The organism is Antarctobacter sp. (assembly GCF_048262615.1).
Lineage (GTDB): Bacteria > Pseudomonadota > Alphaproteobacteria > Rhodobacterales > Rhodobacteraceae > Antarctobacter.
Genome location: NZ_JBLXFB010000022.1, coordinates 1 through 57,101 on the forward strand (window position 1 = coordinate 1; position 57,101 = coordinate 57,101).

The following is a 57,101-nucleotide window of genomic DNA, read 5'->3' on the forward strand; positions in this document are numbered from 1 at the left end:
GAGGTGATGCTTCCCGCCGGCCCCAAGGTCGCCCTGACCGGCGGGACCGATTTCAACGATCACCGCCTGATCTGGGGCAAACTCGACCAAGTCCGGACCAAATATCCCGACATGGTTCTTCTGCATGGGGGCAGCCCCAAAGGTGCAGACCTCATCGCCGCCAAATGGGCTGAATCCCGGGGCGTGACGCAGGTCGCCTTCAAGCCTGACTGGACCAAGCACGCCAAGGCCGCGCCCTGCAAGCGCAACGATGCGATGCTGGATGCGCTCCCGGTAGACGTCCTCGTCTTCACCGGGATCGGTATCCAGGAGAACCTCGCCGACAAGGCTTCGAGGCTCGGCATCCCGGTCATGAAGTTCGAGAAGGGGGCGTGAGACAGCCCCTGTCAAACTATGGCTTTGGCAAAGCCGCGTAGGACCGGATCGTATGGCTTTCGGTCCTGCCATGTGCGCCAGAGAACACGCAACCAGGCGCCTCCCTGGACGCGGATTGCGTACCGAAAGTTTCGATCCACGCCCCCGGGTGGGGGGCGACGCATCGTTCTGGATCGTTGTTCCGCGCCGGTGTTGTTTCGATCCACGCCCCCGGGTGGGGGGCGACGGGCGGCGCGACAGAAGGTCGTCCGCTACCGCGCGTTTCGATCCACGCCCCCGGGTGGGGGGCGACTGGCGCGCTCGACCGGATGGGCGCGGTCATGGAGGGTTTCGATCCACGCCCCCGGGTGGGGGGCGACCGCCGACCGGCAGCGGCAGACCGCGCTCCGGGTTGTTTCGATCCACGCCCCCGGGTGGGGGGCGACCTCAGTCCCGCACCGCCCATGCCGTCAATACGGAGTTTCGATCCACGCCCCCGGGTGGGGGGCGACCCGCCCTTCCGACATGGTTAATCTGGACGACGTGACGTTTCGATCCACGCCCCCGGGTGGGGGGCGACAAGGTGCGGGTGATCAGCACCCACAACGGCCATCTGTTTCGATCCACGCCCCCGGGTGGGGGGCGACCCGACGCCGAGGTCGGCGGGCTGGGATCGGGCAAGGTTTCGATCCACGCCCCCGGGTGGGGGGCGACTCCCTAAGGATAGGGGGTTAGTTTGGCTCAGTAAACCGAGGTGAGGATGCGAACCTGCGGGCAGGTGAGGTAAATGGGTTGCCTTCCTGCCGCGAGGTTCCAAAGGTGTTCAACGATTTCAAAGAGCTGTTGGTCCTGCGAACCTAGGCGGCATGCAGGACACGCTTCACGTTCGCAGGGCTCAGAGGATGAGCGGCCCGTTCAGGTCCATCGCGGGCTTGGCGCCGACGTGTTCAATGCGGCGCTGCCAGTTGGCACCGAGGTAGTAATAGCGCAGCGAGTCATGTTCGACCGCGATGATGCCCTCAAGGCGCGCCTTCAGTTTCGTCCATTGCGCCGGGTCGACCTCGATCTCGAAAACCGAGAACTGGACGCGCTGGCCGAAGTCCTCGCAGGCCTTTGCCACGCGGCGCAGGCGTCGCTTGCCGCCTTCTTCGAGTGTGTTCACATCGTAGGTTACCAAGACAAGCATCTCAACTCCAGAACCAAGGAGGATAGGCGTCGATGTCGCTGCGCAGGTGGCGGGCAAGCAACTGCGCCTGAAGGTAAGGGACGAGGCCGAAGGGGGCCTTTTCCTCCAGGAACGGGTGGCGGCGCTCTTCGCGCTTACGCTCTTGCCAGGCGGTGAGGACGGCCTTGCGGGCGTCGTCGGTCAACAGGACCGCGCCGCTTTCCATGCGCCGGAAATCACCCGAACGCAGCTGCCGGCGGTTGACCAGCGACAGGGCGAGACGATCGGCGAGGGGCGCGCGCAGTTCCTCCATCAGGTCGAGCGCGAGGCTGGGGCGGCCGGGCCGGTCGCGGTGGAGAAAGCCCACGGCGGGGTCGAGGCCGACCGCCTCGCAGGCGGAGCGGCAATCGTGCGTCAAGAGTGTGTAGAGAAAGGACACAAGCGCGTTCATCGGGTCGAGCGGCGGGCGGCGCGAGCGGGTGGTCCAGCGCAGGTCCGGGTCCGGCGAGCGGATCAGGTGATCGAAGACAGCAAAATAGATCGTCGCTGCTTCGCCTTCGGAGCCGCGCATCGCGTCGGTGGTGCTGTCGGAGAGTTGCACGCGACGCAGGATCCGGGCCATGCGATCGCAGGCGGCGTCCAGCGCCTGCCGTTGTGCGGCGGGCATGTCGGTGGCGTAATCGCGCAGGTGGCGGCGCAAGACGGCGCGCTGGTTCGACACCTTGCCGAGGACAAGGGAGCGAACGATGTCCTCCGGGCTGTCGGCCAGGCGGTATTGTGCCCGGCGCAACAGGACGTTGCCGGACATCGGTCCTTCGATCCGGGCTTCGAAGCGACCGTTGCGACTGAGAAGCGCAATGGCGATGCCGCGCCCGGCACAGGCGGCGATCAGCGCCGGCGTCAGCAGGACCGGGCCGAAGGCGACGAGGCCGGTCAGCATGTGCAGCGGGATCCGGGTCTTTTCGGCGCCTTCGACCTCGGCCACCAGCGTTTCGCCCTGCAAGCGCAGGGCGGCGCCTTCGGTGGTCACGTAAACGGTGTTCAGAAGCTTCTTCATGGCTTCAGGAGTCTGTCGAGCGAGGCGTCGCGCCAGGCGCGCACCGGACGGGCGACGGTGTCCGGGCGGCAGAGCTCCAGCAGGGAGCAGGCCCGGCAGCGGGCGCGGTGCGGCGTGGGCGGCGGGGTGATGCCGGAGTTCAGGACGCGGGAGAGATCGTCCACCGTCGTCTCGGTCAGGCTGCGCAGGTCAGTGTCGAAGGGGACGGTGACCCGGCGCTTTGTCTGAGCGTAGAAGAGCGCACCTTCGGGCACGGGCTGACCGGTCATTTCCTCGAGACAGAGGGCCTGCGCACAGAGCTGGACCTCGTCGGCACGATGCAGTTTTGGCTTTCCGCGCTTGTACTCGACCGGGAAGGCGCGTTCGGCGTCGTCGGTGGTCGTGAACTCCACCAGGTCGGCGGTTCCGGTCAGGTTCAGGCGGGCAGAGGACAGCGGCAATGAGGAGACCCGCCGCACCCCGCGCCCTGACCGCCGCCCGCCCTTGTCCGTCACGGCGTGCAGGACATCCCCTTCGGCGGTAAACCGGTTGTCTTCCCAGAGTTGTTCCAGATGGATCAGGGCCGCCTGGCGCAGGCAATAGACCGCGTGTTGCACCGCCGATATCGGGATCGGTTCGGCGGTACCTGTCATCACAGGATCTCGCGGATCTCGACGCCCTCGGGCAGGCCGTCGCCGTCGATCTCGATTCTGTAGTCACGGAAGGCCCGCGCCGGAGCGAGGTTGCCCAGCCCGCGGTCATCTAGGTCGCGATAATCACCGTCGACATTGCGCCCGATGCTGACCCGGTCGAACAAGACATGTGCCGGCGCGTTGCCCAGAGCATTGGCGTGCGAAAAGGCGATCAGCTTGCGCGTCGTCATCTCGCCGCGCGCGGCAGAGCGGTCGTGTTCGAACATGTTGACGAGTGCTTCGTAGAACAGGTCGAGGTCGGCGTCGGAAAAGCCCGTGCGTTCCGCGAACTTGGCCGAGATGAAGCCATGGGCCACGTAAAGCCCGTAGGGCACGATGTGCTTGCGGCCCATGGTGCGGTTGTCAGTGCGTTCGTCGCCATCCTCACCTTCGGCACGCTTCTTTTTCTCGGCCTCGTTGGTGGCGGCCATGCGGGTGATGGAGATCTCGACCGGCAGGATCGGCTCGACCGAGCGGGCAAAGGTCATCTGCACCGGCCCCTTTACCTGGCCGCAATTGATCCCGGTCGACATGACGGCACCAAAGGTCCGCACATCGAAGAAATTGGCGCACATCCAGTCACGCAGCTGCTTTGCCTCGTCGTCCGACTTGGGGTTCAGTTTCTTGTCGGTGACCTTGTCGGCCCCGCGGACGGCGACATAGGCCTCACGGTGCTTCTCGTTCAGGATCGAGCCCTCCTGCACGTAGATGTGGTGACCCGTTTCGCCGTGCCGGGCGAGGTCGACGTAGTTGCGGATCTTGCGCTTCAGGCTCACGTCCGTAACAAGCCCGTGACTGGTCTCGGGGTCGAGGCGGGGCAGGTTGCCCGCATCGGGATCGCCGTTCGGGTTGCCGTTCGTCACGTCGAAGATCAGCACGAAGTCATGGCGCTGGGACAAGGTGGTCATTGGTCGGTCTCCGGGCTGGTCGTTTCGTCACGCTTGCGGAAGAATTCGGAACGCTGGTGGTAGTAGCCGATCCCGAAGAGCGCCTGTTCGGCAGCCGCCAGGGAGGCCGGGATAGGATCGTCTGCCGGGTCCATCAAGTCCGTGATGGACCCGAGCAGCTTTTCGAGGTTCACGGCGCGGCCGGGGCTCGTTTTGTGCAGCTTCGAGAAATGGTTCTGCGCTCCGGAGTCGAGCGCGCGGTACACCTTCTGCGGGGAAGCGGAGGCCGCTCCGTAGAATTTGTCCTTTATGGTGGCATTAACATTGCCGCCAAGCGCCGCGCGCTGGACCTCTTCGTAGACGGCAAAAAGCCGTCCGAGGATATAGCCCTTGTTTGTGTTCGCGGGGTCAAGCGCCACGGGAACCTCCCTTGCAAGATTACGGATGAGGACGGATTTCAGGATGGCGGCGCGCAGGGCGTTGATCTGCCCGTCGCTGCGGATGCGTATCAGTACACTCGACATCAGCGTGAGCGGATAGGGCGCGCCGGTCAGGATCGCGCGCATCCAGTCGCCCGCAATCAGCGGTGGCACGTTTTCCCGCTTTCCTTGAGCGGCCAACTCCACCAGATAGCGCCAGAGCGGCGGCCAGCCGTCGCGCGGAGCCGGGTCGAGGCGCATGTCCTCGACAAACCTTTGGTAATGCGCGGTGAGACGACCGAAATCGTCCTGCCACCAGAACCGGACTGACAGCCGCGCGGCATTCGGCGCGAGGCCCAGCACATTGAACCGAACACCTGCGGCGAGGCGAGGTTCGACCTGATCGAGGGGGCGACCCTGCCGGATCAGCCCCAGCTGCGCCGCGATCTGTTTCGTGGCCATGGTTTCTTCGCCGGCTCGATCCTGGTCCTTGTCGAAGTATGCACTGAACAAGTCCTCGGCCATTGCCGCCTGTTCCGGGTCTTCTGCATCCGCCCAGAACACGGTCGAGGCATCGCCGATCTGGATGCGGTGGCCGCTGTCCCGGTCGAGAAAGCGGTTGAGCGCGGTGGTATAGGCAAAGGCCGCGGCTTCGGAGACGGGGGCGTTGTCGCCCTGACTGTGACCATAGGATTCATAGGCGTCATCATTGAAGGAAATCAGGGCCATCTCGCTCTTGCCGCCTACGCCCGACATACCTTTGATCGGCGGGTGCGTTCTGGCGATTTCCGATACCTCACCGTTCACGAGACAGATCGCAGGCGTCGTGCTTTTCCCTTCCACGGCGACCCACAGGTGTCTATTGCGCTTCCAGAATGACGTTGCTGTGCCGTTCTCGTGGAGGAAGTGATCCCGACGGCTGTCGTTGCAGGCAAAGACGACTCCATTGGTCGGGAGATCGTCGGCCTGAAAGAAACGCGTGACTTGGGCGGGATCCCAAATTCGCAGGAACACGCAAAAGGCTGAGATCTCGGGATCATCGAGATCCGAGAGGTATTCCAGATGCTTGTCTCGAAACGCGTCGAAGCGGGTGTCGGCGTCGTTTGTCAGTTTTCCGGCGCCCAGGGCGTAGTTGATGTTGTCCCAAAGGAAATTGGGACGCGGTGTCTGACCCGAACGTTTCGGACAGGCCGGAACGATCATGTTGACGGGTGTCCGCTTGTTGTCGGCTGAGCGCCTGTCGACAACATCGACAATGGCTCCATCACTGGACAGGACCACGACAAAGCCGATCTTCTCCGTTGAATAGCCAAAGGCTGGCGCATCCATCCGGTCATAGGCGCGCACCAGCGAGGCGAGGATGCTCATCGCAGCACCTCGGGGCTGTCGGGCGGGGGCACCGTCATGACGCCGTCCACCAGCCGTGCGCGGAAGAACAGCGAGGGGCGGCCTTGGGCGGCGTGGTCGATGTCCCAGAGCATCAGGCCAAGGTCGCGCGGGCTATCAAAGCCGAGGTCGGGTGTCATGGCATCTGGCGCGCGGTCGGGCAGGGGGGCGCCCGGCGGGATCAGCTCGAACGCAGCAGCGAACTCGCGGGTGCCGAGGCAGGGCTGGTGAAAACACTGCCCACGCCCGGCGCGACGGTTGAAGATGTCGAGGTGCTTGCCCTCGGTATCGTCCGCCCCGGCTCGCAGGGTCATCTCGAAATGCGCCTCGATGACGTAGGACGGGTTCACCAGCACCGTGGAGGCGCGCTGCTGCCGATCCTCGTCGACCAGCAGTTGCAGCCCGCCCACGTCACCCCGGTTCATCGCCTTCCTGATGCTGCCGGCCGGGACCTTGTGGCCGACCTCGTTGCGGCGGATCGACTGAAAGCGGATCGGTTCCAGCACGTGGATACGGTCGATCACCCAGCGGATCGCCGGTTTCCAGTGGATCGCCTCGAGAATGCCGCGCGCCGCAGACGGGGTCATGACGTCATAGGTGACGCGCTCGACCTTCAATTCGGGGCGGGTGAAGAGCGCGTGGCGCCCCTGAACATGGAGTCGGATGCCGTAAGTCATTGTTCTAACTTCCCTCTAGGTGGATAATCTGAAGGTGAAGACTCATCTGACGGGCCGGTTAATATTCACTTCAGCGATATCAATTTTTCTGGTGCGGCAAATCACGGTACGGTGCGTTCACCGTTGGTTCGCAATGGGACTTCCATGAAGCGGAGACAGTATGCTCTGCGGCTCCGGATCGGCAATTTCACGATTGCGCTCGAGCTTGACATTGAGCCGCCATAGCAAAGGCGCATGTCGTGAGGTTGGCCTTGTGTGAATAGAAACACTCCGGCGATGTTATGCATTTGCAGGTTTCGCCGCCGTCCTCCGGGCGGCGGCTTTTTTATACCACCCATTGATCCACCCCTAGGTATTCGGCCTGTTCCCACCAGAGTCCGAAATCCTCCCGGTAGAGTGAGCCTTCCTTCAGGACAAAGAACTGATCGCCACGAATGTCGCTCGCCTCGAAAGCCCCCTTGCCGTTGACCCGCAGCAACTCGCGCGCCTTTTGCGGGATCTGGACGGTGTAGGATTGCAGGGCACGGGCGAGCGTGCCCGAGGGCACGGCTTCGAGGGAGAGTTGCGCGATTGCCCTTGCCGCCGTGTCGTCGCCGGAAATGATCACCGGCACCATTGGGCTGTCGATCATGCGGTATTGTTCGGCCAAGGTGCGAAACGGAAAGTCAGTGCCAGATCGGGCGAAAATCATGCTTTTCGCCATTTTCTCGCCCATGCGATCTGCCCCAACGGTCCAGTACACCTCGTTGAACCAGTCACAGATCGCCTCTGGCGACAGCAGGTCCTGGAAACGGGTCGCCGTGCCGCGCATCGCCTTGGCCAGTTGCGCCACCTCTGGCGGCGGGGCGTTGTCCGGGGCTTCGAACACCGTGAGGACCGATGCAGCCAGCGGGCGCTTGCCTTCGCGATTCACCCGGCCTGCCGCCTGGATGACGCTGTCGAGCCCTGCTTCGGCGCGCCAGCCCAAGGGGAAATCCAGATCGACCCCCGCCTCGATCAGGCTGGTGGCGATCAGACGGCAAGGCTGTCCCGACTTCAGCCGCGCACGGATGTCCGCGATGATCTGGCGACGGTGCGCCGGGTATTGCCGCGTGGTCAGATGAACCAGTCCGTCCAGCCCGGCAGCCTGCGCCGCCCGGAAAAGGTCCAGCGCATGTTTACGGCTGTTGACGATGACCACCCCCTGGGGCGTATCCGCCAATGCCGCCACGAGCGCCGCGTCATCCATCACGGCCCCGGTGCGAATGACGACGCGCCGCAGCTTCTGCGCCAGCCCGACCGGATCGGGGGCCAGTTCCCGGTTCTCCAGCGGCAGGCCGCCCTGTTTCAGTTCCCGGCTGTCGAAGGCCGGTTGGGTCGCGGTACACAGGATCACGGTGCAGCGGTAGTGCGCGGCCAATGTGTCGATCATCGCCAGCGTCGGCATCAGCAGGGAACGTGGCAGGCACTGCGCCTCGTCGAGCACGATGACCGACCCCGCAATGTTGTGCAGTTTGCGGCAGCGCGAAGGGCGGGCCGCAAAAAGGCTCTCGAACAGCTGGACGTTGGTGGTGACGACGATGGGCGCGGCCCAGTCCTCCATCGCCAGCCTGAGCTTGTCGCGTGCTTCGGCGCCTTGCCTGTCGCTGTCGATGGCGCTGTGATGCTCGAGGACGACATCTTTGCCCAAAACCTTGCGGAACACCGCCGCCGTTTGGTCGATGATCGACGTGTACGGGATGGCGTAGATGATCCGACGGCAATGGTGGGCGGCTGCATGGTCCAGGGCAAAGCCGAGCGAAGCCAATGTCTTGCCGCCGCCGGTGGGCACGCAAAGCGTGAAAAGACCTAGTGGCAGGGTCGCCTGAGCGCGGACATGAGTGAGGATTTCGGTCCGGGTGCGGTTCAGGTCCGATCCTTGGCCACCAAGCCCCGCCATGAAGGCATCGAACCGCTGTCGAAGATCCGGCAGGACGTCGGCCAGAGCGGGCCAGGTGCGATCCCTTTGCCGCCCTTCCAGTTGGTCGTAGAATTCCTGCGTGTCGCGGAAATCGGCGTCCACGAGGCAGGAAAACATCATCCGCACGGCGACCGAGGCATCGAACCCCAGTTTCGGGCCGGGGCGGCAAAGGCCCATGATCTCCTTCGCCATGGCCGGGAAATCGACAGGGAGATGGTTGCGCCACTCTGGATCCAGCGGCGGCGCGGGGCGGGCCAACCGGCGGTCCATGCAGGCATCGGTTTCGCCCGACTTGTCCGGCAGCCCAGCGTGATGACCAAGGATCGCGTAGGCCAGGGCTTCGGCCACCGGTTGCACGCGATCCTCCTGCGCTAGCAGCTTGGCTCCGCCCGCTGTCGAGTGATCTACGCGCACTGTCTCGTTGCACAGGCGCCGGTCGAATGCGGGGTCGTATTTTCCCAGATCGTGAAATTTCCCCAGAACCTCGGCGCAGGTTCCAAGGTTGAGAAGGTCCGCACGGTTCCGTGCCAACGCCGCGACCTGCTCCAGATGCTCGGGCAGAATTTGCCAGTCGGATCTGTCGCCCGGCGTTCCGGAATGAGCGTAGTGCGGCATGCGTTTTACCTGCCTTGCTTGCATTTCACCCGATGAATCTCGCACCGTTTTGTCGAGTGGATTCTGATTCCATGCCATCTTCGCAAACACCCACGACAAAAGTTGTCATGCTGAGTGAAATGCCAAGAACTATTCCCTTTTGCTCGCAGGGCGGCTCAGCATGGTGCCATTGTACACCGTCTGGTCAGTGTTGCTCTGGCGGCCCGTGAAGCAGAATCACGCCCAGAAGATCGCTTGTCGGCTCCGCAAGCCCGGTAATATTGCCGCGAGACACCGGGATGCCATCTCATGGAATGTCGGCCTGAACGCGTCGGTCATGCGCCGTCGTGTTTCGGAGTCGGTCGATGCCATGGTTGCCGCATTTTGACGTGCAACGGAAAATATCGTGTCCCAAACAGGCGCGGCATCCGCGTTGGACGAACACATCGCCAGCCTGGGGGAAACGGAACGCCCTGAGTGGATGAGTTACATAAAACGAATTATCGGCGAAAATACAGTGTAGCCGCAAAGCTAAAATGTCACCCATGAGCAATTCAGGAATGTCACTCTCCCCCGAAAGACTGAGGTAGATCGGACATGGGATGGGTAATGATGAGCGAGCGCGAGTTGAACCGCGTGGAGGTGTTGGCGCAGGTCGATGATGGCCGGCTGACGGTAGACAATGCTGCGAACCTGTTGGAGCTGACACGTCGGCAGGTTTTCAGATTGCTGAAGCGATACCGCCAAGATGGCGCGGCGGCAATCCGGCACAGGGCGCGCGGCCAGCCTCCGAACAATCGGATCCACAAAGCCAAACGAGATTACGCGCTGTCGCTGATCAAAGAGGCCTATCCGGACTTTGGGCCGACCCTGGCGGTGAGATGCTGGCCGAACATCACGGGTTCAAGGTGTCGCGCGAGACGCTGCGCAAGTGGATGCAGGAAGACGGTCTTTGGCTCTCGCGCAAACAGCGCCGGACGTTTCATCAGCCCAGATTACGCCGGGAGTGCTTTGGCGAGCTCATTCAGATCGATGGCTCAGAGCATCGCTGGTTCGAGGACCGGGGTGATCCCTGCACCCTGCTCGTGTTCATTGATGATGCCACCAGCACGTTGATGGAACTGCGCTTCGTCAAATCAGAGAGCACGTTCAGCTATTTCGAAGCATTGGAGCGCTATCTGACGGCGCACGGCCGCCCCGTTGCGTTCTACAGCGACAAGCACACGGTCTTCCGCGTCCCCAAACCCAACGCGCACATGACCGGCATGACCCAGTTCGGGCGCGCTTTGGCAGAACTCCAGATCGAGATTCTCTGTGCCAATACCAGCCAGGCCAAGGGCCGCGTGGAACGTGCGAACCGGACACTGCAGGATCGTCTGGTCAAGGAACTGCGCATCGCTGGCATCTCGGACATGGAGGCGGCTAATGCTTTCCTCCAGCGCTTCATGGAGCGCTATAACGCCAGGTTCGCCAAGCCCGCTGCCCGTCCGGACAATCTGCACCGCGCGCTGAACGTCGCACCAGATCGGTTGGCCGAGATCTTCTGTCTGCGCAACAAGCGCTATGTCAGCAAGGACCTGTCCCTGAAGTACGCACGCAAGCGCATCCGGTTGGAAGTGAATGATCTGACGCGCGCGCTGGTTGGCAAATATGCCGATACATACGAGTTCCCGGACGGGCGCATCCAGGTTCGGCACAATGGCCTCGCCCTTCCCTGCACCATCTTCGATCCGCACCAGCAGCGCGTCACCCACGCGGCGATCACCGACAACAAGCACCTCAGCGCAGTGCTCGCCCATATCAAAGCCGAGCAAGGCAAGCTGGCTGCCACCGCCGAAGTGCGCCCGGAAAGCGCCCGCAACGGATACCGGAAGAACGGACGCCGTAACACGGGTTGGAATACCCTCGCCGACCGCAAACGCATCGCCAAAAGCAAAGCCAGCCAGGGCTGCGATATCTGAGGTCTCCGCCCTGTCAGGCTTTGCTCCCGTCGCCGTCCTTGGTGACACTTCTGCTTTGTAAACCGGGTGACATTTCTACTTGGTTGCAACAATACAGCGGGCCACGCTGTCATTGCTGGAGGCAACTCCGACAACGGTCGCTTGCGTTGCGACCGTCATATTTTGGCGTTGACCCAAATACGCGTTCTGACCTTCAGTGGTCCTTGCGTACCAATAGCGCACGCAGCGCGCGGGACACAGCCGCAGGTTGCTCGATGGGGGTCAGGTGCCCGCTCCCCGGCACGATGACGAGTTGGGAATTGGGGATCGCAACGGCCATGTCGCGATGCACGGTCGCGGGCGTCCATGCGTCATGCTCGCCGCACAAAATTAAAGTGGGGCAGGTGATGCTGCCAAGCGAGGCCCGGCTGTCGGGGCGGTCGATGCCGCTTTGACGGATAAAAACATCCGGGCCAAGGCGTTTTGTCATGGCGCGCACGCGGTCAGCCATCGCCGCGTTTTTGAGGTTTTCCGGCGCGAGGTAGCTGCGCAACATCCGTTCGCCAAACCCGTGGAACTTGTCATGGGATCTTGCGGTTGCGACCAGCCGGGCGCGCTCGGCCGCGCGATCCGGATCGTCCGGCAGGGGCGTCGTGTCGAGCAGTGCTAGGTGGCTCACCCGTTCGGGCGCGCGGCGCATGATCTCCAGCGCGACGATTCCACCCAAGGAAAAGCCTGCCAGCGCAAAGCGAACCTCGGCGCGGGCAAGGACATCCTCGGCCAAAGCCGCCAACGTTTCGCTCTGCGTGATATCGGCCACTTCGGGCCGCGCCACGTCGCTCAGGGCGGCGACCTGCTCGCGCCAGAGATCGGCATCGTTCAAAAGCCCCGGAACGAGGATGAGCTGCGGCAGAGACACGTCCCTACTCCGGCGCGGCGGCAAGGATGGCCCGCGCCCTGATACGCACCGGCTCATCGACCATGGCACCATCCACAGAGACGGCACCGTCACCCGAGGCAAGGACCCGCTTGGCCCAGGAAATCTCTTTTTCGGACGGAGCAAAGGCGCGTTTGACCTCGGCGATCTGTTTGGGGTGGATGCAAAGCTTGCCGGTCATCCCAAGATCCCGTGCATGGCCCGCGTCGTCACGGGTGGCCGCAAGATCGTCAAGCTGCACCGTGACCCCGTCGATCGGCGACGCGATACCGCCCAGACGGGACGCCAGCACCAGTTCGCTGCGCACCGGCAGCAGGATGTCGCGCAGATGGGCACACCTGAGGTCGGCGCAGAAATCGACCGACCCGAAGGCAAGACGTTCGACACCCTTGACCGTCGCGATGGCGCGGGCATTGGCAAGGCCAAGCGCGCTTTCGATCAGGGCGATGACGGGCAGCCCCGGCAGCGCCGCGACAACCTGCGCCACAGTGTCGGGCGTTTCGGATTTCGGCAGGATGACGGCGGCAAAGCCCGCGCCGGTCACGGCGGCAAGGTCGGCTGCGTGCCAAGGCGTGCCAATGGCATTGATCCGCACGATCACCGGCAGGTCGGTGAACCCGGCATCCAGCGCGGCGCGTGCCGTATCCTTGTCGGCGGCGGCGACGGCATCCTCAAGATCGAGGATCACCGCATCCGCACCGCTCGCCGCAGCCTTGCCAAACCGTTCCGGCTTGGAGGCGGGCACAAAAAGCGGCGTTGTGAGAGAGCTTACCATTGTGCCATTGCCTCCATTGCGACGGGGCCACCGGTGCGGGCGGTCCAGAGTTTGAGCGCGTCGCCGTCTTCCGCCGCGTTCACCGAGAAACCGGCGTTGTCGAAGATCGGCGAGAGTGAACGAAAGGCAAAGGACTTTGGCGCCTGCCCGCGCAGATCGGCGGCGAACTGGCACAGCATCGTGGCCTGCATCGGACCGTGGACCACGAGGCCGGGATAGCCTTCGACATCAACGCAGAACGGTCTGTCGTAGTGGATGCGGTGGCCATTGAAGGTCAGCGCGGAATAGCGAAAGAGCAGGGTCGGGCTCGGGTCTACGACACGCGCATGCTGACCGGTAGCCGCAGGCGCAAGGTCGGCCTTGGTCTTGCCCGCAGGCGTCTTGGGGATGTCGCGATAGACAATGTCCTGACGCTCGCTCAGCACGGCGCGCCCGTTGGCCGAAACCTCATGGCGGACCGTGACAAAGCACAGCGCGCCAGAGCGGCCTTCCTTCAGTTGAACATCCGAGATCGTCGAATGGCGCGTGACTTCTTCGCCGATGCGGATGCCGCTGTGAAAGGTAAAGGCACCACCGGCCCACATCCGACGTGGGCGCGGCACTGGCGGCAGAAAGCCACCCAGCGCGGGGTGACCGTCGCGGCCCAGTTCCGACATCGGCGCGATGGGCTGGGCCAGGCACAGGTGTATCAAAAGCGGTGCCTCGTCCCCCTGCCCGGTGCCGGAAGAGCGATCGAAGGTGGCGTTGAACTGACGCACCAGCGTGGAAGAGACAACTTCGCTGTCGCGTTGCTCGCGCCCGATCCAGCTTTGCAGCTTGGCGATATCTATTTGCATCGTCACCCCTCCAGCGGTTTCAGGCCGGGTACGGCCCCGTAGCGACGTTCTTCGCCGACAAAACGCGCGGCGGGAGCCGGAAAGCTGACCGGCCCGTTCGGGCTGTCCACGGTGATACGGCGCAGATGCGGATGCTCTGACAGGCCGGCCATGTCGTTCACCGACGCCAGGGCAATACCCGTGGCCGAAAGCCGTTTCAGAGCCGTGGCGGAATCCATCTGGCCGAAGGCCGCCGCGACCATGGCATCTGTTTCCGCGCGGTTGTTGACGCGGGCGACGTTGGTGGCGAACCGTGGGTCGCTGGCCAACGCGTTGTCGCCGATGAAATCGCGGCACAGCATCCGCCACTCGCGGTCGCTTTGGATCGCGATCAGGATGGCTGGGCCGGATTTGGGCTGAAACGCGCCGTAGGGCGCGATCGAGGGGTGCGCCAGGCCGATGCGCTTGGGGGGTTTGCCGCCTTCGTGGTTCAGCAGCGGAACGGTCAGCCAGTCGGCCATGACGTCGAACATTGACACCGATATTTCGGCCCCCTGCCCCGTTATGCCACGGCGGACCAGCGCCTCGAGTATGGCCGAATAGGCCGTCGCGCCGGTCGCGATGTCGACGATGGAAATGCCCACACGGGCAGGTTCGGACGGACCACCGGTCAGCGAGCAGAGTCCGCTTTCGGCCTGAATCAAAAGGTCATATGCCTTGCGGTCCGCCATGGGGCCATGGTCGCCGTAGCCCGAAATCGAACATGTGATCAGGCGCGGATGGTCTTGGCGCAGCCCGTCAGTATCAAACCCGAGTTTCGCCAGAGACCCCGGCTTCAGGTTTTGGATCAGGACGTCGGCCTCGGCTATCAGCGCCTCAAGTGCCCGCTTTCCCTTGTCGGATCCGAGATCCAGCGTCAAAGCCTCCTTGCCGCGGTTGAGCCAGACAAAATAGCTGGATTGCCCCTTGGCCACATCGTCGTAGCCGCGGGCAAAGTCGCCTTCGGGGCGCTCTATCTTGATGACTTTGGCCCCGGCGTCGGCCAGCTTGGAGGTTGCGAATGGAGCGGCAACGGCCTGTTCGATGGCAACAACGGTAACACCTTCGAGCGGCAGCATCAGAACGACCTCGGCATGCCGAGAATGTGCTCGGCAACATAGGACAGGATCAAGTTGGTCGAGATCGGCGCGACCTGGTAGAGGCGCGTCTCACGGAACTTGCGCTCTACGTCGTATTCGTTGGCGAACCCGAAGCCGCCGTGGAACTGAATGCAGGCATTGGCCGCTTCCCAAGAGGCTTTTGCCGCGAGATATTTCGCCATATTTGCTTCGGCGCCGCAAGGCTTGCCGGCATCGTAAAGCGCGCAGGCCTTCCAACGCATCAGGTTGGCGGCCTCGACCTCGATGAATGCCTCGGCAATGGGGAATTGCACCCCCTGGTTCTGGCCGATCGGTCGGCCAAAGACTTCACGTTCCGACACATAGGCGGTGACTTTGTCGGTAAACCAGTAGCCGTCACCGATACATTCCGCGGCGATCAGCGTGCGCTCGGCGTTTAGCCCGGTCAGGATATACTTGAACCCCTTGCCCTCTTCTCCGATCAGGTTCTCTTCGGGGATCTCGAGGTTGTCGAAGAACAGTTCGTTCGTTTCGTGGTTCACCATATTGGCGATGGGATTGACGGTCATTCCGTTCTTCATCGCGTCCTTGATGTCGACAAGGAAGATCGACAGACCTTCGGACTTTTTCTTGACGTCCGCCAGGGGCGTGGTCCGCGCCAGCAGGATCATGTAGTCAGAGTGCTGAACGCGGCTGATCCAGACCTTTTGACCGTTCACGACGTACCGACCATCTTTCTTGACCGCAGTCGTCTTGATCTTGGTGGTGTCAGTACCCGTGGTCGGCTCCGTCACGCCCATCGACTGAATGCGCAGTTCGCCCGAGGCGATCTTGGGCAGGTATTTTTGCCGCTGCTCTTCCGAGCCATGACGCACCAGCGTGTTCATATTGTACATCTGGCCGTGGCAGGCACCAGAATTGCCCCCTGCCCGGTTGATTTCCTCCATGATCACCGAAGCCTCCGCCAGACCCAGCCCAGAGCCGCCATAGTCCTCGGGGATCAGGGCACCCATCCAGCCCTCGCGGGTCAGGGCATCAACAAATGCCTCTGGATAGGCTTTTTCTTCATCCACCTTGCGGTGGTATTCGGCCGGGAATTGCGCGCAGAGCGCCTTCACGCCATCGCGGATGTCTTGATAGTCGTCGTCGAGGAAATTCATGAGCCGGGGCCTCCCGTTGCCAAGCCGTGTCTGTCGAAACGTAACGCGAGGCGTGACATTCAACAAATATATGTTTTAGATGCCAATCATACATTCCAGGTATGACTGGCCAACACCATGGATTTCCGTCAGCTGCGCTATTTTCTGGCCATCGCTGAGGCGGGGTCCATCACGCGCGCCGCCGAACATGTCGGCGTCGCGCAGCCAGCACTGTCGCTGCATATCAAGACCATGGAGGAAGAACTGGGCACGCAGTTGCTGATCCGAAGCAAGTCGGGCGTCGCCCCGACGGAAGCCGGCCAACTCCTGATGCAACGTGCCCGCGCCATTCTGGATGATCTTGCACGCACTGAGGATGACATTCGCACGCTTGACAGCGACCCCATGGGCGAAGTCCGCATCGGCTTGCCCGGAACCATCAGCAACATCGTCGCCATGCCGCTGATCAAGGCGGTCCACACGCGCTACCCACGGATCCGGCTCAACATAGCCGAAGCCATGAGCGGCTTTATCGCAGGCTGGCTGGAAGAGGGTGTTGTCGATCTCGCCGTGCTTTATGAGCCATCGCGCTCGCAAGGCATTGCCTCAACTCTGCTTTTGGAAGAAGAGCTTGTGGTTCTGTGGCCCGGTGAGACCGATTGTTTGGCTGAAATGGGCCTGTCCGGGCTTCGGGACTTGCCGATGGTCTTGCCCAGTCGCGCGCACGGGCTGCGTCTCTTGGTGGATCGCGCCTGCGCCACGCTTGGCTTTTCGCCCAACGTGGCGTTGGAAATCGACAGTTATGCGAATATCAAACGGCTGGTTGCGGAAGGGTTCGGCGCGTCGATCCTGCCGACCCACGCGGTCCTGCCAGAAACACATGCCGGGACATTGGCCATCAGTCACATCGCTCCGCCCGGCCTGTGGCGCGGCGCGTGGCTGGTTCATCCGTCAGGACGCCCCGCCACCAGAGCGAAAGAGGCTGTTCTGTCGCTCACGACCGAAATTGTGCGGTCCCTGATCGCGGACGGCACATGGGCGGCCGTGCGGTCCACGCAATCCGACCTGTAAGCAGCCAATGCCGCTTGCCGATCCGTCGAGAACCGGCTTTGACCGCGGCACCTGCGCATGGCTTCGGACTCCGGTTCGGAAGGCAAGGTGCTGATCGACGAGACCTCGCGCCTGTCCTTGGCGGAACCGGTCACGCGATCGCTTGCCTCAAGCGACCGGGCATTTTCCTCGCCGGTCTGTCACAAAGGCATGCGCGCCTTTTTTGCCAAGGAAGGCCCCGGAGGGCCGCCGGGCCCTTGAGGGGAACGTTGCAGAGGCGGACGCGGTCATGACCAACCTGTACGGCGATCCGCCCGGCCAGCTTGGTCTGACCCATCCGGGACTGAAACACGTCAAAGAGGATCTCGGCTGCCTGCACGTTTCGGCCTATGGGCAGGGAAATTCACGGGGCTCCTGCCCGTGGCCCCGATCCTGAGCCTGCCCGCCGCGTTGCAGAACCCTTTCGTGACCGAAGCCGAGATGATAATCCATATTCCGCATCCCGACCGCCCCAAGCTGCGGCTTCTGGCCAATCCGATCCGGTTCGACGGCGGACGCCTTGGCCAGAGCGCCGGACCGGCCTTTGGCGCACAGACCGGGAAAATACGTCTTTCCGGAAAAGGACAAATGTCAGGCATGACCCGCCCCCAGATCACCGAAGCGCACGTCGTGGACTCGATCCACGATGCCTTGCAGTACATCAGCACCTATCATCCGCCGGATTTCATCCGTGGTATGGCGCGGGCCTGGGATCTCGAACTTAGCGCGCCTGCCAAGGCCGCAATCGGGCAGATCCTGATGAATTCCCGCATGGCTGCCTTTGGCCGGCGGCCGATCTGTCAGGACACCGGCGTCGCCAATGTGCATGTCCGCCTTGGCGTTGAGGCGCGCACGGCGTGGCGGCGCAGTTTGCAGGACCTGGTCGACGAGGGAACGCGCCGCGCCTATCTGTCCGAAACCAACCCTCTGAGGGCCTCGATTGTTGTCGACCCCCTGTTCGGACGGCGCAACACCGGCGACAACACCCCGGCCATGCTGACCGTTGAACTGGTGCCCGGTGATCAAATGGAGATCACCGTTTCGGCCAAAGGCGGGGGGTCCGAGAACAAGACGAAATTCGCGGTTCTCAACCCCTCTGACTCGGTGTCCGACTGGGTGGTCAGTACCGTCGAGACGCTGGGCGCAGGCTGGTGCCCGCCCGGTATTCTGGGGCTGGGCGTCGGCGGTAGCGTCGACAAGGCGATGGCCCTGGCCAAGCAGGCCCTGAACGAGCCGATCGACGCGACCGAGTTGCGTCTGCGCGGCCCGTCCACGCCGGTTGAAGAAATGCGGCTTGATCTGATCGACCGCATCAATGCCACCGGTCTGGGCGCGCAGGGGCTGGGCGGCGTCACAACCGTGCTCGACGTCAAGATCGCGACCTTTCCCACCCATGCCGCCTCGCTGCCGGTTGCCCTTGTGCCGAACTGTGCCGCCACCCGGCACGTGAAATTCACCCTTGATGGCCACGGTCCCGCGCAGCTGGAGCCGCCCGCGCCGGATCTCTGGCCGGACATTGACACAGCCGATGCCACGGTCGGCGCGCGGCGCGTTGCCCTCGATACGCTCACCCGAGAAGAGATTGCCCGCTGGCGTATCGGTGAGACGGTGCTCCTGTCCGGGCGGCTGCTGACCGCGCGCGATGCCGCACACCGGCGGCTGCAACAGATGCTGGCGCGCGGTCAGGAGGTGCCGGTCTCTTTCCGCGATCGCGCGGTCTATTACGTCGGTCCGGTCGACCCGGTCGGCGCCGAGGTCGTCGGTCCTGCCGGTCCCACCACATCGGGGCGGATGGACCGCTACAGTGAGATGATGCTGGGCGATCTGGGGGCCGCGTTGCTGATTGGCAAGGCCGAGCGCAACGCCGAAACCGAGGCGCTGCTTGCGCGGCATCGCGCGGTATATCTGATTGCCGTCGGCGGGGCCGCTTATCTGGTATCGAAGGCGATCACTGCCGCGCGGGTCGTGGCCTTCGACGATCTTGGGATGGAAGCGATCCACGAATTCGAGGTTCGCGACATGCCTGTGACCGTTGCGGTCGATGCCGCGGGCAACTCTCTCCATCGCAGCGGCCCGTTTCAGTGGCGCCGCCCGGCCTGACTTGGTCGGCAACGGATTTTCCCCTGCGTCTTCTCGAAGGTCTCCCTGCACTTGCCAGCGAACATGTTGTCGCCGTCCCGCTGGCGTCCTGCCGGGGGGCCGTTGCCCGCGTCATCAAGGTTGAACGTCCCGACGGCGATTGCGCACGCGGCTGCGACGCTGTGGCCCTGTCGAGGCGGCGGTGGATGGTCTGGGCCATGCCATCCACAGTCTTGGCCCGACCAAAGGTCTCCTTGATCCTCTAGTCTGTCGACACACCGGGACATTTTTGTGACTTCCGATCCAAGACCAAACGCAGTCCAGCGGCAATGACGGCAGTGCAAACAATGGCAAAAGCCAGCCGACCAAAAAACACCGTGGTGAAATCGGCCCCAAGAGCGACCATTAGCAGGGTATCTTCGACAAGCGCATGGGCGAAGCCGAGAAAAATGCAGGACAACCAGAGTTGACGAGAGGAGATTTGACCGCGCGTCGCACTGCGTTTCAGCAGTCCGCTCCCAAAGGCAATGCCGATGATCAGACCGATCGACGTCACTTCCACGGCTTCGTTCTTTAGGCCGGCCAGTTTCAGGAGCGGGGCGGCAAACCGTTGAAATATCTGCGCGGCCCCGGATTTCTCCATTAATTGAAGGCCGTAAATCAGGATTGCGAGGATGACGTAGATCTTGAAGAGCATCTTGACCAGCCCGACCCAGAAACCGTCCTCCCCGACCGAGAACACCTCTTGGCTCAGTGTTGGCTGGATCGGTTCAGCCAGCCAACCCGTCAGATCGAAGATCAGTCTGAGCAGTCCTGCAAACAGCATGGCGCCCACAATCCGAATGAGGGCGGTCACAACAAAACCCGGACCGACCGAACGAATGACAGATTGCTCCAGTGGCAAGGCGTGCGCCATCAGCAACAGGCCGGAGAACACGGTCACATCAGCGACCGTCAGCGTGTCGGCGGGAACCACAGTGAAAAGGATTGCAACTGCGCCCCACATTGAGGTGAACAGGCCCGTCAGCCAAACCAGCCCCATTTCGGGAGGCAGGCCGAATATGGACATCAGCGGTCGCAGGAACGGCGCAATTTCCTCGATCAGACCCCATCTGGACAAAAGCTCGACGGCTATCGAAACGGGAACGATGACCTTGGCGAGGCTTAGAAACGTAGCATTGACGTCTCCGAACCATTTCAGCAGTCCGCGCATGGAAATCTGACCAGTCATGGAAATTCAGCGGCCCCAACGTCTGGGTCCGTGGACCGCTGGCGATTTGCGTCATGCATCGACATAGTTGGACAATTCCAGAAGGTTGCCATCGGGGTCACGGAGGTAGACCGACAGGATGGCGCCGGTCGCGCCGGTGCGCGTTACGGGCCCCTCCTCGATCTCTATACCGGCCTCCTGAAGTTTCGTCACGACGTCGTCTATCGGATCTACGGTGATCAAGCACAGGTCAGCAGAGCCGGGTCGCGGTGTCTTGGCCTTTGGTTCAAATTCCTGGCCCGCCTGGTGCAGGTTGAACTTTTGCCCGCCGAACCTCAGCGCCTTGCGGCCCGCGCCAAATGTCACGATCTCACAGCCGAGGATGTCCTTGTAAAACGCGCAGGTCTTGTCCATGTCGGTGACGGTCAGGACCAGGTGATCCAGATTCTTCAATGTTATCATATTTGGCCACCTTGTTATTTGGCGTTATCGTGCCCTGTGAGGTATTCGAACATGGCCCGGCTGGCGCGACCGGGTTGAATGTTGGGCTTTCGCACAAGAAGCAATTCCCGTTCCGCCCAAGGCTCTGAAATGGGCACCATACTCAGTTTGCTGTCCCGCGCGGCGTCCAAGACCGCACCCTGAGGCAAGATAGCAACGCCAAGATGGGCTTCGACCATCCGGCGCACACCGTCAAAGCTCATGACTTGAACGCGGGTCTTGGGTATTCGGCCCTGTGCTTCGGCCTGCGCGTCCACGTAGGCCTGTATCGAGCTTCCGTCTTGAAGAGAAACAATGTCCTGATCAAGGATATCTTCGAGTGAAACAGAGGATCGTGACGCCAGCGGGTGACCTTCTGGAACGGCCAGCACCAAGGTATCGCGGCGATACAGTGTCGTTTCCAGGTCGCCGGGACTTGTGAGACCGGAGCAAATCCCGATGTCCGCGTGCCCAAGGCGTATTTGCGCGATGACATCCGTGCTGAACATCTCGACAAGCTTGATCCGTACACCGGGGAAATCATTGACAAATGCAGCCAGGTCTTCTGGTAGAAACTGGGTGATGCTCGATGTATTCGCGGCGATCCTGACAACGCCCTTCAGACCGTCGGCAAAGTCCTCCATCGCCTGGTCCATCCGTTCAATGCGGTTCAGAAGCGCAGAAACATGGCTCAGGAATTCCTCCCCGGCGGGCGTCAATTCGACACCGCGCCGCTGACGATAGAACAGCGCGGTGCCGACCTGAACTTCGAGGTCGGCAATACGCCGACTGACAGCCGAAGCCGCAGTATTGTGAATCTCGGCAGCGCCCGCGAGGCTTCCGCTTGACACCACGGATTTGAATAGCAGGAGGGACTGGAGATCGTAGTTCAAGAGTTGCTCCAAGCTGGTTTCAAAAAGCTTCGCCCCACACTGGAACCTCAACATTCCAATGCAATGGCATGCGGCCAGAGACGCCAATGGACAGGACGGGAAGCGAGTCCCCCAGCAAGTTGCCGAATATCACTTTATCCAAACGCTCCCCCGCAAAGGCAATGCTCGCAATGTTCCGGAACACTGACGTCGGGGCCGTGTCAAAGTGCTTTCTCCCCATTGCGCCGGCATCCAACGCGGATTCGACTGTATTGACCCAGTCCTCGTCCCTTTCCTGCGCGACAATCGACCACGATCCGTCCGCAGCGATCCTGACCAGTTCATTCGAGACGATACACGCGCAGAGCAGACATCCTTCGCTGTCGAAAGCGATGCCGTCGACGAAGGCACCGCGAGGAAGGTCCGCAAAGGTCACTGGTTCCCCGTGAACGCCGGTTTCGTCCAGGCGGATACGGCTCACCTTTTGACCGAAGGTTTCACTGATATAGAGCCAGCCAGCCGCAAGGTCCGGACGAATCTCATTTGTGTAATGCAGGCCCTCGACCACGATCCGCATACCGCTGGCGTCGATCATCCCGATGTAGCCATTTCTCACGTCCCGCCGATAGGCAAGGTCACGAGGGCTGCATGTCGAGCTGACGCTGAACCAGATGCGCCCCAGTTCATCCAGCGTCACGAAGTTTACCGGCGGCGCGACCTCGGTTGTCGAACAGCGGTGAAACAGCCGCATTCCGTCCGGGTCGACTTCGAGAAGGCCGCCAGCATCAGAGATGTTGGCCACGAGGAAACTGCCATCAGACCGGAGCGCGATGCCATTTGGAACGACGGGCAGGCCGCCGATCTCTGTCTGTTTGGCCAACAGAAACTGCCTGCCATCCGGCAGAATTCTCGCGATGCCGCGTCCTTTGTGAGAGACAAAAATGTCGCCGCTCGATGTCGCAAGAACGGATTCGGGGCGGCTGAGCCCGCGCCCGACCGATGTCACGCTGTCCAAGCGGCGCATGCTGACCTTCCCCATCTCATGCCATCTCTTTCACGACGCCTTCGACTTCGCGCCGCAGCTTGTAGGCGGCCGTCGTGGTGTCGATCTCGACATCGTTCCAGGTTACCGCGTGACCCTCCTTTACCGGTTTCACAAGCTTGACGTTGTGCGCCAGACCCAACGGAACATATCCATGCTCGACCGACTGGCGGGCGGGCCTCAATCCACCCGAAACGGTAAAGCCGCCTTCGCCGTCCAGAACCTCGCCCTTGGACAGGTCGCGCTTGGCGACGGCAGCCACATCGGCGCGAAAGTCCGCAGCGACGCCGGTTGGCTCCCGCCGAAGGCCGATGGACGCGACCGAAACACCAAGTTCGAGGCCAATCAGGTGCCAGCGCTTGTAGTTGCACATATACCGGCCAGACGGATCGGTAACGACCTTGTATTCCTCGAAGCAGTTCTTGAGGTAATCGGTATCGCCTTCGAAGCAGACCCAGACACCCTTGCGGATATCATGCGGGATCAGTTGCCCCTCGGCGGTAAGGCACGACACGACGTCAACCATTCCCTTGCGCGCCAGAACGCCGCCTTCGGAGACTGGGCGCATGAGCGTGGGCACATCGTCGATGCCGCCCGGAGGAAAGACAAGCCCGTCCTCGGGCGCATCCAGCCCGCAGCAGTTCGCGATTGCGGCGCTTTCGATTGCGGGCTTGGACCCGTCCAGAAACGCATTGAACATCTTCGGGTTCAGGCGTCCACGTTCAGCCTGTTCGCGGGTCAGCCCCCAATGGTCCCAGACGGTGTCGGGTGTCGATTGACGGTAATGCGGCAGCCATTTGTGCCCCCGACCCGCAGCGACCACCGGAAAACCGCAAGTGCGCGCCCAGTCCACCAGATCGCAGGCCAGCGCTGGCTGATCACCATAGGCCATCGAGTAAATGACCCCTGCCCGCTCGGCGCGGCGACCGAACGCGGGGCCGACAAATGCGTCTGCTTCAACGGTGACGTTGATGACGTCCTTTCCGGCCTCGAAGGCTGCCAGGATATGCTCGACAGCCGCCATGGGGTTGCCGGTGCATTCGATCACGATGTCGACCGCAGGGTGCGAAACGAGCGCTTGCCAGTCATCGCCGACAAAGGTCGCGCCGGATTTCGCGGCATCGTCCAGCGACGCCGCCGCGTATTGCGCCGCGTCCCATCCGACAAGATCCATGTTCGACTTTGCGGCATCAACCCTCAGGTCAACAACCCCGACAAGGTGAATGCCCGGAATGCGAAGCGCCTGCGCAAGGAACATCGTCCCGAACTTTCCAGCCCCGATCATACCGATGCGAACCGGCTTGCCGCTGGCTTCGGCCACCTGAAGTTTTTTGAAAAGGTTCATCTGATTGCCTCTGAATGCTTAGGTGTTGGTCGCCGGGTGCAGATCTTCGTGAAGGAGAAAGTCGAAATCGCAGCCTTCCGGGGCCTGAAGGACCCGTTCTGCGTATAGCGCGCGGTATCCGCGCTTGGGCTTGGCGGGTTCAATATGGCCCTGCATGCGGCGCGCAATTTCGGCGTCGTCGACCAGAAGCTCGATCTTCTTTTCCGTCACGGACAGACGCACACGGTCGCCATTGCGTATGGCAGCAAGGGGACCGCCAACGGCGGCTTCGGGTGAGATATGCAGCACGATGGTCCCGAAGGCGGTGCCGGACATCCGTGCGTCGGATATCCGAACGATGTCCTTGACGCCTTGCCTTGCCAATTTCTTGGGGATGGGCAGATATCCGGCTTCGGGCATACCGGCAGCGATCGGACCGGCGTTCCGCAAGACCATCACATCGTCGGCTTTGATGTCGAGTTCGGGATCGTCCACCCGTTTCGCCAGATCTTCGAGGTCTTCGAAGACAACCGCGCGTCCTTCGACCTCGAACAACTCCGGCGTCGCGGCCGCCCGTTTGAAGATAGCGCCGTTGGGCGCGATATTGCCGGACAGGGCAATCAACCCGCCCTCGGGCGAGACCGGATCGCTGGCCTCGCGGATAACGCGGCGATCCACCCAGTCGAGCGGCTCTGCCAATCGGTCCGCCAGTGTCACGCCGCAGACGTCCATCGTGTCGAGATGCAGGAGAGGTTTGATTTCGCGCAACACGGCACCCACGCCTCCTGCGGCATGGAAATCTTCCATATAGCCCTGCCCCACCGGCTTCAGGTCCACCAGAACCGGGGTTTCATCCGAAATCTTGTTCAGCAGCGCATCGGACACGCGAATGCCACGGCGTCCGGCAATGGCCGCGAGGTGAACCACCGCGTTGGTTGATCCGGACACCGCCATCAGAACGCGCAGGGCGTTCTCGACCGATTTCCGGGTGATGACCTGACTGGGCAGGATCGGCTTTGAAATCAGCCCCACGGCCGCGGCACCGGTGGCTTCGGCCGCAACCAGACGGTCGGCGTTTACTGCCGGAATAGCCGCGGAACCGGGCAACGACATGCCCAGAACCTCGGCGATGATCGCCATGGTAGAGGCGGTGCCCATCACGGCACAGGTGCCCGCTGTCGCCGCAAGCCGCCCTTCAACCTGATCGATCTCTTCCCGCTCTATTTCGCCTGCCCGGAATTTCCCCCAAAAGCGGCGGCAATCGGTGCAAGCGCCAAGCCGTTCGCCCTTGTGACGGCCGGTCGACATCGGGCCGGTGACAAGCTGGATCGCCGGGACATCCGCCGAAGCTGCCCCCATGAGCTGCGCCGGCACGGTCTTGTCACATCCGCCGATCAGAACGACCGAATCCATCGGCTGGGCCCGCACCATTTCCTCGGTGTCCATAGACATCAGGTTGCGATAGACCATGGAGGTCGGGTTCAGGAAAACCTCACCGGTCGAAATGGTCGGAAATGGCCGTGGCAGCGCACCGGCGGCAAGGACGCCACGGCTCACCGCTTCGACCAGTTCCGGCATCGACCGGTGGCAATTGTTGAATCCCGACGGTGTCATTGCGATCCCGACAATCGGCTTGTCCAGCATATCGCGGGACAACCCCATGGACCGGGCAAACGACCGGCGCAGGTAGATGGCAAAATCTTTGTCGCCGTAATTGGTCAAGCCTTTGCTGAAACCGTTTGCGTTGCTCATTTGTTGTCTCCTTCGCCGGATTTGCGGAATGTGACGCCCAGAAGGCTCTCGAATACCTTGACCATGGCGCCCTTGTCCTGATCGCCCAGCCCTTCAAGCAGGGCACGCTGATAGGTCGCGGTTGCCGCTCCCAAAACCGGAAGAGGAATGGAGTGGCGGGCACCCAGTTCCGCGCCCGAGATCAGGTCCTTGTAGGCGTGCCCCATCGGGTAACCCTGATCGAAAATGCCTTGCAGGATGTTGGGCAGAAAGAACTCTGACGCATAGCTGCGTCCGGTTCCGGAATTGATGACATCAGCAACCTGTTCCGGATTCAGCCCAAGCTTTACGGACACTGGCAGGATTTCTGCCAGTGCGGCCATGTTGATGTCGAACAATAGCTGGTTGATGAGTTTGGTCAGCTGCCCCGCACCACGCGGACCCATATACAGGATCTTGTTCGCCATCGTGCGCAGGACAGGGTCGAGGGCGCGGGCCAGCGCCGCGTCGCCGCCAATCATCATGGTCAACGTGCCATCTTCCGCCCGCTTTTGCATACCTGAAACCGGCGCATCCAGAAAGCGAAGGCCCATGGCGTCCAACCGGTTGCCGATATCGACGGTGGCGTTGTACTCGACTGTCGAGGTGTCGACGATGACGGTTCCGGGCTGGAGGATGCCCGCCAACCCGTTCTCCTTGTCGAACAGGACGATCTCCAGCACCTTGCTTGACGGCAAGCTCAGGAAAACATGGGTGCATTGCGACAGGTCATGCAGAGTGCCAGCCTGCTTGGCCCTGGCATCGGCAGGCAACACATCGGGCCGTTGATCATAGGCGATCACTTCAAAGGAGTTGCCAAGGTTGATGGCCATTGGTTTGCCCATTTGGCCAAGGCCCACAAAGCCGTATTTCATCATTCAACTCCTTCCGGTTGATAGCTCCTGCGGCGCTTCATCCGCACGCTCATCCAGATCGAGAAGGCGAGGAAGAGCGCGGTGAGGCAGTACAGGCTGATCGAAATGGGAGAGCGGACGAGCACGCCCCAGTCACCTGCGGAGATCGACAGGGCTCTGCGCAGATTGTTTTCCATGTCCGTGCCAAGCAGCAATCCAAGCACCAAAGGCACCAGCGAGATATCAAGCTTGCGCATCAGATACCCCAGCAGACCGAACCCGAGCAGCGCGTAAAGATCAAAGGTCGAGCGGCTGAGCGAGTAGATCCCGACAAAGCTGATTGCCACGACAACAGGCATCAGCGCCCAGTTCGGGGTCCGCAGGATCGTCGTAAAAATGCCGATCATCGGAATATTGAGGATCAGCAACGCCACGTTGGCGAGATAAAGCGCTGCCACCAACCCCCAGACCAGGTCGGGACTCCGTTCGAACAGCAGCGGTCCGGGTTGCACATTCAGCGACACCAGCATGGCCAGCATCACAGCGGTCGTTCCCGATCCCGGAACACCCAGTGCCAGCATCGGAATCAAGGCTCCACCCGAGGCGGCATTATTGCCAGCTTCCGGAGCGGCCACACCACGCGGGTCGCCTTTGCCGAAGGTTCCGTTGCGGTCGGAATACTGCTTTTCCATGGAATAGCTCATCACCGCGCCGAGGGACGCACCGGCACCGGGCAGGATGCCCGCGATGAACCCCACACCGGAGCCGCGCAGGGATGCCCCGATCGTCCCTTTCAACACCGACCAGTCCGGCATCAGCTTATTGACGTGCAGACCAGACTTGTTCTCGGACATGTGGCGCTCAAGAAGCACGAGGACTTCGGAAACGGCGAAAAGGCCAACCATCGCGACAATCAGATCAAAGCCGTCGAACAGTTCATAGGACCCGAGGGTAAAGCGCGCGATCCCGGTCGATGGGTCCAGCCCGATCGTGGCGATCATCAGTCCGAGAACAGCGCTCAGAAGCGCCTTGCGAAGATCGACGCCCATCAACCCGCCGATGGTCGCAAAGGCCATGATGTACAACGCAAAATAGTCTGCGGGTCCAAAGTAGATCGCGGCCTGTGCCAGAAGCGGCGCAAACAGCGTCAGCCCGGTCGTCGCCACGGTCGCGCCGATGAAAGAGCCGACAGCAGAGATGGCAAGCGCTTCGGAGGCTTTGCCGGCCTGGGCCATGGGATAGCCATCCAGCGTCGTCATCATGGCCGGTTCGTCACCGGGAATGTTGAGCAGGATGGCCGAGATCCGACCGCCGTACATGCAGCCATAATAGACCGAGGCCAGCAGGATCAGCGACGACGTGGCGTCGAGTCCAAAGGCAAAGGTCAAGGGGATCAGGATGGCCACGCCATTGACAGGCCCAAGCCCCGGCAGCGCGCCGATGAGGGTTCCGGCAAAACAACCCAACAGCAGAAGCGCGATATTGAGGGGCATCAGAGCAACGCCCAGACCGCCCAGAAGATGAGAAAAGATATCCAATGTCTTATCCGATCCATTCACCAAGGGCTGGCAGCGGCAGATCCAGCAGCTGATCGAACAGCAGCCAAAGCGCGGGGGACGCAATCGCGCCAATGATGCACGCTGCCACGGGGCGCGCCTGCATGAGCAAGGCCAGAGCGATCACCATGCCTGCCGTCGAGATGAGAAAGCCCAGTCGTTCGAGCAAGAACACAAAGGCGAACAGGCATACGACAGCCCCCAGTTGACTCATCCGGCGGTCACGCTCGGCGAAGACCTCGGAGGTTCCGGGAAAGACAACCAGCGACGCAGACCCAAACAGCGCCGGGATGGCCAACATCAGCGGGAATGCCTTCGGTCCGAGAGGGCCGCCGAAAGATGCCTCGTAGGTCAGCGCCGAATTGAGGTATAGCGCCGCAATCACGAAGATTGCGGCGCCGAAGATGCGGCCGATCATTTGATGATGCCGATGGCACGGGAAATGTCCGCGATCTCCGCTTCCTGGTCGGCCAGATACGCCTGGAAATCCGCGCCCGCGATCCAGTTGGGGATCAATCCGGCGTTGGTGGCGGCGGCTTTCCATTCATCCGAATTGTAGACGGTCTCGAGGCGGGACAGCCACGCATCGTAATCAGCGTCTGAGACGTTCTTGCCGGTGTAGAACCCACGCCAGTTGTACCCGGTCACGTCGACACCCTGCGATACCGCGGTGGGAATGTCGGGAAATGCGGGCACAGGTTCATCCGAAAGCACCGCAAGGAGCCGGATATCCCCGGACTCCGCAAATCCCGACGCTTCGCCAAGATCGGTCGATACAACAGTGATTTGTCCGCCCATCATCTGTGTGATCGCTTCGGTGCCGCCGTCGAACTGCACCCAGCGCAGGCCAGTGATGTTCTCGACGCCGCTTTCTTTTGCGACCAGAAGATAGCGGATATGGTCCCAGCTACCGGCCCCGTCGCCGGCCCCGATGACCTGATCCGGGGTGTCTTTTATGGCAGCGGTCAGGTCGGCGAGCGTCCGGTAGGGGCTATCCGCGTCCACCGCGATGACGCCGACATCGGCACCAAGCATGGCGAGGAAGCGCGCGTCTTCCAGCCCGCCGGGATACTTGCCTTGGGCGATCTGGGTCACCGCAACCGTGGAGGTCGCTACGATGAGTTCGGCGTCATCAGAGCGATCCGCCGCCACATGCGCAAACCCCACCGCGCCGACGCCACCCGGCATGTTGGTAACTTGCACATTGCCGCTGACCTTGCCGAGTTGGGTCAAGAGTTTGCCGACAGAACGACATGTAAAGTCCCAGCCACCGCCGGGGTTGGACGGTGCGATGCACTCTGTGGCATGGGCCGGGACAGCAACCGCAGAGCCGATCAGGATTGCTGCTACGGCACGAAAGGTTTTCTGTTTGGTCATATTTCCTCCTCCGGTATGCCCTTGAACGCCTCAACCGGGCCAAGGGAACTGGGGGGAAGAAACATAGAATCGAGGAAACCTCGCAGAATTGAATTGCGATGGCTGACATCGCGATTCAAGATGGCAGACCGCGACTGAGCAGGGCGCAAGAGGCCAGCCGCGACTCTGGTCGGCTGGTCAGGATAGTGGAGTGAGGGCCGACACGGATCACCCCGCGTCAAGATCCTCGTAGTATACAAGGGCGGGTATATTGCGGCGCTGGTGTACGATCCGCAAGATAACCGGAGCGCCATCCGCAGCGTCGAGCCGTTTGAAAAAGATCACGTGCCGCTGACAGTTGACGGACCGCATGCCCGGCACGAACAGGCCACGGTCCCGGCCGATGTCGGCATCACCGGTGATCCGCTCGAATGCGGTGACCAGCTGGCGGTAGTAGATCAGCCACTGATCCCGGCCCCAGGTTTGAACGGTGTAGTCGCGAATATCTTCGAGGTCGGCCCTGGCCAGACCGGAGAGCCGGATCGTCATGCCGGTCAGCGGTCGAACGCATCCGGCTCGAAGGCTCGGGCGTCGAACTCTGCGAAATCGCCCTTTTCAGCCAGTGCGGCCGCCTGTTCCAGATCCGCCTTGAGGGCGTAGAACTGCCGGGCGCCATCCTTCTCCATCAGCATCCGCAGGCCCGCGCGCACGACCTCGCTCAGATTGGCATAGGCGCCGGATTCGATCTGCGCCCGGACGTATTTCTGCATCGGTTCGGTCAGGTGGATGTTTGGCATCAGTCTCTCCTCGTATGCTCGATTCTATCAGATACTGATATAGGCTCGCAAGGTTTCACCCTAGGGGCGTTGTGTAATTCCCGGACGGCTAGTATAAATTTTTCACATATTTGCGATGGTTGATCGAATGAAGAATGAGCGGTTCGAAGCTGTTGGTGGGCGCGTAAACCTATACAGGAGGGAAAACAGCCGGTTCTGGCAGTGCCAGGGCAGCTTTGGTGGACGGAGCCAACGCGCCAGCACAAAAACCGAGAGCCTGGACGAGGCGAGGCGGTTCGCCGAGAACTGGTATCTTGAGCACGAAGAAAAGCACTCTGGCAGGGTGCCCGATCTGCCGACACCGCCGCCGCCCTCTGTCGCAGGCACTCCGGGCACCGTCGCCTTTCCACAGCATGACAAAAAGGCACGCCTTTTGGCTGCCGCCATAGAACTGGTGTCCGAGGTCGGGTTCAAAGACACCCAGATCAGCACAATCGCCGAACGGGCCGGCCTTGCTCAGGGGACACTATATCGGAACTACAAGTCACGAACGGCCCTGCTTGTCAAAGTCGTCGCCCATGTCTCGCAGCATGAGGTCGATGTTGTGGCTGGCGTCGCCATGGGAGATGAGCCCGCCGCAGAAATCCTGCGTCGATGCGCCTACACCTTCGGCAGCCGCGCTATCCGTGGCAGACAGATGGGGTATGCCCTTGTGGCGGAGCCTGTCGAGAGCGAGATTGAAGTGGAACGCCTGCGCTATCGACAAAAGCTGATGCGCGTGTTCGAGACGGTAATCGACCGGGGCATCCGCGAAGGTGTGTTTGTCGATCAGCCCGCCCAGGTGTCTGCGGCCTGCATTGTCGGATCCCTCTTCGAGGCGCTCGTTGGTCCGATTGCCCGAGTTAACGACATCTCGGAGGCTGAACAGCTTCGGCAGGTGGCGGCCATTGCGGATTTCTGTGTGCGGGCGGTGGTCGGCAAGTCGGACACCTGACCGCACGCCGCGATCTGCGCGCCGATTGCCGTGATCGCAACTCCGAAGAATGCGCGCGCCGACCAGAGCAAGACAAACAGGGCCGACGCACTGAGGTGCACCATGCCACCGCCGGACGAGGCCGTGTCAAACACGCAGGAACCCGGACAGGCTTTCTTTCAAAACGGGGCTTGAGGCGTGCTGTTCCAGATGCACGATCTCATTTTCAAGCGCCTCTTCGAACCCAAGCACATCGGCGGCGATCAATAGGGATTTGGCCTTTGCGATGGTCTCGCGGTGCCCGACCGTCAGATCGGCAACGATCCGCAGCGTTTCCGCCCTCAGCGCGCCTTGCGGCGCGCAGACGGTTACAATCCCCCAGGCCTGTGCCTCGGCCGCCGTGATGGATTGTCCCGACAGGATCATCCACTTTGCCCGTTGATGGCCGATGGTACGCGGCAGACGGACACTATTGCCGCCGCCGGGCAGCAGGTTGCGCAGCATATGTGCATCCCCGATGGTCGCGCCTTGCTCGGCGACGACAGCGTCGCAGCACAGCATCAGTTCAAGCCCCCCTGCCCGCGCCGCGCCGTGGATCATGGCGATGACAGGCAATGGCGACGACTCGAACCTGGTGCATACATCGCGAAAGGCGTTCAACAGACGCCGGAACGCGGGCGCGCCGCCGTCGAGAAGTTCAGCGAGATCGGCACCGGCGCAGAAATTGCGCCCGTCACCCGACAGCACCACGGCCCGGACGTCCTGGGTGTGTTCCGCAGCATCCATAGCCGCAAGGATATCGGTCGCCAGAGCGGTGTTGACAGCGTTGGCCTTGTCGGGCCGGTCCATGGTGATCCAGGCGATCCCGTCCTCGATGCGACAGATGCGGGTCAGGGCCCGCGATGTTTCTTGTGCTTGCGCCTGTGTCATCCGGTCACCTCAAGTGCCAAGGCCAATGCCTCGCCGCCGCCAAGACAGATCGAGGCCATGCCCCTGCCACCCCCGCGCGCGGTCAATGCGGACACAAGCGTTGTTACGATCCGCGCGCCGCTGGCCCCGATGGGATGGCCAAGGGCACAGGCCCCGCCACGAACGTTCACCTTGTCCAGCGACACACCGATATGGCGCGCGGCGAGGATCGGCACGACGGCAAAGGCTTCGTTCACCTCGTAAAGGTCGGTGTCGTCGGCGGCCCAGTCCAGCCGGGCCAGAAGATCGGCCATGGCAAAGCCCGGCGCGGAACAGAACTGGTCAGGTTCTGCCGCGTAGCAGCCATGCCCAAGAATGCGGACACGGGGGGATTGCGCCGGAACGGCCCCGACGCTTGCCAGCAGCAGGGTCGCCGCGCCGTCCGAGATCGACGAGGCATTGGCCGCTGTGGTGCGCCCATCAGCGCCAAAGGCGGGTTTCAGGTGGGGGATCTTTGTGCTGTCGGCATTGCGGGGCTGTTCGTCGGTGTCAACGGTCTGGGCCCCGCGCCGCGTGCGGACCTCGACCGGTGTGATTTCATCGACCGATGCCCCTGTCATGGCGCGCTCCAGCGACATCACCGCGAAGTCGTCCAGCTCTGCCCGGTTGATCCGATGCGCCACGGCGGACCGGTCGGCGAACTGTCCCATCAGCGCGCCCGGCTCATAGGCGTCCTCCAGCCCGTCGCGGGACATGGAGTCGATGATGGTGCCGTTGCCGAACCTGATGCCCTGCCGCTGGCGGGGCAACAGATGCGGTGCGTTCGACATGCTTTCCATCCCGCCGGCCAATATGACCGAGGCACCGCCCGCCTTGATCCGGTCATGTGCAAGAAGCGCGGCCTGCATGCCGGAGCCGCACATCTTGTTGACGGTGGTGGCCTGCGTCGACCGGGACAGGCCAGCCGACAGGGCGACCTGCCGCGCCGGGGCCTGCCCCAGCCCTGCGGGAAGGACGCAGCCCATGAAACACTGCTCGACCGCCTCAGAGGCAAGACCGGACAGCTCGACCGTTGCGCGGGCGGACTGTGCCCCCAGTTCGATGGCGGTCAGGCCGGACAGCTCGCCCAGAAGGCCCCCGATCGGGGTTCTGGCGGTGCCGAGGATGTAGACGTCTTGGGTCATGACAGGGCCCTCCGGGGCCTATGGGGCAAAACGGGTGCCGCCGTCGATGCGGAAGCAATCGCCATTCAGGTAAGGGTTGGACATCAGCGCCAGCACCATGTCGGCAAACTCCGACGGGTAACCGGTGCGGCGCGGGAACAGGTAGTTGCGCTCCATCGCGGCGCGGCCCTTGTCGGGGACGCTTGCTGTCAGTTCCGTTTCGAACACGCCGGGGGCGATGGCGACACAGCGGATGCCGTGATCGGCAAGGTCACGCGCGATGGGCAGGGTCATGCCCGCAACCGCCGCCTTGCTGGCGGTATAGGCGGCCTGCCCTTTCAACCCGTCGAAGGCGGCAATCGAACTGGTGTTGACGATCACGCCACGCTGGCCGTCGCCGTCCGGGTCGTTGGTGATCATCTTCTCGACCGCAAGGCGCAGCACGTTGAACGATCCGGTCAGGTTGATGCCGATGACCCGGTTCCACAGGTCCAGATCATGCGCCACCCCGCCTGAGACGGTCTTGGCCGCCGAGGGGATACCGGCGCAGTTCACCACAAAGCGCAGCGCGCCAAAGGCCCCTGCCCCGGCATCGACCCCCGCGCGAACCTGACCGGGATCGCGGATATCGGCGGCGGCGACGATATGGCTGCCGGGTAACGTGGCGCGCACCTTCTCCAGCCCCTCGGCGTTCACGTCCATCAGCACAAGCTGCGCGCCCTCGGCGGCCAGCCGTTCCGCCGTCGCCCGGCCAAGGCCCGATGCCGCCCCGGTGACGATGCCTGCGGTGCCGTGCAGTTTCATTCCGACACCTCCAGCGCGCGCCGCAGATCCTGACGGATCACAAAACGCTGGACCTTTCCCGAGGGCGTCTTGGGGAGGTCATCGCGGTAATGCACCCGGCGGGGATAGGCATAGGTGGCGTAGTCCGTGCGCACCTTCTGCTTGATCTCGTCCGACAGGGCCTGTGACGGCACATGTCCTGCCGCCAGCACAACAACGGCTTCCAGCACTTCGCCGCGAATATCGTCGGGGACGGCGACAACCGCCACTTCGCGCACCGCGGGATGGGTGGAGATCACGGATTCGATATCGAACGGCCCAATCCGGTAGCCCGCCATGATGATCACGTCATCGTCGCGCGACGAGAACCGAAACGCCCCATCGGCGTCGTATTGCGCCAGATCGCCGGTCAGATACCAGCGGCCACAGGGGGTCAGCCGTTCGACGTTCTTTTCAGGCGCGCTGCGATAGCCCGAAAACCACGAAAAGGGGCTGTCCGACAGGCGCGCGGCCAGCAGGCCCGGCTGATCCGGGCCGAGTTCCTCATGAGTTTCCGCATCCACCACGGTCATGTCCCAGCCGGGCAGCGGCTGGCCCATGGAGCCGGGCATGACCGGTCGTTTCAGATCGGGGTGGTGGTGGTTGTTCACCAGCATCCCGGCCTCGGTCTGGCCAAAATGGTCGTGCACCTCGACCCCCAGCGCATCCGGCGCCCATGCGTTCACGTCCGGCGTCAGCGGTTCCCCGGCGCTGGAGGCATTCTTCAGGCCCGTCACCCCCGGTGCGACCCCATGCGCCTTGAGGCTGCGATAGACCGTGGGCGCAGCGGTAAAGTTTGTCACGCCCTGATCGCGCAGCACCGCCAAAGTGCCGTCGGGCGAGAACTTTTCAGTATGCATGATCGCCATGACGCCGTTGGTCAGCGAGGCGATGACCCCGAAATAAAGCCCGTAGGCCCAGCCGGGGTCCGCCGCGTTCCAGAACACATCTTCCTGCGTCAGGCCAAGGCCAAACTCGCCATAGGCCTGAAACCCGGCCCAGGCGTGCAGGGGCACAACAACGCCCTTGGGCTTGCCGGTTGTGCCCGAGGTGTAAACCTCGATCACCGGACCCTTGCCGCCTGCGACATGGGCCGGGAAACTATTGGTGCCGCTGGCCTCGATCGCCTGCATCGACAGATCGCTGCCCGCATCCCCGAATTGCCCGACCTTCAGACCGGGCAGCGCCGCGTCCGCCAATCCATCCAGTTTGGACCGTTGCGCGGCATCGCAGACCACCAGCCGCGTGCCGCTCGACTCCAGCCGCATCTCAATCGCGCCGCGCGCAAAGGCGGTGAACAGCGGCACATACACCGCGCCCAACCGCCAGACCGCAAGGAGCGTCACAAGGTAATCTTCTCCTTTCGACATCAACGTGGCAATACGGTCGCCGGGGCCATAGCCCAGCTTGGCCAACCCGCTGGCCAGCCGTTCGGACCGCGCCCTGAGCGCACCGAAGGTCAGGTCGACCGGGGCACCGCCGCCGATGATGCGGTAAGCCACGCGATCCGCCGGATGCCGGTCGCACAGCAGATGCGCGGCGCAGGCATCCGGGGCCGAATAGGTGGCGGTCAGATCGGCCACGCGGGCGCTAATCTGCGGCGGTATCTTTCTGTCTGGCATGGGAATTCCTCCTCCCAAAGGTGGGTCTGGTCAGCGCATCAGGCCCGGAAGCCAGCCGACAATCTGCGGGAACACGGCAATCAGGATGACGTTCGCCAGAATGACGCCGACAAAAACGAGAGACCCGGTCGAGATCTCGCGAAACGAGGCATGCGGGAACAATCCGCGCAGCACGAAGAGGATGATGCCGACCGGCGGCGTGATCAGCCCGACCTCGATCATCATCATCAGGGCAATGCCGAACCACAGCGCGTCATATCCGGCGTGCAGAACGATGGGATAGGTGATGGTCACCGTCATCAGCATCATCGAGATCGGGTCGATGAACATGCCGAGGATCAGGTAAACGACCATCAGCATCAGCAGAACCGACACGACGGACAGGCCGCTGCCCTCAACCGCTTCGACCAGCATTGTTGCGATGCGCAGGTAATCGACCAGCCAGCTGAGCATCCCTGCCCCGATGACGATGAACAGTATGCCGCCGGTCAGCGCGGCGGTTTCCAGCAGCGCGCCTAGGATCATGTCGCAGGACAGTTTGCCGGAGACCCCCGCAAGGATCAGCGCAAGGGCCGCGCCAAGGGCGCCCGCCTCGGTTGCGGTGACAATCCCGAAATAGAGCGCGGCGATGACGATCACGATCAGCCCGAGAAACGGCCCGAACTGGACAAAGGCGCGGGCCTTCGCCGCCATCGAATAGGCGCGACCGGTATGGCCCGCGTCCGGGTTCAGCAGGCACCAGATCCAGACAGCGGCCATCATGCTGGCCAGCACCATCAGACCGGGCACGATACCCGCGACGAACAGCTTGGTCACGGACACGCCGACCATGGCCGCGAAGATGATCATCGGAACGCTGGGCGGGATCAGGATACCCAATGTGCCGCCCCCGGCGATGGCGCCAAGCGCCAGCGCGGGCTTGTAGCCGCGATCCAGCATCTCTTGCCCGGCGGCCTTGCCGATGGTGGCGGCGGTCGCGATGCTGGACCCCGACAGCGCGGCGAACAGCCCGCTGGCCGTCAGCGTCGCCTGCGCCAGCCCGCCCGGAATGCGCCCCATCCAGACAACAAGACCGTCAAAGAGGCTGCGCGAAATGCCCGCCCGCATCAGCAGGCTGCCCATAAGGACGAACATCGGAACTGCGGTGAAGGTAAAGGAGTTGACGCCGTTCCATGTCCGTTCCGCAACCACGACGGTCTGAGGGATCGGCGGCAGAAAGATCAGCCCGAGCGCACCGACAAGACCAAGTGCCACGGCGACCTGCATCCCTATGGCAAGAAAGGCGAAGACCAGGATCAGGATGACGATGCCCGCCCCGACCTGCCCGCCGCCGGCAGCCAGCATCATAGCGCCGGTCGCCGCAGCGGCGATCGCCGCGAAAAGCATCCCGCTGCGCCAGCCGGTCGTGATCATGGCGGCGACGGTGGTCGCCGCCGCGACAATCATCAGGCTCCACGGGATCGTGTGGCCAAGGATCGGCAGCCCCTTGCGGCCCGCGACATAGGCCGCCACGACAGAGGCGGCCATGGCGATGGCCGACGCCACCCGCCAGCCAGCCCGTTCCGAAGCCCGCCAAGACAGGATTGCGGTAAACCCGGCAAGGCCCAGAACAACCGGCACCTGCGGAATCCAAAGCAGCGTGGACATCAGTCCCCAGTTCCGGGTGCCGGCATTGTAATCCGCCACCAGATACCGCGCCATTTCCACCGTGCAGAAGGCAATGAAAAAGACCCCCAGCCAGTTGGCCACCTGAAAGATCGGACCACGCAAAGCCTCTGGCACTTGCTCCAGAAATGCCTCGACCCGGACATGTTCACCGCGCAGCTCGGCATAGGCCACAGACAGGAAAACCGCCGCCACCCCGACATATGTGGAAATCTCGGTTGCCCAGAATGTAGGGGCATTGAATCCGTAGCGTGAGACAATCTCGAAGACCGAGATGACAAGCAGTGTCGCGACACAAAGAGCGCCGGGAAAGCCTGCGACCTGCCAGCCGCCGCTTGTCCCGGCGCTGTGCGCGGGAACAGGGGACTGGTCCGCCACATTAAGTGCGGTTGACGACATGGTGTGCTGCTCCTTGAAGGATGCTGAATTACTGGCCCGACGTGGCCGTCATCGTCTGGTGAAGCGTCTTGTCGCCGTCGAAGCCCTTGTCAGTCATGCGGGATTTCCAGTCGTCAAATACCGGCTGAGTGTTCACATCGGCGAATATGGCGGACATCGCGTCTTTGGAGGCTTCGAAATAGGTTGCGCCCTCGGCGGTCATTCCGTCCACGCATTCTGCGGTATTGGCCGCAAAGTTCGCCCACATCTCGGCCTCGACGGCGGCGCCCGCGGCGGTCAGAGCGGCCTGTTCGTCGGCGCTGAGCGCGTTCCATGTGTCTATATTGATCAGGATCGCCCACCCCTGGATCGGGCCGATCTGCCAGTTGCCGATGTGCGAGGCGGAGCGAAACAACTCTTGCTTGAATGCATAGCAGGAGGGGGTGAACAGGCCGTCGATCACCCCGCGTTCAAGACCGGCGGCCATTTCGGACGCATCCAGCGGGGTCGGCAGCGCGCCCAACTGGCTGATGAAACGGGCCGTTTCCGCATTATGGACCCGGATCTTCAGGCCTTTGAAGTCTTCCGGGCGCTCAACAGGTTTTGTGGTGAACAGATTATGGGTTGCCCATGCGCCTTCGGCCACCACATGTGAATGCCAGTTGTCGTTCCACAGAGTCCGAAGGTCTTCGCGCCAAAAGCCGGCGAGGACGTCTTGGTAGTCCTCTGCGGTGCGGATGACGCCCGGCAGGTTCTGAAGCCCCATCACCGGCTCGGACCCGGACAGATAGGGGTGCACGGCCACCACCGCATCGACAACGCCATCCCGCACAGACGGTGCCAACTGTGCGCCTTTCAGAAGCGAGTCGTTGACGATCACCGTCAGTTGACCCGGCATCTCTGCGGCGACCTTTGCGGCAAACAGATGCGACGCCTTTTCAACGGTCGTGCCGGGCACGGCCATGGTGCCAAGAAGCAGTTCTTTCGCCTCCGCCGTCGCCGCTGTCGCGACAGCACCAATAAGCGAAATGGCCGTGAGTGCGGTTCTGAAGTTCATGATGGTCCTCCTCCCATGGCACGGATGATCCGTCGCCTTGATGAGTTTCTTACCCATTACTGTGTAAAAATAAAAGTCATGATTACATTTTTGGCAAGAATGGTCGTGCGGGATGACAAACGCCTCAGCTAAGGCCTTGTTAAAAAACAGGTTCGAAAAGGCTCGTCGTCCATGTCTCCAAGCACGGGTAATGTGGTACGGCCCTGCCCTGACATATGCCGTCAGTCAGGGCAGCAGACACATTTCCGCAACTTCACGGGGCAATCTGGAACAAACACGCCCCGTAGACCCTGTTTGGCGCCGATTCGCGGAAAAGGTTCCTAGATCCGGCCCACAAAGCCGCAATGGCGGCTCGGGGTGGTGTGAAAATGCGGACTGGCGCGGCTTTGTATGTGCAAGATAGGTGCATTTGCACAGTGCTCAGGTGACATCGCGGAGGCTTGCGCCGTGCTGCCGCCCGCCGAGGATTTTGGCGACTTTGGCCACATCGTCGACAAGAGACCGGGATACCGACCAAGGCGCGATCCATGCGCGTCAGACCCGGCGGTATCGGCTGTTCTTGTTGCCCCTTCGATCGTATGATGAAAGACCCTCAGGCAAGAATACGACCACTTCATAGGATTTCCGGACCGCAATCAGTGTCTGTATGGATCGCGGTGGGTGCGTCATGAGAAAGAAGGCAGATTTGGACACCAAGACATTCTTTGAGGATAGCGGGAACGAATCCATCGCCGAAAAAGGTCTGCGCCGGATCCGCTCCGACATCATCCGCAACGATCTCGCGCCCGGAAGCAGGCTGCGGCTGGAACGGTTGCGCGAAACCTATGGCACCAGCGTCACCACGTTGCGTGAGATCCTGAGCCGGCTCGTTGTCGAAGGATTTGTGGAGGCGCAGGGCAACCGGGGGTTCAGTGTCGTCGGGGTGAGCGAGGCCGATCTGCGCGACATTTGCGAAATGCGATTGCTGCTCGAATGCAATGCGCTTCGGCGGTCAATCGCTGCCGGGACGCTGGCATGGGAAGCGCATGTCGTCGCCAGCCATCACAAGCTTCGTACAATCGAGACGCAGTTGATCGCGGGGGACCGCGACCGCAGTCTGGTGTCGCAATGGGTGCAATACGACTGGGACTTTCATCATGCCACGGTCATGGCCTGCGACATGCCGGTCCTGAAGGTGACGCATTCCAACATGTTCGACCGTTATTTGCGCTACCATCTTCTTGCGCTGGATTTTCGCGGCAGACCGGCGGCGCAGGAACATGAACGTCTGCGCGATCTGGTGGTGAGCCGCCAGACAGACGCCGCCATCGACTTGCTCAACGCACATGTGCATGCGGGGATGGAACACATATTGTCGACCGGAAAGATCCCGGTGTAAACATCACGCCGCCCGCTCGGCGACAAGGTCGCGCAGCAGGCGGACCGCATGGCCGTATCCGCGCGCTCCGGCACCGGCCATGACTGCCGTCGCCACCGCTGAAACCAGCGATTTGTGATACATCGGCTCACGCTTGTGGACGTTGGTGATGTGGAACTCGATCATCGGATGCGGATACATCTTGAGCGCATCCATCACCGCCATCGAATAGAAGGTAAAGGCGGCAGGATTGATCAGCAGTCCGGCGGAGTCGTCGATGGCCTCGTGAATCCAGTCGATCAGTTGCTGTTCGGAATTGGTCTGGCGGAACACGATGTCGGCGTCCCCACCGGCCTCCCGGCAGATCGCCTCGACCTCGGCCAGCGTGACGCGCCCGTAAATCTCGGGTTCGCGGTGGCCCAGCCGGTTCAGGTTCGGGCCATTCAGCACATAAATCGGTTTGGTCATGGGATCATCCGTTGTAGCCGAACAATCGCGGCAGCCAGAGCGAGAGGTCGGGGAAAAGCGTGATCGTGAGCAACGCGACAAGCAGCGCCAGAAGAAACGGCAGGATTTCCCGGATGATCTGGCCCAGCGAACATCCCGAAATGCTGGTCATCACGAACAACAGCAATCCATAAGGCGGCGTGATCAGCCCCAGCATGATGTTGACGACGCAGACGATGCCGAAATGCACAAGGTCGATCCCCAGCAGATTGGCCGTGGGGATGAAGACCGGCACCACCACCAGCAGGATCGTGGTACCTTCCAGCAGACAGCCAAGGACCAGAAGGATAACGTTGACCAACAGCAGGAACGCGATCGGCGACAGATCGTATCCGGCAAGGAACCGGCTGAGCGTCGCGGGCACGTTCTCGACCGTGACGACGTAGTTGAACACCAGTGCGCCTGCGATCAGCATCCCGATGGAGGCGGTGGTGCGCGCGCTCGACAGGACTGAATCGTAGGCCGATTGCAGCGTCACGCTGCGGTACAGCAGAACCGAAACCAGCAGCGCATAGAGGGCGGCAACGGCAGCCGCCTCTGTCGGGGTTGTCACCCCGCCATAGATACCGCCCAGCAGCACCACCGGCATCATCAACGCCGGAAAGGCGTTCAACGTGATGCGCGGCAACTCGATCAGAGGGATCGGATTTTCGACCGGAAAGCTGCGGCGGCGCGCAGTCGTGACGATGATGATGACCTGCACCAGCCCCATCAGCAGTCCCGGCAGCACCCCGGCCAGAAACAGAAAGCCGATAGAGGCATCCGACACCAGCGCATAGATCACCATGGGGATGGACGGCGGAATGATCGGGCCGATCACCGCAGTCGAGGCAGTCAGCGCGGCGGCAAAGGCCGGCGGGTACTTGCCCCCCTCGGTCATCATCTTTTGCATCATCTTGCCCGACCCGGCCGCATCGGCGATGGCCGACCCGGACATTCCGGCAAAGATGATCGACTGCGCCACGTTCACCAGCGCCAGACCACCGGGAAAACGGCCGACAAAGGCATTGCAGAAGGCCAGCAGCCGCAATGTGAGGTTGCCCGAATTCATCAACTCGGCCGCAAGGATGAACAGCGGCACCGCCAGCAGGATGTAGCTTGAGAACATGCCGTTCAAAAGCTGTTCCGCCGCCGTACCCATGTCCGAGCCGGTCAACATCAGGTAAAAAATCGAGGAGGCGATCATCGCATGGCCGACCGGCAGGCCAAGCAGCGCCAGCAGCACAATCGACAGGATCGACGCGGTAAAGGGATCGAGCCAGCTCATTGCAGCCCGCTCCCGCGCGCGTCATCCGCCACGCCTTGACCTGTCAGTGCCCGCCAGAACAGGCAAACATAGCGCACAAGGACCGCGACCGCGAAGAGGATGTAGATGCTGTAGACATAGTCATAGCGGATATCGAGATAGGAGGTTTCCTGGATTTTCATGAAGGTGACGTAGTCCCAGACAGCAGGCAGCGACACGCCGTAGAGAAACAACAGCGCCGCGCAGGACAGCAGGGCCATAAGGCGTCGGATGCCCGGCCCCATCATGCTCAGCAGGAAGTCGAACCGTATCTCGTCGCGTTCGCGCAGGACAAAGGCCGCCCCCCAGAGCACCAGCCACAGCCACATGATGATGGTCAGTTCCGACGCCCCGCCCGACGGCAGGTTGAGCAGGTAGCGAAAGGCCACCTGCACGATGAAGGCACCGAACATCACCGCCAGCATCAGCGCCGCGATGTTCTCTGCCCGCCGGTGTAGCCATGCCCCGATCTTTGCCAGTCTGTCCACGACCTTGCCTCCCGTTGTCGATTGGATCGCGCCCGGTGCGCCGGGCGCGATCCACGGCTCAATTCCGGGCGCTCACAGCCCGTTGATCCGGTCCAGCATCCCTTCCGGCCAGTCGGCGGACAGCTCGGAGTCCAGATAGGCCTTTTGCGCATGCGCCCGGAATGCGTCGACGTCCGGCGTGTGGATCTTCAGCCCCTTCTCCTCGAAGAAGGCGCCCAGTTCCTGCTCACGGGCAAGATGCTGTTGGGTGCTCCACTCGATGGCCTCATCCGCCGCCGCCTGGAATGCCGCCCGCTCTTCGTCGGTGAACCCCTTCCAGACCTTGTCCGAAATCACCAGCAGGTCGTAGCCGACAAGGTGCGACGTGCGCACGATCTGGTTCATGACCTCGTAGAACTTCATATTCTCGACGTTCGGATAGGGGTTGTCCTGCCCGTCGATGGCCCCGGTCTGCAACCCGGTATAAACCTCGGCATAGGCCATCGGGGTCGGGTTGGCCCCAAGCGCGGTGCCAAGGAATTGCCAGGCATCGCCACCGGGCATCCGCAGTTTGACGCCGGACATGTCATCGGGCGTGTTGATTTCCTTGTCGATCCGCAGGCCGACCTGACGGGTGCCGAAATAGGTCGGGCCAAGGATATGGATGCCAAGCTGGTCTTCGGCCTGCGCGATCATTTCGGCCCCTGCGTCGCTCGCGAAAAAGGTCTTGAGGTGATCGGCGTCCCTGAACAGATAGGCCGACGTCAGGATCGAGAACGCCGGGATCTGGGTTGCGATGTCCTGAGGCGCGATGTTCCCCAATTCGAGGTTACCGCGCTGAATCGCAACGATCTCGGTGGTTTGCTTGAACAGGGTGCCGCCATAGTAAAGTTCAAGGTTCGCGATATCCGAGACGGAGTCCGCCAGCTTTTTCATCATGTCCGCCCGGATGTCCTGCTCCGAAAAGACGGCTGAAAAGCGCAGTTTGGGTGCGTCCTGCGCGAAGGATGGCGCTGCGACGGTCAGCGCCAGAGCAGTGGCTGTCAACCCGCCGAGTAGAGTTCTGCGTTTCATCATGGGCTCCTCCCAGTTCTGTCATACGAAAGTAAAATCATAGGACGATACTTGTTTAGTAGTGTGATTGGGATCGCCTGTAAAGATGGGGACGACGCCTCTGCGCCTTGCGCATTCGCCTGCCGGAACTGCTAACAGGGGTTTTCCACGCCAGTTATTGCTGGACGCTGGGACAGATCAGGGTGGCGGCCATTGATGAGATTGCCGGCGGTCCCTTCCAACAGTGGAGCGATGGCGGTCTAGGCGCGCGCGCAGTCCCCCTGCCCGCCCATTGCCAGCGGTGCGAAGACCGGGCCTCCCTTGCGGGCGGCGAAACATCCCGCGGTTATGGCGGCGCGATATGGCTTGGAGACCCGTGCTGCGCGCCGCTATTGGCGCCTTGGCCCCGTGTAGGCACTTGTGGCTGGAAACCGCCCGGTAAAGCGCGATCATCGCTTGCGGGAATCATCGCCGCAGCCGACTTGGAGTCACCGGAATATCCAATAAAGGCTTAGAGTTAGGTCACAAGTGCAAGACCGCTCACGCGGCGACCAGTCACGACCGCCCTTCCCTTATCGTTCGAAAACAATGGGTTACAGGGAGGCGACGGCATCTCTGCCGATTGGTGCTGTGGATAACTTTTCCACTACATTTAGATTCTTCTTGCCGGACTCAGAGGTTCGTGGCATTTCCATTCTGACGGCAAAACGCGTCAGACGCGGCTTCGACCGTCAGAACGATAAAGAGCCTTAGAAAAGGCCATGAGAGGCGGCAGAATATGGATGATCGAAATACGGGCTACGTGCAAGGACTAGGCTCTTCCGACATCGGAGCATTCGCGGACAGTCTTGCCGAGTCGCTTGACCGGCAGATGAAAGTTGCGTTCGAGCCGGAAGAACGCAAATCCTTGCGCCGCTTCAGCTCTACCGAGGTTGCCGAACTGCTGCGGGTCAGCCCGTCGAACCTGCGCAATCGCCACAAAGATGGCAGTTTCCCCGAAGTCCACACGGACGGGCGCGGTCACAGGTTCTACACGGCCGAAGAAATTGACGCGCTCCGCAGCATTCTGGCGCGGACCGGGAAAAACGCTGACTCGTACCGACCCGGTCGCCGTGAGGGCGATCGCCTTCAGGTCATTTCGGTCGTGAATTTCAAAGGCGGCAGCTCAAAGACAACGGCGACGATCCATTTGGCACACCGCTATGCCCTGCGCGGTTACCGTGTGCTCGTCTTGGATCTCGACCCGCAAGCCAGTTTGACAACCTTTTTCGGCTTCCGGCCAGAGCTCGAATTTGCCGAAGGCGGCACCATCTATGACGCCCTGAGGTACGAGGATCAGGTTCCACTTTCGGACGTGATCCAGAAAACCTATTTCCACAAGCTCGACATGGTGCCAGCCGGCTTGATGTTGTCCGAGTATGAGACCGAGACAGCGAACGCACTTGCGCGCCGCGTCCAGCCGATTTTCGCGGAACGCCTCGCCCTCGCGTTGGAACAGGTCGAGTCAGACTACGACATCGTGCTGATCGATTGCCCGCCACAACTTGGCTTTCTCACATTGACGGCACTGGCGGCGTCGACCGGCCTGCTTGTCACAGTCGTTCCCGGCATGCTCGACATCGCGTCGATGAGCCAGTTCCTCAAGCTTGCATCGGAAACGATCAAAGCCGTCGAAGAAGCGATTGGACGGCAGGTCACCTGGGACTTCGTCAAGTTTCTGATCACACGCTACGAGCCGTCGGACGGACCGCAAACGCAAATGGCCGGCTACCTGCGGTCGATCCTCGCGGGCCAGGTCATGACAGAGCCGATGCTGAAGTCGACGGCCATCTCGGACGCTGGTATGACGCAGCAGACAATCTACGAGGTGGACCCCAGCCAGCTTATTCGGAAGACGATTGACCGGGCCTTGACCAGCGCGAACAGCGTTGCCGATGAGCTGGAGCAGACAATCCAGATGGCTTGGGGGCGTCGCTGATGGCCCGCAACATTTTCAACCAACCTCCGAAAGACCAGAAAGAGACGGCGGCCCCCTCCCCTGCCCCGGTCAAACCCACAAAGCTGCCCGGCTCTGTTGGCGGATTGCGGGATTCTCTGCGTGAGATCACCGCCAATTCAATCCGGGACATCGAGCCGGACAGGATCGACATTGACGGTCTCAGGGATCGCCTGATCCTTGAAGACAGCAGCATAGACGATCTCGCCGAGAGCATTCGCAAGCATGGTCAGCAAGTCCCGATCATGGTGCGCCCGTCAGACCAACCGGACCGATACCGCATCATCTATGGGCGTCGAAGGCTTGCCGCCATCCGCAGGGTTGGCGGAACGGTCAAAGCCATTGTCCGGACGCTGGATGACGATGCCTCTCTGATCGCGCAAGGCCAGGAAAACAACCTGCGCCTTGACCCGTCTTTCATTGAAAAGTCCCTTTTTATCAAAGAGATGCAAGGGGCAGGATATAAGCCGAGCGTGATTCAGGACGCACTGGGCCTGACCCGTCAGGGTGTATCGAACCATCGGGTGATCATCGAACAACTGCCCGACGAACTTGTCCGACTTATCGGACCGGCCCATGGCGTAGGTCGGCGACAGTGGGGTGATCTGGCCGCACTTTCAGCGAAGGTGCCGCTTGTCGACATTGCGCGGGAAACACTTGCCACCCTGCCCGACGCCACCGCCAGTTCAGACCGGTTTCAAGCCGTCTACCTCGCCTGTTCCAACAAGGCACGGGGCACGGTCGCCCGGCGCGCCAGCGGCCAAACGACCGTGGTAAAAGACAAACATGGTCGCCCTGTCGGCACACTTTCAGTTGATGGCAAACAGGTCGCCATCAAGATCACCCGCAAGGACAACCCGGAATTCGGCCAATGGCTCGAAGAGCGCGCGGAAACCACGCTGCGACAGCTTTTCGAACAATGGCAGAATGAGAGAGGCTCGGGGACCTGAGCCCCGGCCACAACAATAAACTCGAGCAGAGGAGCAAGGCGAAGGCCAGAAAGAAAAGAGCCCCCCAAGGTTTCCCCCGGAGAGCCCTCATCATCTGATTAGCACCTGTGATGTAGCAATTTCCGACATACCGGTCAAGAGTCACCGATTCGGTGGACGTCTTTTTGTTGCCTTTTCTCGCCTGAAAGCGCGGGAAGAGCCGGGAAAGCTGTGGGCCGACACGGTCGTCGTTCAACACACATGGCATTCACAAAACTTTCCGTACAATGCGCGGGCGGCCAAGGCACCGTCCCCGCCTCCACACCCGAAACCGACATCTGGGCGATCTTCCGCGCGCTCAGAGACACCCGCAGCCTGTTCGGGCTTCGTCCCGCGCATGTCCAAACACTCCAGGCGATGCTGAGCTTTCTCAAGCCCGGACATGGCGATACTGTATTCGCATCCAACCATGAGATCTGCCGCCGAATTGGCGGGATCGATGAACGGACCCTCCGCAGGCACATTGATCGCTTTGTGGATCTCGGCTTCATGAAGCGCCACGACAGCCCAAATCGGAAACGATATCGGGTGAAGTCGTCCGATGGCCGATCCATCAGCTATGGCCTGTCGCTCACCCCTTTGCTGGCCCGCGCCGGTGAGTTGCTCGTGGCCGCTCAGGAGATGGAAAACGCCCGCCGAGATCGCGTGTTCTTGAGAAAGCAAATCCTGACCAAACTTGCACACCTCGATGAGGTCGAACCCGACAACGGTTTCACTCAAGAGGTCCGGCGCGTGCTTCGGAGAAAGCTGTCGATCCCAGAATACCATGCGCTTCTCAGCGAACTGGATGGCCAAATTGAACGCATGTCCACCACGGTGGACGCTCCGGAAACGATGAAACTGCCCGCCAACGACGGGCAAAATGTCCGGCACCATTCTAAGTCTGAAAAAGAACAAAAAGATTTAGAAAGAACGAACGACCACGAAACACCTGAACTGAAGACCCTCACAACGGTGTGTGATCAGGCCAGATCGTTCACCACAAGTCCATTGAGAGACTGGCTTGACGTGGAAAACCATGCCCGGACACTTGCTCCAATGATGGGAATACATACAAGCACCTTCGAGCAGGCAGCCAAGAAGGTAGGATCGCAAAAGGCCTCCTGCGCTATCTTCCTGATCCTGCAACTGGGCAACCGTATCCGGAACTTCGGAGCCTACTTCCATAGCATCACGCTCGGACGCAGAGAACCGGCCTTCAATCCATCGCACTTGCTGGAAAGGCTTTCGCGTTCCGAGGGAACCCATGCGTGATGTCCACCGCGGTGGACATCTTGAGAGGACGAGGGCGGCTGTGAAAAGGGTGATGGGAAGGACAGGAGGCTTGGCACAAACGACGCTCATTTCCGGTATCGTGCGGGTCCGCAACTGCGCCATCCTTGGCAAGGAAACCTCTTTCGGAACGAGCAAACCGCGCCACGAAAGGGCAGGGGGCGCGGATATTTTCGCCTTGGCCTGTATTAAACCAGGGGGGTTGTATTGAACCGGGGGGACGCACCATTGACCGGCCATTGTCGTTCTATGGATTTCAAAACCGCGACAAGAGAGTTTGTTTGCCCGACGTCGCGACGTGCCAACCGCATCCTGCGCAGAGAAAGCGAATGCGTGGCTAGGACAGCACAATCAGTCAGCGGTCTCTTGCGCCAACCTCTCGCCAAAGGCGGCGCTTGGTGTCTGTTATGTGGCCTTGCGGTTGCGGTCCTTGCCGGTATCGAACGCAGGGCACGGCTGGCTGAACTGACGGCGGAAAGCGCACGCCTAAACGCTGTCGCCTCACACCGCGTCGACCAGCATGATGTGCATCTGACGGCGCTCTCGGCCATCGCGACAGTTTGCGACACAGCCCGCCGGAATCAACCGCATGGGACAGCGCCTCCGTTCTCGATGGTCGACTTACTGGGGCGTACCAAAAAGCCGCTGAATGACCCCAAGCTTTGCCCACCACCTCCAGTTTCGCTTCAACTCCTGAAACCGTGAAGGGATATCTTTTGCGGAAGCATTTTGAAAAATACGAAACAGACTCGAGGCCACAGGCAATTGCGCCTTCGGTGACAGGCTGCCGAACGCTCCATACGCAGGTTCAAATAGAATTTTTGGGGCGGTTATTTCAGGGCCGCCGTGAACAGGCGTTCAAGCTGCCAATTGGAAACACCCAAGAACTCAGCAACTGTTCGGCGGCCAGCGTGGCAAATTCGGTGTCCGTTTGGTCGATCACGATGTTCCGGTTGCAGAGCGTGACCGCATCAAAGGTTTCCGAAAAGCTTTCCCGGTACGGCCAGTGTATGGTCGCTGATTTTCCGTTCAGGTGCCCGGCGCGCGCCAGTACATGAGCGCCCATGCACAGGCCACCGATGCTTGCGCCAAGCTTCGCCGGGAACACGCGGTGCAGCGCGGTCTTGTTGCGTATGTCGCACCGGTTCACAGAGGTTCCGTATTGTGAATTATCACTTTTGCATTACGGAACTGTCGCCCCGGAATGCCGCGGGTCAGACCAAGTCGCGCGGGGGAGGGGTCCATGGTGGCTCACCATCGAAATTTCATCGGCGGCTCATTTGTCGCAACAAGGGGTGGCAACCATATTCCGGTTCTCACCCCAGCGACCGGCGAAGTCCTGTCCGAGATTCCGGACGCCGTTACCGTGGCCGACTTTCTCACCGCCGTTCTCAAGCGGCAAATTACAGTGACTACGGGCCGACCTCTTCCTTCTATACCCGCGACATCGGCAAGCGATGCGCACGTGACGCGAGATCAAGTTCGGCGCGACCTACATCAACCGAGAAAATTTCGAAGCCATGCAAGGCTACCACGCCGGAGTCCGTAAGTCTGGGTTCGGCGGTGCCGACGGCAAGCACGGTCTCTATGAATATACACAGACCCATATGGTCTATCTACAGAACTGAAATTCCCCAACCTGACCGGGCCATATTCTGGCCCGGCTCATATTCGGTTTACAAATCTTAGGTGTTTGATCCCATCGTTCGATGGTGCGCTGCCTTCTCAGGAAGGGAAGGAAGCACTAAGCTTCTTGGCCGATATCGCCGACGACCCGTACGCGCACCCGGCGCGACCCGCCGGGCAGATAGGCAATCGGAATGTCCTCGGTTTCGATGGTCTTAATGCTGCCGGGCACGGCACCGGCCTTGCGGGCACGGGCGTCGGCGATGCGTTCGGCTTCGGCAAAAGCCGCATCGCGCGACATGCCGCTGAAGACCTGATCTACCTCGCCCGAGACCTGGGCCATGGCCGCTCCAAGCGCGTTCGCCACGCCGGCATGTTCGACACGATGTACCCGTGCGACGCCCTTGAGCTTGTCGGGGATCAGGAACGAACCGCCCCCCACCGCAATCAGGTCAACGTCATCGGCAGAGGTCTTCATCCGGTCGATGCTGTCCTCGATCATGCTGACAGAGCGCTTCAGCAGGGATTGCACAAGTGCGGGATCGAGATCGCGGACCGCAGCCTTGTCGCCGATATCCGCCCTTCCGGACGCCACCGCAAGGTCGGTCGCGGTCAGGGTCCGGCCGCCGAAGACCCGCGCCTCCTGGGTAATCCGATAGCCGACGCTGCGCGGACCGATCCGGCCGCTTTCGGGATCGACAATCGATCCGCCGCCCAACCCTATCGGGAGCAGATCGGGCATGCGGAACAAGGTGCGGACGCCGCCGATCTGCACGATATTGTTGGCCTCGCGCGGGAAACCGTCGATCAGGCAGCCGATATCGGTGGTGGTGCCGCCGACGTCCGCCACCATGGCGTTGGTGAGTCCGGTCAGGAAGGCTGCGCCGCGCATCGAGTTGGTGGGACCGGAAGCAAAGGAATAGACCGGGTTGCGCGCTGCGATCTCGGCCAGGACCACAGTGCCGTCATTCTGCGTCAGATAAAACGGGGCCGTGATGCCGGCCTCAGCCAATGCCGTGCGGAAGGCGTCGACGGTCTTTTCGCCCAACTGTTGCAATGCGGCGTTCAGCATGGTGACGTTTTCGCGCTCCAGAAGGCCGATCCGGCCCAACTGGTGCGACAGGGTGATGCGGACGTCCGGGATGATCCCGGCGACGATCTCGGCGGCCTCTTCCTCGCATTCCGAAGTCAGAGGCGAGAAAAGCGCGGTGATGGCGACCGAGCGGATGCCGGCATCGGCGATCCGGCGCGCGGCTTCGGCTATGGCGCGGCGGTCCAGCGGCACCAGCGGGCGACCGTCGTATTCGTGCCCGCCCTCGACCATGAAGACCATGGGATCGACCAGCTGCAACAGGTCGTCCGGCCAGTCCGATCCGGGCGGGAGAGAGGCCGCTGCCGGCATTGCGATGCGGATCACGCCGATCCGCTCCATGTTGGAGCGTTCGATCACCGCATTGGTGAAATGTGTCGTGCCGATCATGACCGCGTCAATCGGGCGGTCTGCTCCGTTGCCCGCGCTGGCGCTTTGTTCCATCACGCCGCGGATCGTGTTGACCACGCCGGTCATCACATCCGAGGTGGTTGGCACCTTGATCGAAGACAGGATGCGCTCTCCGTCAATCAGCACCGCATCCGTGTTCGTGCCGCCGACGTCTATTCCGATACGTTTCATTGTGCAAACACCGATTTGAAGTCAAAGTCATAGCCGAAGGCGCGGGGGCCGACGTGTTCCAGCCCTTTTGCACCGCGCAGGATTTCGGGCGCAGGCAGGGCGATGGCGGTGACCCGTTGGCCATAGCGTACCGTTTCCGTCCCGATGGCCTCGCCGTTTTCACTGTCGAGCAGGCAGATCAGGTCTGGTGTCATGGCGATGGGATCGCCGTCGCAAAGCGCGACGATCCATTCGTTCTGGAACTCCAGCACCAGTTCGCGGTCACGGTCGCCATCCAGCCCTGCAATCCGCGCCTGTCCGCGCAGGAAGCCGCCGGTTGTCGTACGGTCCACATCGACGACCTTGCCGGTAAACAGCCGTTGGCCGCCTTCCAGGTCGAGGATCGCCTTGACCGGATCGGAATGAGTGCGCCGGGCATCCAGCACGGCGCGGCCAAGCCGGGTGGCCTTGGTGACCGTATGCAGCACGCCCCATTCTTTGACCTCGGCGCCTGTGCGCGGCGCCTTGCACGTGGCGGAGGTTGAGCCAAGCTCGGTGCAGACGCTGCGCGACACGCGCTCCATCCATTTCCACGATGCCGCCTTGGCGACAATCGCCTCATTCGCGCGGCAATCGACCATGGTCAGCGGGTACATCTTGAGATCGCCAATCGCGAAACTGGTCATCTGCGCTTCGGGATAGGCGCGGCCCATCGCGTCGGCGTCCACCACGGGAATATCCAGAAGAGCCGCGGCCAGGAAGGGCGACAGGGCGTTGCCGCCGCCGATCTCGATGCTCATGACGGCGGCGAACTTGCGGCCGATGGTTTCCTCCATCAACTGCAATGCACGCGCCAGATGTGCCGGGTCGACAAGCCGTTCCTGCCCGACAAGCGGTGCGCCCATCTTCGAGACGACGGCAACCGGATCGTCATCGTTCAGGTCTTCCGGCGCGATGATCCGGCAGGTCTTTCCTGCGGCGTAGAGTTTCTTGAGGTTGAGCTGGGCGAGGTAAGGGTTTCCGCCTCCGCCCGTGCCGAGTATCCAGGCGCCTACGGCGAGCGGATCGATATCTTCGGCTGGGAATTCTTGGGTCATCGTCAACTCCATCTTGTTGACGCCAAACTACAGGGCAGGGGGGGTGCCCGGTATAAGGGTGTGCCCCTAGATCGGCCAAAGCCGCGGTAATGCCTGCCGATTTCGTGTCTGGCGGCTTGAATATCTTGAGTTTTCCGGAGTGCAAAAATAGCATCGATGAATGCAGATCAGCCCGGACCCTCCCACGCCACGTGTCCTTGTCGTCACCATCGGGCACTCGCCGCGCCCGGACTTGATCGACGAGGTTTTCAGCCGTTTGAAGCTGCCGCTAGACGCGACCGAGCTTGGCTTGCTGGACGGACTCAGCGGCACTGAAATCGATGAGATGCGCGCGGGTCGGCGGGAACCGGTCATCGTGACCAGCCTTGCCAATGGCGCGACGATCGAATTGTCGCGGGCAAAGACCGCTCAACGGGCCTTTTCCGTCATCGCCGCGATACCACCCGGCGCCTACGCGCTTGTCGTGCTGATGACCACCGGCATTTTCCGCGACCTTGAAAGTACCTGTCCGACAGTCAATACCCAGCGAGCCGTCGAATCGGCGATCATCTCCATGGCCGCAGAGGGGGAAACGGTCGGTATCGTCTTTCCCGCAGAGAGGCAGGTTGGCGAGGTGGATATTCCTGCCCTGTCGCTGTTCGATGTGCGGGTCGATTATGCCCGGCATGGCAACACGGCGGATCTGGAGCGCGCGGCCGGGGCGCTGGCGGATTGCGCCTATATCGTCCTGAACTCCGTGGGCTTTACAGAAAATGACCGAGAGCTGGTCGCCGCGCTCACCGGTAAACCGGTCATTCTTCCGCGGCGCATCATCGTCAGTTCGATCCAGTTGATCCTCAGCACCGCGCGTCAGCCGGCGTCGTCTGTCTTTGCCGAAAGGGTGCAGGACCGCGTCGACCGTCTGACGAACCGTGAACGTCAGGTGATGTCTCTTGTCTGCGAAGGCCTGTCCAACAAGGCCATCGCCCAGCAGTTGGACATCAGCTACAAAACCGTGGAAATCCATCGCTCCAACGTGCTGAAGAAGATGGAAGCGCCATCCTCGGGCGCGCTGATCCGGCTTGTTGTGGGCGCGGGTCTGACGTGACCTGCGGCGGCTAGGGAGCGCCTAGGGGATCACCCGTATTGTTTGGTTTCGGCCTGTCCGTAAGCTTAAACCAACAACAAAGCGGACCCCCGGAATGCCTGATACACTCCGAATAGCTTTCGTCACCATCGGCACCAGCCCTCGGGCCGATATCGTGCCCGAAATGGTGGAAGACATCCTGAACGGTCGCCCCGCCAGCGCCCTGAGCGTCGAGGAATTCGGTGTGCTTGATGGGCTGAGCGAGGCGGAGTTGGACGTCATGCTGGCCAAAGGCGATGAGCCGCGCTTCGCAACCTCGGCTGAGGACGGCCGCGAAGTGGCGGTGTCGATCGGACGGACCGAAGAACGGCTGAACGCGCTGCTCTGTCGGATCGACGGTATGGGGTTCGACCTGATCGTGCTGCTGTGCACCGGAACCAAGATCACCCCGCTGACCCACACCATGGTGATCGAGGCACAGAAAGTCGTCGATCATGCCATCGAAGCGGTCACGCTCCCCGCCGGACGTCTGGGGATACTGCTGCCGCTGGAGGCGCAGATCGAAGGCTTTGCCGCCCGCCATCCCTTTGCCGTCGATGCCACGATTGCTGCGGGATCGCCCTATGACGGCGCGGCACTGGCGCCGCGCGTCGTCGATCTGGCGGACTGCCCGATCATCGTCATGCACTGCATGGGTTACACCGGCGCGATGCGCGACGCACTGCGCGCAAATCTGCCGGGCCACGTTTTGCATGCCCGCGGGCTCGTCTCGGCCCATGTCCGACAATTCCTGTGATCCCTGCATGCCCGAAATCCAACGAGAGGAAAACAACATGAACGCCAAATTCGCCCGCCGATCCTTTTTGGCCATGGCTGCCGCCAGCGCCGGGTTTCTGGCCTTGCCGGCCCATGCCTTCGAGCGCACGGCCAACGGCAATATCATCGTCTTTGCCGGTCGACAGCCGATCCCGGTGCTGGACCCGCATGTCCGGTACGACTGGTCGACCCGCATGGCGCAGCAGGCGCTCTATGATGCGCTGGTCAAATACGAAGGCGACCCGGCCGAAATCAAGCCATGGCTGGCCCAGTCCTGGGAGGTCAACGACGAAGGCACCGTCTGGACCTTCCGCCTCGATCCCGCTGCTACCTTCACAAACGGTGATCCGGTCAATGCCGAGGCGGTGCGCTATTCCTTCGAACGTGCGCTGGTTTTGAACAAGGGCGTGGCCTGGATGCTCAAGTCAGTCCTGGACCCGCAAGGCGTGCGCGTGGTCGATGACACCACGGTTGAATTCACTCTGAACGCGCCCTTCGCGCCGTTCCTGTCCTTCCTTCCGTGGTGGTACATCGTCAACCCTGTGCAGGTCATGGAAAACGAGATCGATGGCGATTACGGGCAGGGCTGGCTGACCAGCAATTCTGCCGGGTCCGGTCCTTTCGCGCAGGGCCGCTGGGAACAGAACGTGCTGTATGAACTCACCGCCCGCGACGGTTACTGGCGTGGCTGGTCGCAGGGCGAGAAACGCCCCGCAGGTGTCATTTATCGCATCCTGCGCGAACCTTCGGCGCAGAAAGCGGCCCTTCAGCGCGGCGAGGCCGACATTGTCGAGGGCCTGACCAGCGACGATTTCGCCCTGCTGGAAAACCGACCGGGCATCAAGATCGAGGACCACAAGGGTGTCACGACCTTCGGCGTGAAGTTCAACACCCAGGTTGGCCCGACCGCAGACATCAACCTGCGCAAGGCGATCGCCTATGCCTTTGACTATGACGCGCTGCTCGCGGTCTACAACGGTGCGGCCAGTCTTGAGACCAGCCCCTTTCCGGACGCGATGATGGGCCATATCGAGGTGCCCGGCATGCCGCGCAAGGATCTGGACAAGGCCCGCGAATACCTGGCCAAGTCGGACTATCCCGACGGTGGCCTGACGCTGAAATTCGTACATGTCGCAGGGCACGAAGAAAGCCGCCGGATCGCGCTGGTCATGCTCGACTCGCTCAAGGCGCTGAATATCAACGTCGAATTGCAGCCCGAGCAATGGCCCAACATGGTGGCGCTGGGTTCCCAGGTCGACACTGCGCCAAACATGGTGTCGGTCTTCACCACGCCGGTCTCGACCGATCCGGATGCGGTGGCCTACCAGTACCACAAGAACAGCTGGGGCCAGTATTACGCCATGGCGCATTACGACAATCCGGAGGTCAGCCAATGGATCGACGAGGCCCGCGCCACCACCGATGAGGCCATGCGGAAGGATCTGTATGCAAAGATCCAGACCCAGATTGTGGCCGATCAGCCCGAGGTCTTTGGTATGCTACAGAACCGCCGGTGGGCACGCCGTGACTATCTGAAAGGCTTCCAATACAGCCCGGTTCACTTCACCGGTGAGGTCGATCTCTATCAGCTCTGGATCGACGCGGAATAATCCGGCGGGCCGGCCGCCAAGGCCGGCCTCACGCAATTGGGGGGTCAGAACGCAATGTTGACATTCACCTTAAAGAAACTGCTCACGCTTGTCGGCACGATGCTTGGGGTGGCGGTCCTGACCTTCCTGATCACCAATGTCGCGCCGGGCGATCCGGCGCGCCTGGTTGCCGGGCCCAACGCGACCGAGGACATGGTGGAAACCATCCGGGTGGAAAACGGGCTCGACAAACCGCTGATCATTCAACTCGGGGTCTATCTTGGGAACATGGTCCAAGGCGATCTGGGCACTTCGATCATCTCAACCCGCCCGGTTCTGGAGGAGTTGTGGCGCCACACGCCGGCGACGCTGGAACTGGTGTTCGTGGCGATGGGGCTGGGTATCGTCTTTGGCGTCGGCCTCGGGGTTCTGTCAGCAGTCTGGCGGGACGGTTGGTTCGACCAGGTCGTCCGGGTGTTCTCTATCTCGGGTGTGGCACTGCCAGCCTTCTGGTTCGGTATCCTGCTCCAACTCTATTTCGCGGTGCAACTGGGCTGGCTGCCGGTTTCGGGCCGCTTCCCATTGGTGATGTCGCCGCCCGATGCGGTTACCGGTTTCTATCTGATCGACAGTTTGATTGCCGGCGACCTTGCCAAGTTCGGCACCGCGTTGTCCTATATTCTGTTGCCTGCCATTGTGCTGTCCTTTCCCTGTCTTGCCTCGATTCTCCGGGTCTGCCGGTCTGAGATGATCGAGGTGCTGCAATCCGACCACGTCATCGCGGCACGGGCGCATGGGCTTTCGCGACGCCGGGTGATCGGGTTCTATGCCTTCAAGAACGCGCTCTTGCCGACACTGGCCATCATCGGCCTCAGGTTCGGTTGGATGCTGGGCTCGACCGTCCTGGTGGAATCGGTGTTCGACTGGCCGGGGTTGGGGCTTTACGCCGTATCATCGGCGCTGGCGTCGGATTTCAAGCCGGTGATCGGCGTGACGCTGATCATCACCTTCTTCTTCGTCCTCATCAATACACTCGTTGACCTGGCCTATGCATGGGTCGACCCCAGACTGAGGAAAGCGGCATGACCCAGATTGACGCAAGCCCCGCCAAGCCCGGCTTTCGCGAACGCAATGCCAGCCGGATTCGCATGTGGCGTCTCTATGTCCACACGCTGCGCCGGAGTTTCACCTCGATGGTCGGGCTGGCGCTTGTAGCAGGCTTCCTGTTCCTCGCCGTTTTCGGGCCGATGATTGCACCCTACCCGGAAGATGCCGCAGGGGCGATCCATATGTCGCAGCGGCTGATGCCGCCAAGCGCCGAGCACTGGTTCGGCACCGATGAAATGGGCGCCGACATCCTGTCACGGGTGATCATCGGGGCGCGCACCTCGCTCTGGATCGGGCTCCTGATCACCGGGATTGCCGCGCTGATCGGCGTGCCGCTGGGCATCGTTGCTGGC

The 57,101-nt window shown here is 61.8% G+C and carries 52 protein-coding genes, 1 pseudogene and 1 CRISPR repeat array (1 of these 54 running past the window's edge); of the genes and pseudogenes, 16 read left to right on the top strand and 37 right to left on the bottom strand.

The genetic code is table 11. The features are described 5' to 3' along the window. Positions 1-375 (top strand): DUF2493 domain-containing protein (locus ACN0S5_RS18855; protein ID WP_417210311.1); only part of this gene is annotated, 375 nt, incomplete at its 5' end. A gap of 128 nt (positions 376-503) precedes the next feature. Further along, positions 504-1,068: a CRISPR direct-repeat array (repeat unit 32 nt; unit sequence GTTTCGATCCACGCCCCCGGGTGGGGGGCGAC). 181 nt (positions 1,069-1,249) lie between these two features. Here ACN0S5_RS18855 and cas2 read toward each other — a convergent pair. The 7 genes from cas2 to cas3 all read right to left on the bottom strand — a co-directional run bounded on the left by cas2 (position 1,250) and on the right by cas3 (position 9,170). After that, positions 1,250-1,540 carry a CRISPR-associated endonuclease Cas2 gene (gene cas2 / locus ACN0S5_RS18860; RefSeq protein ID WP_417210312.1) on the bottom strand — a complete coding sequence of 97 codons (291 nt, stop codon included), beginning with the start codon at positions 1,538-1,540 and terminating at the stop codon, positions 1,250-1,252. A gap of 1 nt (position 1,541) precedes the next feature. Continuing rightward, complete coding sequence (cas1c, locus tag ACN0S5_RS18865; RefSeq protein ID WP_417210313.1) at positions 1,542-2,576, bottom strand: type I-C CRISPR-associated endonuclease Cas1c; 1,035 nt, start codon at positions 2,574-2,576, stop codon at positions 1,542-1,544. Then, positions 2,573-3,208 (bottom strand): CRISPR-associated protein Cas4, encoded by a 636-nt coding sequence (cas4, locus tag ACN0S5_RS18870; RefSeq protein ID WP_417210314.1) that lies wholly within the window; start codon positions 3,206-3,208, stop codon positions 2,573-2,575. Before cas4 ends, cas1c begins: the two co-directional genes overlap by 4 nt. Next, on the bottom strand, positions 3,208-4,155 hold the full coding sequence (gene cas7c, locus ACN0S5_RS18875; RefSeq protein WP_417210316.1) for a type I-C CRISPR-associated protein Cas7/Csd2: 948 nt from the start codon (positions 4,153-4,155) through the stop codon (positions 3,208-3,210). Before cas7c ends, cas4 begins: the two co-directional genes overlap by 1 nt. Then, positions 4,152-5,921, bottom strand: a complete 1,770-nt coding sequence (gene cas8c / locus ACN0S5_RS18880) for a type I-C CRISPR-associated protein Cas8c/Csd1 (RefSeq protein WP_417210317.1) — start codon at positions 5,919-5,921, stop codon at positions 4,152-4,154. The genes cas7c and cas8c overlap by 4 nt, the downstream gene beginning before the upstream one ends. Next, positions 5,918-6,616, bottom strand: a complete 699-nt coding sequence (cas5c, locus tag ACN0S5_RS18885) for a type I-C CRISPR-associated protein Cas5c (protein ID WP_417210318.1) — start codon at positions 6,614-6,616, stop codon at positions 5,918-5,920. The genes cas8c and cas5c overlap by 4 nt, the downstream gene beginning before the upstream one ends. A 325-nt stretch (positions 6,617-6,941) precedes the next feature. After that, a complete protein-coding gene (gene cas3, locus ACN0S5_RS18890; RefSeq protein ID WP_417210319.1) occupies positions 6,942-9,170 on the bottom strand; it encodes a CRISPR-associated helicase Cas3' in 2,229 nt (742 codons plus the stop codon). Between the two features lie 576 nt (positions 9,171-9,746). On the opposite strand from cas3, the pseudogene ACN0S5_RS18895 reads away from it, so the two are divergent. Next, positions 9,747-11,110, top strand: a pseudogene (locus ACN0S5_RS18895) (ISNCY family transposase). 193 nt (positions 11,111-11,303) lie between these two features. Here the strand turns inward: ACN0S5_RS18895 and ACN0S5_RS18900 are convergent. From ACN0S5_RS18900 to ACN0S5_RS18920, 5 genes are read right to left on the bottom strand one after another with little or no spacing between them, the layout of a single operon-like run. Further along, positions 11,304-12,008 carry an alpha/beta fold hydrolase gene (locus ACN0S5_RS18900; RefSeq protein WP_417210320.1) on the bottom strand — a complete coding sequence of 235 codons (705 nt, stop codon included), beginning with the start codon at positions 12,006-12,008 and terminating at the stop codon, positions 11,304-11,306. Positions 12,009-12,012: 4 nt separating this feature from the next. After that, positions 12,013-12,801 (bottom strand): HpcH/HpaI aldolase/citrate lyase family protein, encoded by a 789-nt coding sequence (locus ACN0S5_RS18905; RefSeq protein ID WP_417210321.1) that lies wholly within the window; start codon positions 12,799-12,801, stop codon positions 12,013-12,015. Continuing rightward, positions 12,795-13,637, bottom strand: coding sequence for an FAS1-like dehydratase domain-containing protein (locus ACN0S5_RS18910; RefSeq protein ID WP_417210322.1), 843 nt, complete (start codon positions 13,635-13,637; stop codon positions 12,795-12,797). Before ACN0S5_RS18910 ends, ACN0S5_RS18905 begins: the two co-directional genes overlap by 7 nt. Before the next feature lie 2 nt (positions 13,638-13,639). Continuing rightward, entirely contained in the window at positions 13,640-14,734 is a 1,095-nt protein-coding gene (locus ACN0S5_RS18915) for a CaiB/BaiF CoA transferase family protein (RefSeq protein ID WP_417210323.1), read from the bottom strand. After that, on the bottom strand, positions 14,734-15,894 hold the full coding sequence (locus ACN0S5_RS18920) for an acyl-CoA dehydrogenase family protein (RefSeq protein WP_417210325.1): 1,161 nt from the start codon (positions 15,892-15,894) through the stop codon (positions 14,734-14,736). Before ACN0S5_RS18920 ends, ACN0S5_RS18915 begins: the two co-directional genes overlap by 1 nt. A gap of 117 nt (positions 15,895-16,011) precedes the next feature. Here ACN0S5_RS18920 and ACN0S5_RS18925 point away from each other — a divergent pair, with 117 nt between their 5' ends. The 3 genes from ACN0S5_RS18925 to ACN0S5_RS18935 all read left to right on the top strand — a co-directional run bounded on the left by ACN0S5_RS18925 (position 16,012) and on the right by ACN0S5_RS18935 (position 19,062). Beyond that, on the top strand, positions 16,012-16,944 hold the full coding sequence (locus ACN0S5_RS18925) for a LysR family transcriptional regulator (RefSeq protein ID WP_417210326.1): 933 nt from the start codon (positions 16,012-16,014) through the stop codon (positions 16,942-16,944). Positions 16,945-17,146: 202 nt separating this feature from the next. After that, entirely contained in the window at positions 17,147-17,359 is a 213-nt protein-coding gene (locus ACN0S5_RS18930) for a CoA transferase (protein ID WP_417210328.1), read from the top strand. Between the two features lie 200 nt (positions 17,360-17,559). Beyond that, positions 17,560-19,062, top strand: coding sequence for a fumarate hydratase (locus ACN0S5_RS18935; protein ID WP_417210417.1), 1,503 nt, complete (start codon positions 17,560-17,562; stop codon positions 19,060-19,062). A gap of 241 nt (positions 19,063-19,303) precedes the next feature. Here the strand turns inward: ACN0S5_RS18935 and ACN0S5_RS18940 are convergent, their stop codons facing one another. The 12 genes from ACN0S5_RS18940 to ACN0S5_RS18995 form a co-directional block, all read right to left on the bottom strand. Continuing rightward, complete coding sequence (locus ACN0S5_RS18940; protein ID WP_417210330.1) at positions 19,304-20,254, bottom strand: nucleoside recognition domain-containing protein; 951 nt, start codon at positions 20,252-20,254, stop codon at positions 19,304-19,306. 69 nt (positions 20,255-20,323) lie between these two features. After that, the gene (locus ACN0S5_RS18945; protein ID WP_417210331.1) at positions 20,324-20,713 is read right to left on the bottom strand and encodes a VOC family protein; all 390 of its coding nucleotides are present in this window, start codon (positions 20,711-20,713) and stop codon (positions 20,324-20,326) included. A 14-nt stretch (positions 20,714-20,727) separates the two neighbouring features. Beyond that, positions 20,728-21,624, bottom strand: a complete 897-nt coding sequence (locus ACN0S5_RS18950) for a LysR family transcriptional regulator (RefSeq protein WP_417210333.1) — start codon at positions 21,622-21,624, stop codon at positions 20,728-20,730. A gap of 19 nt (positions 21,625-21,643) precedes the next feature. Continuing rightward, a complete protein-coding gene (locus ACN0S5_RS18955; protein ID WP_417210335.1) occupies positions 21,644-22,627 on the bottom strand; it encodes an SMP-30/gluconolactonase/LRE family protein in 984 nt (327 codons plus the stop codon). Positions 22,628-22,643: 16 nt separating this feature from the next. After that, positions 22,644-23,990 (bottom strand): NAD(P)H-dependent oxidoreductase, encoded by a 1,347-nt coding sequence (locus tag ACN0S5_RS18960; protein WP_417210337.1) that lies wholly within the window; start codon positions 23,988-23,990, stop codon positions 22,644-22,646. Positions 23,991-24,008: 18 nt separating this feature from the next. Further along, positions 24,009-25,721 (bottom strand): dihydroxy-acid dehydratase, encoded by a 1,713-nt coding sequence (locus ACN0S5_RS18965; protein ID WP_417210339.1) that lies wholly within the window; start codon positions 25,719-25,721, stop codon positions 24,009-24,011. Continuing rightward, entirely contained in the window at positions 25,718-26,614 is an 897-nt protein-coding gene (locus ACN0S5_RS18970) for an NAD(P)-dependent oxidoreductase (protein WP_417210341.1), read from the bottom strand. The genes ACN0S5_RS18965 and ACN0S5_RS18970 overlap by 4 nt, the downstream gene beginning before the upstream one ends. Next, on the bottom strand, positions 26,614-28,131 hold the full coding sequence (locus ACN0S5_RS18975) for a tripartite tricarboxylate transporter permease (RefSeq protein WP_417210343.1): 1,518 nt from the start codon (positions 28,129-28,131) through the stop codon (positions 26,614-26,616). Before ACN0S5_RS18975 ends, ACN0S5_RS18970 begins: the two co-directional genes overlap by 1 nt. Before the next feature lie 4 nt (positions 28,132-28,135). Beyond that, the gene (locus tag ACN0S5_RS18980) at positions 28,136-28,567 is read right to left on the bottom strand and encodes a tripartite tricarboxylate transporter TctB family protein (RefSeq protein WP_417210345.1); all 432 of its coding nucleotides are present in this window, start codon (positions 28,565-28,567) and stop codon (positions 28,136-28,138) included. Beyond that, the gene (locus ACN0S5_RS18985) at positions 28,564-29,526 is read right to left on the bottom strand and encodes a Bug family tripartite tricarboxylate transporter substrate binding protein (protein WP_417210347.1); all 963 of its coding nucleotides are present in this window, start codon (positions 29,524-29,526) and stop codon (positions 28,564-28,566) included. Before ACN0S5_RS18985 ends, ACN0S5_RS18980 begins: the two co-directional genes overlap by 4 nt. A 207-nt stretch (positions 29,527-29,733) precedes the next feature. Then, a complete protein-coding gene (locus tag ACN0S5_RS18990; protein ID WP_417210349.1) occupies positions 29,734-30,054 on the bottom strand; it encodes a type II toxin-antitoxin system RelE/ParE family toxin in 321 nt (106 codons plus the stop codon). Between the two features lie 5 nt (positions 30,055-30,059). Next, a complete protein-coding gene (locus tag ACN0S5_RS18995; RefSeq protein ID WP_417210351.1) occupies positions 30,060-30,302 on the bottom strand; it encodes a type II toxin-antitoxin system ParD family antitoxin in 243 nt (80 codons plus the stop codon). A 115-nt stretch (positions 30,303-30,417) separates the two neighbouring features. Between ACN0S5_RS18995 and ACN0S5_RS19000 the strand changes: the two genes are divergently transcribed. After that, entirely contained in the window at positions 30,418-31,275 is an 858-nt protein-coding gene (locus ACN0S5_RS19000) for a TetR/AcrR family transcriptional regulator (RefSeq protein ID WP_417210353.1), read from the top strand. Between the two features lie 126 nt (positions 31,276-31,401). Here ACN0S5_RS19000 and ACN0S5_RS19005 read toward each other — a convergent pair whose 3' ends face one another. The 6 genes from ACN0S5_RS19005 to dctP (ACN0S5_RS19030) are packed head-to-tail and all read right to left on the bottom strand — an operon-like array spanning position 31,402 to position 38,870. Next, entirely contained in the window at positions 31,402-32,184 is a 783-nt protein-coding gene (locus ACN0S5_RS19005; RefSeq protein WP_417210355.1) for an enoyl-CoA hydratase/isomerase family protein, read from the bottom strand. Further along, complete coding sequence (locus tag ACN0S5_RS19010) at positions 32,181-33,347, bottom strand: thiolase family protein (protein ID WP_417210357.1); 1,167 nt, start codon at positions 33,345-33,347, stop codon at positions 32,181-32,183. Before ACN0S5_RS19010 ends, ACN0S5_RS19005 begins: the two co-directional genes overlap by 4 nt. An 18-nt stretch (positions 33,348-33,365) precedes the next feature. Then, entirely contained in the window at positions 33,366-34,130 is a 765-nt protein-coding gene (locus ACN0S5_RS19015) for an SDR family NAD(P)-dependent oxidoreductase (protein WP_417210359.1), read from the bottom strand. Next, positions 34,127-35,770 carry an AMP-binding protein gene (locus ACN0S5_RS19020; RefSeq protein WP_417210361.1) on the bottom strand — a complete coding sequence of 548 codons (1,644 nt, stop codon included), beginning with the start codon at positions 35,768-35,770 and terminating at the stop codon, positions 34,127-34,129. The genes ACN0S5_RS19015 and ACN0S5_RS19020 overlap by 4 nt, the downstream gene beginning before the upstream one ends. Before the next feature lie 30 nt (positions 35,771-35,800). Continuing rightward, the gene (locus ACN0S5_RS19025; protein WP_417210363.1) at positions 35,801-37,834 is read right to left on the bottom strand and encodes a TRAP transporter large permease subunit; all 2,034 of its coding nucleotides are present in this window, start codon (positions 37,832-37,834) and stop codon (positions 35,801-35,803) included. 28 nt (positions 37,835-37,862) lie between these two features. Next, complete coding sequence (dctP, locus tag ACN0S5_RS19030; protein WP_417210364.1) at positions 37,863-38,870, bottom strand: TRAP transporter substrate-binding protein DctP; 1,008 nt, start codon at positions 38,868-38,870, stop codon at positions 37,863-37,865. A 685-nt stretch (positions 38,871-39,555) separates the two neighbouring features. Between dctP (ACN0S5_RS19030) and ACN0S5_RS19035 the strand changes: the two genes are divergently transcribed. Beyond that, positions 39,556-40,248, top strand: a complete 693-nt coding sequence (locus ACN0S5_RS19035) for a GntR family transcriptional regulator (protein WP_417210366.1) — start codon at positions 39,556-39,558, stop codon at positions 40,246-40,248. 3 nt (positions 40,249-40,251) lie between these two features. On the opposite strand, the gene ACN0S5_RS19040 is transcribed toward ACN0S5_RS19035, so the two are convergent. From ACN0S5_RS19040 to dctP (ACN0S5_RS19055), 4 genes are all read right to left on the bottom strand, one after another. Continuing rightward, entirely contained in the window at positions 40,252-40,695 is a 444-nt protein-coding gene (locus tag ACN0S5_RS19040) for a type II 3-dehydroquinate dehydratase (RefSeq protein ID WP_417210368.1), read from the bottom strand. A 4-nt stretch (positions 40,696-40,699) separates the two neighbouring features. After that, positions 40,700-42,001, bottom strand: a complete 1,302-nt coding sequence (locus ACN0S5_RS19045) for a TRAP transporter large permease (RefSeq protein WP_417210370.1) — start codon at positions 41,999-42,001, stop codon at positions 40,700-40,702. After that, positions 41,998-42,507, bottom strand: a complete 510-nt coding sequence (locus ACN0S5_RS19050; RefSeq protein WP_417210372.1) for a TRAP transporter small permease — start codon at positions 42,505-42,507, stop codon at positions 41,998-42,000. Before ACN0S5_RS19050 ends, ACN0S5_RS19045 begins: the two co-directional genes overlap by 4 nt. Before the next feature lie 72 nt (positions 42,508-42,579). After that, positions 42,580-43,563, bottom strand: coding sequence for a TRAP transporter substrate-binding protein DctP (dctP, locus tag ACN0S5_RS19055; protein WP_417210374.1), 984 nt, complete (start codon positions 43,561-43,563; stop codon positions 42,580-42,582). A 754-nt stretch (positions 43,564-44,317) separates the two neighbouring features. Between dctP (ACN0S5_RS19055) and repA the strand changes: the two genes are divergently transcribed. The 3 genes from repA (at position 44,318) to repC (ending at position 47,778) form a co-directional block, all read left to right on the top strand. After that, entirely contained in the window at positions 44,318-45,517 is a 1,200-nt protein-coding gene (gene repA, locus ACN0S5_RS19060) for a plasmid partitioning protein RepA (protein ID WP_417210376.1), read from the top strand. Then, a complete protein-coding gene (repB, locus tag ACN0S5_RS19065) occupies positions 45,517-46,485 on the top strand; it encodes a plasmid partitioning protein RepB (protein ID WP_417210378.1) in 969 nt (322 codons plus the stop codon). The genes repA and repB overlap by 1 nt, the downstream gene beginning before the upstream one ends. Positions 46,486-46,725: 240 nt before the next feature. Next, complete coding sequence (repC, locus tag ACN0S5_RS19070) at positions 46,726-47,778, top strand: plasmid replication protein RepC (protein ID WP_417210380.1); 1,053 nt, start codon at positions 46,726-46,728, stop codon at positions 47,776-47,778. An 853-nt stretch (positions 47,779-48,631) separates the two neighbouring features. Here repC and ACN0S5_RS19075 read toward each other — a convergent pair. Further along, positions 48,632-48,946, bottom strand: coding sequence for a hypothetical protein (locus tag ACN0S5_RS19075; RefSeq protein ID WP_417210382.1), 315 nt, complete (start codon positions 48,944-48,946; stop codon positions 48,632-48,634). A 325-nt stretch (positions 48,947-49,271) separates the two neighbouring features. Here ACN0S5_RS19075 and ACN0S5_RS19080 point away from each other — a divergent pair, with 325 nt between their 5' ends. Next, a complete protein-coding gene (locus tag ACN0S5_RS19080) occupies positions 49,272-49,424 on the top strand; it encodes an aldehyde dehydrogenase family protein (protein ID WP_417210418.1) in 153 nt (50 codons plus the stop codon). 116 nt (positions 49,425-49,540) lie between these two features. Here the strand turns inward: ACN0S5_RS19080 and ACN0S5_RS19085 are convergent, their stop codons facing one another. Both ACN0S5_RS19085 and ACN0S5_RS19090 read right to left on the bottom strand, forming a co-directional pair. Next, positions 49,541-51,094: a hydantoinase/oxoprolinase N-terminal domain-containing protein gene (locus tag ACN0S5_RS19085; protein WP_417210384.1), complete on the bottom strand. Its 1,554-nt coding sequence runs from the start codon at positions 51,092-51,094 to the stop codon at positions 49,541-49,543. Then, positions 51,091-52,170, bottom strand: coding sequence for a DUF917 domain-containing protein (locus ACN0S5_RS19090; protein ID WP_417210386.1), 1,080 nt, complete (start codon positions 52,168-52,170; stop codon positions 51,091-51,093). Before ACN0S5_RS19090 ends, ACN0S5_RS19085 begins: the two co-directional genes overlap by 4 nt. Positions 52,171-52,330: 160 nt before the next feature. Between ACN0S5_RS19090 and ACN0S5_RS19095 the strand changes: the two genes are divergently transcribed. From ACN0S5_RS19095 to ACN0S5_RS19115, 5 genes are all read left to right on the top strand, one after another. Further along, positions 52,331-53,257 carry an AroM family protein gene (locus ACN0S5_RS19095; protein ID WP_417210388.1) on the top strand — a complete coding sequence of 309 codons (927 nt, stop codon included), beginning with the start codon at positions 52,331-52,333 and terminating at the stop codon, positions 53,255-53,257. Positions 53,258-53,351: 94 nt separating this feature from the next. After that, positions 53,352-54,032, top strand: a complete 681-nt coding sequence (locus ACN0S5_RS19100; RefSeq protein ID WP_417210390.1) for an AroM family protein — start codon at positions 53,352-53,354, stop codon at positions 54,030-54,032. A 37-nt stretch (positions 54,033-54,069) separates the two neighbouring features. Beyond that, a complete protein-coding gene (locus ACN0S5_RS19105) occupies positions 54,070-55,662 on the top strand; it encodes an ABC transporter substrate-binding protein (RefSeq protein WP_417210392.1) in 1,593 nt (530 codons plus the stop codon). 57 nt (positions 55,663-55,719) lie between these two features. Then, positions 55,720-56,727, top strand: a complete 1,008-nt coding sequence (locus ACN0S5_RS19110) for an ABC transporter permease (protein WP_417210394.1) — start codon at positions 55,720-55,722, stop codon at positions 56,725-56,727. Continuing rightward, on the top strand, positions 56,724-57,101 hold the start of the coding sequence (locus tag ACN0S5_RS19115; protein WP_417210396.1) for an ABC transporter permease. The gene runs 534 nt beyond the window's last position; the window shows 378 of its 912 coding nt (coding positions 1-378); its start codon is at positions 56,724-56,726; its stop codon lies beyond the right edge, outside the window. Before ACN0S5_RS19110 ends, ACN0S5_RS19115 begins: the two co-directional genes overlap by 4 nt.

Coding starts and splice junctions, on each gene's coding strand:
- ACN0S5_RS19005 (WP_417210355.1), bottom strand. CDS start 32,184: ATGACACAGGCGCAAGCACAAGAAACATCGCGGGCCCTGACCCGCATC.
- ACN0S5_RS18915 (WP_417210323.1), bottom strand. CDS start 14,734: ATGCTGCCGCTCGAAGGTGTTACCGTTGTTGCCATCGAACAGGCCGTT.
- ACN0S5_RS19020 (WP_417210361.1), bottom strand. CDS start 35,770: ATGCCAGACAGAAAGATACCGCCGCAGATTAGCGCCCGCGTGGCCGAT.
- cas3 (WP_417210319.1), bottom strand. CDS start 9,170: ATGCCGCACTACGCTCATTCCGGAACGCCGGGCGACAGATCCGACTGG.
- ACN0S5_RS18905 (WP_417210321.1), bottom strand. CDS start 12,801: ATGGTAAGCTCTCTCACAACGCCGCTTTTTGTGCCCGCCTCCAAGCCG.
- ACN0S5_RS18980 (WP_417210345.1), bottom strand. CDS start 28,567: ATGATCGGCCGCATCTTCGGCGCCGCAATCTTCGTGATTGCGGCGCTA.
- ACN0S5_RS19095 (WP_417210388.1), top strand. CDS start 52,331: ATGCAGATCAGCCCGGACCCTCCCACGCCACGTGTCCTTGTCGTCACC.
- repA (WP_417210376.1), top strand. CDS start 44,318: ATGGATGATCGAAATACGGGCTACGTGCAAGGACTAGGCTCTTCCGAC.
- ACN0S5_RS18995 (WP_417210351.1), bottom strand. CDS start 30,302: ATGCCAAACATCCACCTGACCGAACCGATGCAGAAATACGTCCGGGCG.
- dctP (WP_417210374.1), bottom strand. CDS start 43,563: ATGATGAAACGCAGAACTCTACTCGGCGGGTTGACAGCCACTGCTCTG.
- ACN0S5_RS18945 (WP_417210331.1), bottom strand. CDS start 20,713: ATGATAACATTGAAGAATCTGGATCACCTGGTCCTGACCGTCACCGAC.
- ACN0S5_RS18990 (WP_417210349.1), bottom strand. CDS start 30,054: ATGACGATCCGGCTCTCCGGTCTGGCCAGGGCCGACCTCGAAGATATT.
- ACN0S5_RS19000 (WP_417210353.1), top strand. CDS start 30,418: ATGGTTGATCGAATGAAGAATGAGCGGTTCGAAGCTGTTGGTGGGCGC.
- cas1c (WP_417210313.1), bottom strand. CDS start 2,576: ATGAAGAAGCTTCTGAACACCGTTTACGTGACCACCGAAGGCGCCGCC.
- ACN0S5_RS18940 (WP_417210330.1), bottom strand. CDS start 20,254: ATGCGCGGACTGCTGAAATGGTTCGGAGACGTCAATGCTACGTTTCTA.
- ACN0S5_RS19040 (WP_417210368.1), bottom strand. CDS start 40,695: ATGACCAAACCGATTTATGTGCTGAATGGCCCGAACCTGAACCGGCTG.
- cas5c (WP_417210318.1), bottom strand. CDS start 6,616: ATGACTTACGGCATCCGACTCCATGTTCAGGGGCGCCACGCGCTCTTC.
- cas2 (WP_417210312.1), bottom strand. CDS start 1,540: ATGCTTGTCTTGGTAACCTACGATGTGAACACACTCGAAGAAGGCGGC.
- ACN0S5_RS18920 (WP_417210325.1), bottom strand. CDS start 15,894: ATGAATTTCCTCGACGACGACTATCAAGACATCCGCGATGGCGTGAAG.
- ACN0S5_RS18935 (WP_417210417.1), top strand. CDS start 17,560: ATGACCCGCCCCCAGATCACCGAAGCGCACGTCGTGGACTCGATCCAC.
- ACN0S5_RS19105 (WP_417210392.1), top strand. CDS start 54,070: ATGAACGCCAAATTCGCCCGCCGATCCTTTTTGGCCATGGCTGCCGCC.
- ACN0S5_RS19010 (WP_417210357.1), bottom strand. CDS start 33,347: ATGACCCAAGACGTCTACATCCTCGGCACCGCCAGAACCCCGATCGGG.
- cas8c (WP_417210317.1), bottom strand. CDS start 5,921: ATGAGCATCCTCGCCTCGCTGGTGCGCGCCTATGACCGGATGGATGCG.
- ACN0S5_RS18960 (WP_417210337.1), bottom strand. CDS start 23,990: ATGAACCTTTTCAAAAAACTTCAGGTGGCCGAAGCCAGCGGCAAGCCG.
- cas7c (WP_417210316.1), bottom strand. CDS start 4,155: ATGACCACCTTGTCCCAGCGCCATGACTTCGTGCTGATCTTCGACGTG.
- ACN0S5_RS19085 (WP_417210384.1), bottom strand. CDS start 51,094: ATGAAACGTATCGGAATAGACGTCGGCGGCACGAACACGGATGCGGTG.
- ACN0S5_RS18925 (WP_417210326.1), top strand. CDS start 16,012: ATGGATTTCCGTCAGCTGCGCTATTTTCTGGCCATCGCTGAGGCGGGG.
- ACN0S5_RS18965 (WP_417210339.1), bottom strand. CDS start 25,721: ATGAGCAACGCAAACGGTTTCAGCAAAGGCTTGACCAATTACGGCGAC.
- repB (WP_417210378.1), top strand. CDS start 45,517: ATGGCCCGCAACATTTTCAACCAACCTCCGAAAGACCAGAAAGAGACG.
- ACN0S5_RS18955 (WP_417210335.1), bottom strand. CDS start 22,627: ATGCGCCGCTTGGACAGCGTGACATCGGTCGGGCGCGGGCTCAGCCGC.
- dctP (WP_417210364.1), bottom strand. CDS start 38,870: ATGAACTTCAGAACCGCACTCACGGCCATTTCGCTTATTGGTGCTGTC.
- ACN0S5_RS19015 (WP_417210359.1), bottom strand. CDS start 34,130: ATGAAACTGCACGGCACCGCAGGCATCGTCACCGGGGCGGCATCGGGC.
- repC (WP_417210380.1), top strand. CDS start 46,726: ATGGCATTCACAAAACTTTCCGTACAATGCGCGGGCGGCCAAGGCACC.
- ACN0S5_RS18910 (WP_417210322.1), bottom strand. CDS start 13,637: ATGCAAATAGATATCGCCAAGCTGCAAAGCTGGATCGGGCGCGAGCAA.
- ACN0S5_RS19090 (WP_417210386.1), bottom strand. CDS start 52,170: ATGACCCAAGAATTCCCAGCCGAAGATATCGATCCGCTCGCCGTAGGC.
- ACN0S5_RS18985 (WP_417210347.1), bottom strand. CDS start 29,526: ATGACCAAACAGAAAACCTTTCGTGCCGTAGCAGCAATCCTGATCGGC.
- ACN0S5_RS19025 (WP_417210363.1), bottom strand. CDS start 37,834: ATGTCGTCAACCGCACTTAATGTGGCGGACCAGTCCCCTGTTCCCGCG.
- ACN0S5_RS19100 (WP_417210390.1), top strand. CDS start 53,352: ATGCCTGATACACTCCGAATAGCTTTCGTCACCATCGGCACCAGCCCT.
- ACN0S5_RS18970 (WP_417210341.1), bottom strand. CDS start 26,614: ATGAAATACGGCTTTGTGGGCCTTGGCCAAATGGGCAAACCAATGGCC.
- ACN0S5_RS19045 (WP_417210370.1), bottom strand. CDS start 42,001: ATGAGCTGGCTCGATCCCTTTACCGCGTCGATCCTGTCGATTGTGCTG.
- cas4 (WP_417210314.1), bottom strand. CDS start 3,208: ATGACAGGTACCGCCGAACCGATCCCGATATCGGCGGTGCAACACGCG.